Annotated in this window: 45 protein-coding genes, 1 tRNA gene and 1 riboswitch; of the genes, 10 read left to right on the forward strand and 36 right to left on the reverse strand. The window is 27.7% G+C overall.

Annotated features, from left to right (window positions below):
- Positions 1–102, reverse strand: a 102-nt coding sequence (locus H8S10_RS11270; RefSeq protein WP_347707662.1) for an IS1 family transposase, incomplete at its 3' end; no start/stop codon positions are given.
- Between the two features lie 124 nt (positions 103–226).
- Between H8S10_RS11270 and H8S10_RS11275 the strand changes: the two genes are divergently transcribed.
- Positions 227–859, forward strand: coding sequence for a 3'-5' exonuclease (locus H8S10_RS11275; RefSeq protein WP_055267528.1), 633 nt, complete (start codon positions 227–229; stop codon positions 857–859).
- Between the two features lie 237 nt (positions 860–1096).
- Here H8S10_RS11275 and H8S10_RS11280 read toward each other — a convergent pair whose 3' ends face one another.
- Both H8S10_RS11280 and pflA read right to left on the reverse strand, forming a co-directional pair.
- Positions 1097–2416 carry a CapA family protein gene (locus tag H8S10_RS11280; RefSeq protein WP_186838933.1) on the reverse strand — a complete coding sequence of 440 codons (1320 nt, stop codon included), beginning with the start codon at positions 2414–2416 and terminating at the stop codon, positions 1097–1099.
- A gap of 227 nt (positions 2417–2643) precedes the next feature.
- Complete coding sequence (gene pflA / locus H8S10_RS11285) at positions 2644–3345, reverse strand: pyruvate formate-lyase-activating protein (protein ID WP_055267524.1); 702 nt, start codon at positions 3343–3345, stop codon at positions 2644–2646.
- 473 nt (positions 3346–3818) lie between these two features.
- Here pflA and H8S10_RS11290 point away from each other — a divergent pair, with 473 nt between their 5' ends.
- The 6 genes from H8S10_RS11290 (at position 3819) to H8S10_RS11315 (ending at position 8587) form a co-directional block, all read left to right on the forward strand.
- Positions 3819–4358 carry an XRE family transcriptional regulator gene (locus tag H8S10_RS11290; RefSeq protein ID WP_186838934.1) on the forward strand — a complete coding sequence of 180 codons (540 nt, stop codon included), beginning with the start codon at positions 3819–3821 and terminating at the stop codon, positions 4356–4358.
- 23 nt (positions 4359–4381) lie between these two features.
- Positions 4382–5425, forward strand: coding sequence for a spermidine/putrescine ABC transporter ATP-binding protein (gene potA, locus H8S10_RS11295; RefSeq protein ID WP_055267520.1), 1044 nt, complete (start codon positions 4382–4384; stop codon positions 5423–5425).
- A gap of 2 nt (positions 5426–5427) precedes the next feature.
- Positions 5428–6279: an ABC transporter permease gene (locus H8S10_RS11300; protein ID WP_186838935.1), complete on the forward strand. Its 852-nt coding sequence runs from the start codon at positions 5428–5430 to the stop codon at positions 6277–6279.
- Complete coding sequence (locus tag H8S10_RS11305; protein WP_055267516.1) at positions 6273–7085, forward strand: ABC transporter permease; 813 nt, start codon at positions 6273–6275, stop codon at positions 7083–7085. The genes H8S10_RS11300 and H8S10_RS11305 overlap by 7 nt, the downstream gene beginning before the upstream one ends.
- Positions 7072–8133, forward strand: a complete 1062-nt coding sequence (locus H8S10_RS11310) for a spermidine/putrescine ABC transporter substrate-binding protein (RefSeq protein WP_186838936.1) — start codon at positions 7072–7074, stop codon at positions 8131–8133. The genes H8S10_RS11305 and H8S10_RS11310 overlap by 14 nt, the downstream gene beginning before the upstream one ends.
- A gap of 181 nt (positions 8134–8314) precedes the next feature.
- A complete protein-coding gene (locus H8S10_RS11315) occupies positions 8315–8587 on the forward strand; it encodes an acylphosphatase (RefSeq protein ID WP_055267512.1) in 273 nt (90 codons plus the stop codon).
- Positions 8588–8615: 28 nt separating this feature from the next.
- Here the strand turns inward: H8S10_RS11315 and H8S10_RS18365 are convergent, their stop codons facing one another.
- The 20 genes from H8S10_RS18365 to H8S10_RS11415 form a co-directional block, all read right to left on the reverse strand.
- Positions 8616–9563, reverse strand: coding sequence for a glucosaminidase domain-containing protein (locus H8S10_RS18365; protein WP_084759040.1), 948 nt, complete (start codon positions 9561–9563; stop codon positions 8616–8618).
- Positions 9564–9639: 76 nt separating this feature from the next.
- Positions 9640–11016: a sodium:alanine symporter family protein gene (locus H8S10_RS11325; RefSeq protein ID WP_186838937.1), complete on the reverse strand. Its 1377-nt coding sequence runs from the start codon at positions 11014–11016 to the stop codon at positions 9640–9642.
- A gap of 165 nt (positions 11017–11181) precedes the next feature.
- Positions 11182–11278, reverse strand: a riboswitch (glycine riboswitch).
- 193 nt (positions 11279–11471) lie between these two features.
- Positions 11472–11557 (reverse strand) — tRNA-Leu (locus tag H8S10_RS11330).
- Positions 11558–11604: 47 nt separating this feature from the next.
- Positions 11605–12375 carry a potassium channel family protein gene (locus H8S10_RS11335; protein WP_186838938.1) on the reverse strand — a complete coding sequence of 257 codons (771 nt, stop codon included), beginning with the start codon at positions 12373–12375 and terminating at the stop codon, positions 11605–11607.
- 157 nt (positions 12376–12532) lie between these two features.
- On the reverse strand, positions 12533–14032 hold the full coding sequence (gene malQ, locus H8S10_RS11340) for a 4-alpha-glucanotransferase (RefSeq protein ID WP_186838939.1): 1500 nt from the start codon (positions 14030–14032) through the stop codon (positions 12533–12535).
- An 82-nt stretch (positions 14033–14114) separates the two neighbouring features.
- A complete protein-coding gene (locus tag H8S10_RS11345; RefSeq protein WP_055267503.1) occupies positions 14115–15125 on the reverse strand; it encodes a LacI family DNA-binding transcriptional regulator in 1011 nt (336 codons plus the stop codon).
- A 208-nt stretch (positions 15126–15333) separates the two neighbouring features.
- Positions 15334–16284, reverse strand: a complete 951-nt coding sequence (locus H8S10_RS18370; RefSeq protein ID WP_186838940.1) for a helix-turn-helix domain-containing protein — start codon at positions 16282–16284, stop codon at positions 15334–15336.
- A 56-nt stretch (positions 16285–16340) separates the two neighbouring features.
- A complete protein-coding gene (ugpC, locus tag H8S10_RS11355) occupies positions 16341–17450 on the reverse strand; it encodes a sn-glycerol-3-phosphate ABC transporter ATP-binding protein UgpC (RefSeq protein WP_055267499.1) in 1110 nt (369 codons plus the stop codon).
- A gap of 142 nt (positions 17451–17592) precedes the next feature.
- A complete protein-coding gene (locus H8S10_RS11360) occupies positions 17593–18636 on the reverse strand; it encodes an aldose epimerase family protein (protein ID WP_186838941.1) in 1044 nt (347 codons plus the stop codon).
- Positions 18637–18714: 78 nt separating this feature from the next.
- Positions 18715–19749 (reverse strand): galactose ABC transporter substrate-binding protein, encoded by a 1035-nt coding sequence (locus H8S10_RS11365; protein ID WP_055267496.1) that lies wholly within the window; start codon positions 19747–19749, stop codon positions 18715–18717.
- A 33-nt stretch (positions 19750–19782) separates the two neighbouring features.
- Positions 19783–20760: a substrate-binding domain-containing protein gene (locus H8S10_RS11370; protein ID WP_055267494.1), complete on the reverse strand. Its 978-nt coding sequence runs from the start codon at positions 20758–20760 to the stop codon at positions 19783–19785.
- Positions 20757–22562 carry a sensor histidine kinase gene (locus tag H8S10_RS11375; RefSeq protein ID WP_186838942.1) on the reverse strand — a complete coding sequence of 602 codons (1806 nt, stop codon included), beginning with the start codon at positions 22560–22562 and terminating at the stop codon, positions 20757–20759. Before H8S10_RS11375 ends, H8S10_RS11370 begins: the two co-directional genes overlap by 4 nt.
- Positions 22563–22564: 2 nt before the next feature.
- Positions 22565–24169 (reverse strand): response regulator, encoded by a 1605-nt coding sequence (locus tag H8S10_RS11380; protein ID WP_186838943.1) that lies wholly within the window; start codon positions 24167–24169, stop codon positions 22565–22567.
- 152 nt (positions 24170–24321) lie between these two features.
- Positions 24322–24477, reverse strand: a complete 156-nt coding sequence (locus tag H8S10_RS11385; protein ID WP_172675773.1) for a hypothetical protein — start codon at positions 24475–24477, stop codon at positions 24322–24324.
- Between the two features lie 48 nt (positions 24478–24525).
- The gene (gene mglC / locus H8S10_RS11390; RefSeq protein ID WP_186838944.1) at positions 24526–25560 is read right to left on the reverse strand and encodes a galactose/methyl galactoside ABC transporter permease MglC; all 1035 of its coding nucleotides are present in this window, start codon (positions 25558–25560) and stop codon (positions 24526–24528) included.
- Positions 25561–25576: 16 nt separating this feature from the next.
- Positions 25577–27073: a galactose/methyl galactoside ABC transporter ATP-binding protein MglA gene (mglA, locus tag H8S10_RS11395; RefSeq protein WP_186838945.1), complete on the reverse strand. Its 1497-nt coding sequence runs from the start codon at positions 27071–27073 to the stop codon at positions 25577–25579.
- 128 nt (positions 27074–27201) lie between these two features.
- Positions 27202–28281, reverse strand: a complete 1080-nt coding sequence (locus tag H8S10_RS11400; RefSeq protein ID WP_186838946.1) for a galactose ABC transporter substrate-binding protein — start codon at positions 28279–28281, stop codon at positions 27202–27204.
- 189 nt (positions 28282–28470) lie between these two features.
- Positions 28471–28653: a DUF1858 domain-containing protein gene (locus H8S10_RS11405; protein WP_055267484.1), complete on the reverse strand. Its 183-nt coding sequence runs from the start codon at positions 28651–28653 to the stop codon at positions 28471–28473.
- 16 nt (positions 28654–28669) lie between these two features.
- Entirely contained in the window at positions 28670–29308 is a 639-nt protein-coding gene (locus H8S10_RS11410; RefSeq protein WP_186838947.1) for a hypothetical protein, read from the reverse strand.
- A 219-nt stretch (positions 29309–29527) separates the two neighbouring features.
- Positions 29528–32725 (reverse strand): sensor histidine kinase, encoded by a 3198-nt coding sequence (locus H8S10_RS11415; protein WP_055267480.1) that lies wholly within the window; start codon positions 32723–32725, stop codon positions 29528–29530.
- A 1247-nt stretch (positions 32726–33972) separates the two neighbouring features.
- Between H8S10_RS11415 and H8S10_RS11420 the strand changes: the two genes are divergently transcribed.
- Positions 33973–34131: a hypothetical protein gene (locus H8S10_RS11420; RefSeq protein WP_186838948.1), complete on the forward strand. Its 159-nt coding sequence runs from the start codon at positions 33973–33975 to the stop codon at positions 34129–34131.
- Between the two features lie 212 nt (positions 34132–34343).
- Here the strand turns inward: H8S10_RS11420 and H8S10_RS11425 are convergent, their stop codons facing one another.
- From H8S10_RS11425 to H8S10_RS11450, 7 genes are all read right to left on the reverse strand, one after another.
- Positions 34344–34664 (reverse strand): hypothetical protein, encoded by a 321-nt coding sequence (locus H8S10_RS11425; protein ID WP_186838949.1) that lies wholly within the window; start codon positions 34662–34664, stop codon positions 34344–34346.
- A gap of 265 nt (positions 34665–34929) precedes the next feature.
- A complete protein-coding gene (locus tag H8S10_RS11430; RefSeq protein ID WP_154821150.1) occupies positions 34930–35121 on the reverse strand; it encodes a hypothetical protein in 192 nt (63 codons plus the stop codon).
- Between the two features lie 117 nt (positions 35122–35238).
- On the reverse strand, positions 35239–35736 hold the full coding sequence (locus H8S10_RS11435; RefSeq protein ID WP_186838950.1) for a YcxB family protein: 498 nt from the start codon (positions 35734–35736) through the stop codon (positions 35239–35241).
- 62 nt (positions 35737–35798) lie between these two features.
- Positions 35799–36008 (reverse strand): hypothetical protein, encoded by a 210-nt coding sequence (locus tag H8S10_RS11440; protein WP_186838951.1) that lies wholly within the window; start codon positions 36006–36008, stop codon positions 35799–35801.
- Between the two features lie 74 nt (positions 36009–36082).
- Positions 36083–36208, reverse strand: a complete 126-nt coding sequence (locus H8S10_RS18285; RefSeq protein WP_279287186.1) for a hypothetical protein — start codon at positions 36206–36208, stop codon at positions 36083–36085.
- 326 nt (positions 36209–36534) lie between these two features.
- Positions 36535–37629 (reverse strand): Fic family protein, encoded by a 1095-nt coding sequence (locus H8S10_RS11445; protein ID WP_186838952.1) that lies wholly within the window; start codon positions 37627–37629, stop codon positions 36535–36537.
- Between the two features lie 272 nt (positions 37630–37901).
- Positions 37902–38117, reverse strand: a complete 216-nt coding sequence (locus H8S10_RS11450; protein WP_186838953.1) for a hypothetical protein — start codon at positions 38115–38117, stop codon at positions 37902–37904.
- A 199-nt stretch (positions 38118–38316) separates the two neighbouring features.
- On the opposite strand from H8S10_RS11450, the gene H8S10_RS11455 reads away from it, so the two are divergent.
- Positions 38317–38466: a hypothetical protein gene (locus H8S10_RS11455; protein WP_186838954.1), complete on the forward strand. Its 150-nt coding sequence runs from the start codon at positions 38317–38319 to the stop codon at positions 38464–38466.
- 183 nt (positions 38467–38649) lie between these two features.
- On the opposite strand, the gene H8S10_RS11460 is transcribed toward H8S10_RS11455, so the two are convergent.
- Both H8S10_RS11460 and H8S10_RS11465 read right to left on the reverse strand, forming a co-directional pair.
- Complete coding sequence (locus tag H8S10_RS11460) at positions 38650–39492, reverse strand: hypothetical protein (protein WP_186838955.1); 843 nt, start codon at positions 39490–39492, stop codon at positions 38650–38652.
- An 837-nt stretch (positions 39493–40329) separates the two neighbouring features.
- Positions 40330–40449 (reverse strand): LPXTG cell wall anchor domain-containing protein, encoded by a 120-nt coding sequence (locus H8S10_RS11465; protein WP_186838956.1) that lies wholly within the window; start codon positions 40447–40449, stop codon positions 40330–40332.
- Between the two features lie 151 nt (positions 40450–40600).
- Here H8S10_RS11465 and H8S10_RS11470 point away from each other — a divergent pair, with 151 nt between their 5' ends.
- Complete coding sequence (locus tag H8S10_RS11470; protein ID WP_186838957.1) at positions 40601–40750, forward strand: hypothetical protein; 150 nt, start codon at positions 40601–40603, stop codon at positions 40748–40750.
- 44 nt (positions 40751–40794) lie between these two features.
- Here H8S10_RS11470 and H8S10_RS11475 read toward each other — a convergent pair whose 3' ends face one another.
- From H8S10_RS11475 to H8S10_RS11490, 4 genes are all read right to left on the reverse strand, one after another.
- Positions 40795–41349 carry a hypothetical protein gene (locus H8S10_RS11475; RefSeq protein ID WP_186838958.1) on the reverse strand — a complete coding sequence of 185 codons (555 nt, stop codon included), beginning with the start codon at positions 41347–41349 and terminating at the stop codon, positions 40795–40797.
- 27 nt (positions 41350–41376) lie between these two features.
- Positions 41377–42330, reverse strand: coding sequence for a hypothetical protein (locus H8S10_RS11480; protein ID WP_186838959.1), 954 nt, complete (start codon positions 42328–42330; stop codon positions 41377–41379).
- A gap of 1020 nt (positions 42331–43350) precedes the next feature.
- Positions 43351–44331 (reverse strand): N-acetylmuramoyl-L-alanine amidase, encoded by a 981-nt coding sequence (locus H8S10_RS11485; RefSeq protein WP_186838960.1) that lies wholly within the window; start codon positions 44329–44331, stop codon positions 43351–43353.
- Positions 44332–44395: 64 nt separating this feature from the next.
- On the reverse strand, positions 44396–44815 hold the full coding sequence (locus H8S10_RS11490; protein WP_186838961.1) for a phage holin family protein: 420 nt from the start codon (positions 44813–44815) through the stop codon (positions 44396–44398).
- Positions 44816–45210: the final 395 nt, after the last annotated feature.

Here is a 45210-nt window from a genome sequence, read left to right on the forward strand (position 1 = left end):
ACACTGCTTACATTGATACTTTTGTTTAGCCTGCTTATTCATACCAAACTTGTATAGTTTATCAGAATTACAGCGTGGGCATTTTATATTAGTTTTGCTCATTGTTCTTCTCTCCTTTTCGAAGGGGGGTATTATTTAGTATCGCAAACCTATTGTATTTCCTTGGGCTGAGAAGAGCAATGTTCATATAACTTAACAGATCGATCTTTTTATTTTGGAGGAAATAATGAAATTACTTTTTTTCGATACTGAAACTACTAGCGTAAAACCAGGTAATATATGCCAATTAAGTTATATAACTGTAGATACTTCAACTAAACCACAAACTACTATAGGTAAGAATTTTTTCTTTACAGTTGATGAAATGGATGAAGGTGCTGAAGCTATTCATGGATTTTCTTTAGAAAAATTATATGAATTATCAGATGGTCTTGAATTTTTTGATCAAATCCAAGAATTTATGAAAGACTTCTTTGATGCTGACTTTGTAATAGGTCATAATGTTCAATTTGATGTTAAATTCTTAAAACATGAAGTAGACTCACTTTATCAAGCTGGCATGATAGATACCAATTGGGAACCAAAAAGAACTTTCTGTACTATGGCTTATTATAAACCTATATGTAATATACCATCTGCTAATGGAAATGGTATTAAAAACCCTAAACTTTCTGAAGTTATAAACTTTTTAGGAATTTCTGATGAAACAATAGCAGCTAAAGCTGATGAATTATTCCAAGGAAGTGGAAATTACCATGATGCTAGATTCGATACAGCTGCGGTATATTTACTTGTTATAGAGGGTATGAAAAAGAAACTTATTAAACCTGGATTTTTTTCAAACCAACTAAATAGCTAATCACCTTAAGTTATACATACTTTTAAAATGCTGTTCGCAAAGCTCACAGGTAAAAAGTCAAATACATGGAAATAAAAAGGCTACTATCGTAGTAGGGAAAAGTTAACTTAAGTAATAGCTAAAAGTACTAATATATACTTTGCACTATTGCCACAATCAATGTTTTCCCTGTCACGTCAGTAACCTTTTTCTTTTTAAATTAAGTCAAGCCTTTTCCTAAATTTCTCAGCAATTTATTTAATTACCACTCCACACTTCTATACTATCATTATAACTTTCTACAATTCCAAATGTTCTATCAAAGGATTCATCTACTCTTATAGTTTGATAGTAATCCAAATAATCAGCTTCATTCTCCGTAGCTGGAACTACCTGATAACAATAATTTCCATTAAAGATGTTTAACTTTACCCATGTAGGGATATATTGCGGTACATCAACTGTAACTTCGCCAGTTTTAAAATTCTTAGTTATATTAACAGATACCATTAATCCATCTTCAGTATAAGGGTTACCTATACTTTCTGTTCTCTGACTAGATATAAAATTTCCTAGGGAATATATTACCGCAGTACTATGGTTACCGTCATCTGATTCTAGAATATCTATAGGTTGAATTGTATGCGGATGGTCTCCGAAAATTATATCAACACCTTCATTAGCCAAAAACTGTGCTATTGTTAGTTGACTTTCATTTGGTTCTAACTGATATTCTTCTCCCCAATGCATATAAAATACTATTACATCTACCCCATCATCTTTCATTTTATCTATTTCCTTTTTCATTTCTAAAAGGTCATTGTCTAAATCATATGGATTAAAAGTATTCATTAAGCTATATAAATTATCAGGAATAGGTATTCCATTTAATCCTCTAGCTTCCTCATAAACATCTGTAGTGTATCCATAGGCTGTAATTCCAACTTTTATATCTTTCACTTCTTTTATAATATATCTTGAGTCTTTTTCGCTATCTCTTGTTCCTATAACATCAAAACCTTTTTCTTTTAACACTTCTCTAGTACGGATAAAACCATATTCTCCTTTATCTAGTGAATGGTTACTCATATTACTAATTATATCTACTCCAGATTTTTTTAATGAATCTGCTAATTCATCTGGAGTGTTAAAACAAGGATATCCTGAGTATCCACTTTCTTCTCCTGCTAAAGTAGTCTCTAAGTTTGCTATAGTTAAATCAGCTTTGCTTAAATAATCTTTTATTAATTCAAAATTATAATCAAAATTATAAGTATCGTTACTCCAATCATACATAGCTTGTACAATATCTATATGCATTAACAAATCTCCTACAGCCATTATTTCTATAGTTTCAATTCGTTCATCTTCTATTTCATCTTTTTTTATTATTTCTTCATCAAACTTAATAGTTTCATCCTTAGTTTCATTTGAATTATAATTAGTTGCTTCATCTGAGTAAGTCGCTATATTCTTATTTTCACTTCTGTTTATATCTTTGTAAATAATTATTCCGATTAAACCTATTACAATAACAAAAAAAATACTTCTATAAATCATTTTAATTTTACTTTTCATATATTTCACCTCTAGTAAAATTATAATTCTTTGCAACTTTATTTTCCATTATTTTACATTTGCTTTTTCTTATATATTTCTACATTTCACACTAAATGTTTACAATATTTTATAATAACTATATACAAAGTATCATTTATATTTTTAATAATTACGGATATAATAAAAGATATACTTATTTATAAAAAAAGAGATGTACTTATCGTACATCTCCTTTTACAATACAATTATAAAAACTTATATAATTCCTTACATTTTTCCTTATCCATAGCTGGAATTCCTTCTAGTCTATATTTTATTCCCATAGTTTCATACTTACTTATACCTAAAAGATGATATGGTAATAATTCTACCTTTTCAACATTTTCAAGAGTTCTTATAAAATCTCCAAGATTCCTAATATACTCTTCACTATCTGTAATACCTGGAACTACAACTTGTCTTATCCATAACTTAGTACCACACTTTTTGCAAGCTTCTAAGAATTTTAAACTTTCATCAATATCACTACCTGCTAGATCCTTATATCCTTCTTTAGTAAGATGTTTAACATCAAAAAGTACTAAATCAACATATTTTAATATTTCTTCATAATTTCCAAAACCAACTCCAGAAGTATCTAACGTAGTATGTATATTCTTGTCCTTACATAATTTTAATGCTTCTATTAAAAATTCTGGTTGTCTTAAAGGATCTCCCCCTGAAAATGTTATTCCTCCTCCAGATCTTTCAAAATAACTTCTAAATCTTGAAACCTTATTTATTAATTCTTCAGGAGTCATAAGTAATTCTCCTTCACCTGACCAAGTATCAGGATTATGACAATATTTACATCTCAATGCACATCCTTGCATAAACACAACTACTCTAATTCCTGGCCCATCAACTAATCCCATACTTTCTATGGAATGTATTTTTCCCTTTATCATTTTCAACCTCCTGATAAATATATTAGTTCAATTAACTTTTCACATTAATATCCATATATTTTTGTTTATATATATCAAAATTATACACTTTTTATCACCTTTTGTTAATGTAATTTATTCCCACGATATTTCTTGCTGTTAATTCTACCTAAACAACATTTTTTTCCTTTTAACTATATAACTTTGATTTTTACTTGACATTTTGATAATATCATTATTCCCGATTTTTAACACTTTTTTCTTTTTCTTAGTTATACTAAACTTTTAATGCAATATTTTTAAACTCCAAATACCTCATATTCCATTAAACCCTTTCAACTCAACGTTTTTCATTGATATTTTTTTAATTTTTTTTTAACAAAAACATTGCTTTTCTTCCACATTATATATATAATACTATTTGTTTGTTTAGTAATTTTAAACCTTTAGTTTAGTAATAGTTACTAAACTTTTTTGTAGTAGGAGGTGAAAATATGGAGATAGGTGAAAAAATCAAGAGAATGCGAATCGGGAAAGGTCTTACACAAGAGGAGCTAGCTAATAGATGTGAACTTTCAAAAGGATTTATTTCTCAACTTGAAAATGATTTAACATCACCATCTATCGCTACCCTAATAGATATTCTAGAAATATTAGGGACAAACCTTAAAGAATTTTTTAGCGATGATAAAGAAGAAAAAATTACATATACATACGAAGATATGTTTGAAACAGAAAATGAAGAATTAAAATATAGTCTTATGTGGTTGGTGCCAAATGCTCAAAAAAACGAAATGGAACCAATTATGATAACTCTTGAACCTAATGGGCAATATATAGAAGAAGAACCTCATGAAGGTGAAGAGTTTGGGTATGTTTTATCTGGAAGTATTACCCTACATCTTGGTAAAAAGAAATTTAAAGTAAAGAAAGGTGAAAGCTTTTACTTTAAACCAAGATCAAATCACTATATTTCCAACTCTGGAAAAACTCCAGCAAAGGTGATTTGGATTAGTACTCCACCATCATTTTAGCATTAAGAAAGAGGTGTTTTATTTTGAGTCAAAACATTATTGAATTAAAAGAAATTTCTAAAACATACGGAGAGAATAAAGTTTTAAATAACCTTTCATTAAATATAAAGAAAAATGAATTTTTAACTCTTTTAGGACCTAGTGGTTGTGGTAAAACAACAACACTTAAAATAATAGCAGGTTTCGAAAATGCTGATGAAGGTGTGGTTCTATTTGCAGATGAAAACATCACAAATCTTCCTCCATATAAAAGAAAGTTAAATACAGTATTCCAAAAGTACGCTTTATTTCCTCATATGAATATATATGAAAACATAGCTTTTGGTTTAAAAATAAAGAAGCTTCCTAAAAATGAGATTGATAAAAAGGTTAAAGAAATGCTAAAACTAGTTGCTCTTGAAGGTTTTGAAAAAAGATCTGTTGAATCATTAAGTGGTGGTCAACAGCAAAGAGTTGCTATAGCTAGAGCTTTAGTAAATGAACCTGAAGTTTTATTATTAGATGAACCACTTGGTGCTCTTGACTTAAAGCTTAGAAAAGAAATGCAAATTGAGCTTAAGAAAATTCAACAAGAGCTTGGAATAACATTTATCTTCGTCACTCATGACCAAGAAGAAGCATTGACTATGTCAGATACTATCGTAGTAATGAATAAAGGGGTAATCCAACAAATGGGTTCACCTGAAGACATTTATAATGAACCAGCTAATGCTTTCGTTGCAGACTTCATAGGTGAAAGTAACATTTTAGATGGAATTATGCTTGAAGACTATAAAGTTGAGTTTTCTAATGTTATATTCCAATGTGTTGATGCAGGATTTGATAAAAATGAAAAAATTGATGTAGTAATAAGACCAGAAGATATTGAAATAACATCTCCTGAAAGTGGAATGTTACAAGGTAAAGTTAATACAGTAACCTTTAAAGGTGTACATTATGAAATTGAAGTTGAAGAAAAAAATCAAAAATGGATAATACATAACACAAAATCTGCTGTAGTTGATAGTATGGTAGGATTAAATATTGATCCTGAAGCTATCCACATAATGAGAAAGGTGTCTGAATAATCATGAAAAAAAACAATGGAAAAAGTATACTTCCAGCAGCACCTTATATTGTTTGGAGTTCACTATTTATTGTAATTCCACTTTTAATAGTAATATTCTTCAGTTTCACAGTAAGTACTTCAGATGGTTATAAATTTTCACTAGAAAATTTTCAGAGATTATTAGATCCAAATTACTTTACAGTCTTTAAAAGAAGTATCTGGCTTGCTCTTAAAGCTACTATAGGTTGTTTAATCCTTGGATATCCTGTAGCATATTTAATTTCTAAGATGAGACCTGGTAAACGTGATATTCTTATAATGCTTTTTATAGTTCCAATGTGGATGAACTTTCTACTTAGAACTTATGCATGGCTCCCTATCTTAGGAAAAAACGGAATTATAAATAATTTCCTTGCTTTTATAGGTGTTGGTAGAATCAATCTTCTATACAATGATTTTGCAGTACTTCTTGGTATGATTTATAATTTCCTTCCATTTATGGTACTTCCTATATACACTGTTCTTACAAAAATGGATAAGGATTTAATAAATGCAGCATCCGATCTTGGTGCAAATAGAGTAAAAGTATTTACAAAAATAATATTCCCATTAAGTATGCCAGGTGTTATATCTGGAATAACAATGGTCTTTATGCCTGCTGTTTCAACTTTCGTAATATCAAGACTTCTTGGTGGTGGTCAATACATGCTACTAGGAAATTTAATAGAACAGCAATACACTACTATGGGTGACTGGAACTTCGGTTCTGCCATAGCTATATTTATGATGATTATAATCTTAATTTCAATGGGTATTATGAAGCTATTTGAAAGTTCTGACGATAAAGAAGGAGGAGGAAGCATGTTATGGTAAAAAAACTTGAATCTTTTATAAAGAGATTTTATCTTATTTTAATATTTATCTTTTTATATACACCAATAATAACATTAATGGTTTTCTCCTTTAATGATTCTAAATCTATGGGTAAATGGAATGGCTTTACTCTTAGATGGTATAGTGAGTTATTTCAAAATGCAAGAATAATGAATGCATTAAAGTACACTCTAATAATTGCGGTAGTAGCATCAATAATAGCAACAATTATAGGAACTCTTGCAGCTATAGGAATTCATAGAATGAAAGGACTTCCTAAAAAAACACTGCTTAATATAAACTACTTACCAGTTTTAAATCCAGATATAGTTACTGGTATATCACTTATGAGTTTATTTATATTCCTTAAACCATTATTAAATATAGAATTTGGTTTTTTAACGATGTTATTAGCTCATATTACTTTTAATATACCTTACGTAATATTATCAGTACTACCTAAATTAAAGCAAATGCCTGCAAATATAACAGATGCTGCATTAGATTTAGGCGCAACACCTGGATATGCTATGAGAAAAATAATATTACCACAAATTAAACCTGGTATATTCGCTGGACTTCTTATGGCATTTACAATGTCTATAGATGACTTTGTAATAAGTTTCTTTACTACAGGTCCTGGAGTAACTAACCTATCAATTGAAATTTACTCTATGGCTAGAAAGGGAATTAACCCTTCAATAAATGCGTTATCTACGCTTATGTTTGTAACAGTATTAATTTTATTATTAATTGTTAATAGAAAAGAATTTACTTCAAGAGGTGGTAAGGTTGAAAAAAATTAAAAAACTAAGTGCTCTTGCAGCTGCTACTGTTCTAACAGCTTCTCTTTTTACTGGCTGCGGAAATAGTAATGTTGGAGAAAATGGAACTATAAACTTCTTTAATGTTGGGGACTACATTGATGAAGCATTAATTCAAAAATTTCAGAAAGAGACTGGAATCAAAGTTAACTACGATACTTACGATACTAATGAAATAATGTATCAAAAGGTAAAAACTAATCCAGGTACTTACGATTTAGTTGTACCATCAGACTACATGGTTCAAAAAATGATTAATGAAGGTCTTGCTGAAAAGATAGATTTTAATAATATACCTAATTATCAATATATAAACCCAGAGTTTAAGGATTTATCTTATGATCCAAACAATGAATATTCTGTACCATACATGTGGGGAACTGTTGGAATATTATATGATACAACTAGAGTTACAGAGCCTGTAACTAGCTGGGATATATTATGGGATACTAAATATAATGATGAAATATATATGTTCAACTCTCTTAGAGATGCTTTAGCTGTTGCTTTCTTAAAAGATGGATATTCAATAAATACTACTGACCCATCTCAAATAGAAGATGCTAAAAAGGCTTTAATAGAACAGTTATCTTTAACTAATCCTATATATGTAAATGATGAAGTTAAAGATAATATGATATCTGGAGAAAAAGCTCTTGCTACTGTATGGTCTGGAGATGCAATATACTGTATGGCTTCTAATCCTGATTTAGCTTATGCTATTCCTGAAGAAGGTTCAAATAAATGGGTTGATGCTTTAGTAATACCTAAAGATGCTCCTAATAAAGCAGGCGCTGAAGCATTTATAAACTTCTTATGCGATCCTCAAAATGCTAAAGAAAATGTTGATTATATAGGATATTCAACTCCAAATAAAGCTGCATTCGATCTATTAGATGATGAAACAAAAAATAATCCTGCTGCATATCCTTCAGATGAAGTATTAGATAAATGTGTATTATTTGTTGATCTAGACAAAAGTACATTAAAATTATATGAGGATGCTTTTACAGAAGTATTGTCACAATAAAAAAAGAAGCGAATTTTTCGCTTCTTTTTTATTTTAACCCTAGCAATCTAAAGTTAATTTGTATTTTATCAATTTCTTTGAAATTTGAAACGTACAAACTTTTCTTAATATCTTCACTAATATCTTTTATCATTTTTTATGGTATAATTAATAATAAATATTAATAAAAACGGAGGATGCTATGATAAGATACCATGTAATTCTAGATGGAAGAGTCCAAGGTGTAGGATGTAGGTTTTTTTGCCAAATGAATGCAACTTCGCTTTCATTAACTGGTTGGGTTCGAAACTTGGATAACGGTATGGTTGAACTTGAAGTACAAGGTGATGAAAAATCTGTAGATAAATATATTTCAATAATCAGTAAAGGAAATAGATTTATACGAATTGATGATTATTCAATTAAAAAGAAAGATATAGTTTCTAACGAACGTTCTTTTAAAACAACTTACTAACTTCTTAGTACTGCAAAAAAAGTGGCTTTTACAAGCCACTTTTTGCTTTGGAATCAAAAATCATTAGGTTATATTTTTGTATAACATTAATAAGTTTATCTGCATATATTTTTTCTCCGTTCTCATCTTCCGCTGTACTATAACCTGCATTTTCTAAAGCCTGTGCTTGGCTTTTATATTCTTTTCCATCAAACAAACCATTCACCCTATATCTTTCATTTTCATTCAAGAATTCACCATGATCTGCTATGGATTGAAGAATATTATCATACTTTCTAAAATTCGCCTCTATAATATCATCATAATTTTCTTTTGTTGTCATAGTTGCAATAGCTCCATCCCAACGACTATCTGCTTTTATTCCAAATATATTATTATGTTCTAATGCTAACTCAGACTCTCCCCATCCAGATTCTAATATAGCTTGTGCCATTGTTATAGATGGTAAAATACCATAATTATAATAATTATCTAAAGCTGCTGGATATATTTCGTTAATAAATGTCATTTTAGCTTCATCTTTATATAAATCCTTATATAAAGTATTATCATTTATTTCATTTAGAAAAGCTTTTACCTTCTCTTCTTCTTCATTATTTACTTTTAATCTTTCTAAAACCTCATCAACAGTAAATAATGTATATTCACCATTTTCACCATTTTTCAAAAACACTTTTGCTATCTTTGAAACAAGTTCATCTTCTTTACCATCATTAAGCACTTCATTTATAGCCGCAACTTCTTGCCAGTTTACTTGAGCTTTTCCTTCACTAACATTATCTGTCACATCTATATAATATTTTATTTTATCGTAACCTAAAGTATCGAAATCTGTTCTAGTAAAGAATATATTTCTTCCAAACAGTATTAAAGCAGTAAATATAATTACAACTATAAATGGATACAATTTAACCTTCTTTTTTGTTGTTTTATATCCATAGTTATTTATACCATTATATATAAGTTTTTCATTCACATAATCACCTCACATAATAAATATATGATAAAACTATTAAGAATATCTCATATATTTATTAAGAACTTCTTATGTTTTACCTTTCTAAATCTACTTCTACCTTATCTTTATTATTTTCTAAATTAAAAAAATCTCTTGTTTCATTAATTACTATCTTCCTTAACCCTATAAGCCCCACTAAATTTGGTAACGCCATAAGACCATTACAAATATCAGCTATAATAAAAATTATATCTAAAGGTAAAAATGGTCCTATTGCAACAAGAATAATAAAAACAGCTTTATATGGCCTGATAGCATTAACTCCATATAAATACTGAATGCATCTTTCACCATAATAATTCCATCCAATTATAGTAGTAAATGCAAAAAATATGAGTCCTATATTAACAATATATTTCCCTATATTAAATATAGGTAATGCTGAGCTAAAAGCTGAAGTAGTTACTGCTGCACCATCTAAGCCAATATTATATGACTTAGTTATAACTATTGCTAATCCTGTTAACGTACATATCACTATTGTATCAATAAACGTTCCTGTCATTGATATCAAACCTTGTCTTACAGGTTCTTTAGTTTTAGCTGCTGCAGCTGCAATAGGAGCACTTCCTAATCCTGCCTCATTTGAAAATACACCTCTTCCAATTCCCCTTTGCATAACCATAAGAATTGTAATACCAGTAACTCCTCCAAAGGCAGCTCTAGGATTAAACGCACTTTCTATAATTAACATAATGGTTTGTGGTATTAATTTAATATTAACAGCTAATACCATTAAAACTCCTACTATATACATTCCCGCCATAAATGGTACAATAGCTTCTGATACCTTTGAAATTCTCTTTATTCCACCTAATGTTACTAAAGATACTATTGTTGTAAGAATTATAGCTGTTACTATTATAGGAACATTAAAGCTTAGCTTTGCTGCATCTGCAATTGATTTAACTTGCCCAAAAGTACCTATCCCCAACAGTGCAACTCCAACTCCAAACACTGCAAAAGCTTTTGCTAAAAACTTTGACCCAAGTCCTTTTTCAATGTAATACATTGGTCCACCAGCCATTTGACCATTTGAATCTACCTCTCTATACTTTACAGCAAGCACTCCTTCTGCATACTTTGTAGCCATACCAAAAAAAGCTGCTATCCACATCCAAAAGATTGCTCCTGGTCCACCTGCTACAATTGCTGTTGCTACTCCAACAATATTTCCTGTGCCGATAGTTGATGATAATGCTGTACAAAGTGCTGCAAAGCTACTAACATCCCCTTCTAAGCCCTCTATCTCATTTTCATCTTTAGAAAACACATACTTAAATGCTAACTTTAGTTTACTTATTTGAATAAATCCTAACTTAAAAGTAAAATAAATTCCAGTTCCCACTAATAAAACTAATAATGGTACTCCCCATACAATATTGTTGATAGTTGATAAAATTTTTTCCATAAAAAAATCCTCCTAATTTAAAATTACGGAGGAGACTTAGATACATTAATAATTTATAATTAACAATTTATAATTAATGGCTAAACCTTTGCTTAAATTACTTTTAAAGCTAGTCTATCTAATCTTTCACATTAAGTATTAATTATTAACTTTTAATTTTTAACTATCCTATCCCCTGTCCTTTTACCTGAGAGTTTGAGTTTAATAAAACTTAAACCTTGCTCCTTCGGTGCTCTCTTTGAGTCTCTCCAGAGGCTCGTCCAATAGCGGTCCTGTTACCTGAAAGATTTGCTTCTTCGGCGGACAATAATCTGTCTCTCTCCCACTACCTTCATCCGAACTCTATTAAATTATAAAATTATTATATTTACATTTGCTTATATATGTCAATATTAAATTTCAAATCTATTTTTTATTTCACCTCTAACTAAATAATGTGTAAAATACTTTTTTCTTGGTGCAGATGACGGGACTTGAACCCGTATGAGAACTTCTCACTACCACCTCAAGATAGCGCGTCTGCCTATTCCGCCACATCTGCTTGTTATCTATTATATAATCCTAAAATATTAAATCAAAATTTTACCTTTATCTATCTCTTAATGATTTTAATATTTTCACTATATTATCTATATCTTCATCACTTAAACTATCATAATTATCAAGCATTAATTTAATTCCTTCTAATACTTTATTTTTATATGAATTATTTTTTTCCTTCTTCCCACCATTTAAAACTCTTAGAGCAATAGCTGTTGATGTTATTCCTATAAATCCAACTCCAAAAACCATAAGAATTACAGCTATACTTCTACCTAACTGTGTCTTTAAAACAACATCTCCATATCCTACTGTAGTAAAAGTTACAAAGCTCCACCATAAAGCATCTCCTAAAGATATTCCTTCAATAAGCGATATTATAACAGCACCTATAACAATGATTGTAGTTGATATTATTAATAGATAATATACTCTATTGGTTCTAATCTCCTCTTTTGTTTTTACCTTAAACTTTATAAAAAATATTCCTAGCATAAATATTTTAAAGATTTTTATTATAGTATTAGGTTCTATAATATAAGCTAAGTTAATAACTGCAGCTATTTTAACATAAGCTCTAAGTGGTATTATTGACAGTAAATCAATCATGTTATTTTTTATAAATTCTCTCTTACCTTTTGATATAACAAATCTTACTACATAGTCTCCAATAAAAATAAGCCTAACTATATTTTCTATATAATAGAAACTTAATGTTACCTCTTTAGGTAATGGAATAAAAATATCAATAACTAACATTAATGCTAATAGTAACGCTAATAAACCTATAAAAAATTCATATACAGTCTTTTTATTCATATACTCTACCTCATTATTAAACTAATAGATTATATTATTTTTTATGTAATCTTAGAACTAAAATACTAGTTAAAAGTTAATCGTTAAAAAATATTCTCTACTAATCAATAAAAAAAGCAATATAAAAAGCCAGCATTGCTGGCTTTAAAACTATTAACTATTCACATCTTCCATACATTTTAGTGTATCTATATATTTTTTCTGCCAATTCATCATCGTAACTTCCTTCAGATATTCTCCATTTCCAGTTATTTCCTAATGTTGAAGGCATATTTATTCTTGTTTCATTTCCAAGGTCTAGGAAATCTTGCATTGTTGCAATTGCAAGATCTGATACACTACTCCAAACTCCTCTTATGAATCCCCAATTATATCCTTCTTCATCAGATAGAGATAAGTACTCTTTACAATACTTCACATCATTTCTTGGAGCAGTTAAGTCATACCATCCTCTGAATGTATCATTATCGTGTGTTCCTGTATAAGCTACACAATTATTATTATAAGTATGAGGAAGATAATTACTTTCTTCTCTTTCATCAAAAGCAAATTGTAAAACCTTCATTCCTGGAAATCCTGAGTCTTCTAAAAATTCTTTTACTTCAACAGTTAAAAAACCTAAATCTTCTGCAATTACATTAACTTCTCCTAAAGCTTCTTTTACTGCATCAAATAATTTCATTCCTGGCCCTTTTACCCATTCTCCATTAATAGCTGTTTCTTCCCCATAAGGAATTTTCCAATAGCTTTCAAATCCTCTAAAGTGGTCTATTCTGACAACATCATATAACTTCAAACTTTCTCTAACTCTCTTTATCCACCAAGAATAACCTTCCTTATCCATATATTCCCAATCATATATTGGATTTCCCCATAATTGACCTGTAGCTGAAAAGGCATCCGGTGGACATCCAGCAACACTTATAGGTTTTAATGTTTCTTTATCTATTAAATAACTTTCTGGATTACTCCACACATCAGCACTATCTTCTGCTACATATATAGGAATATCACCAATTATTTTTATTCCTTTAGAATTAACATATTTCTTTAAATCATTCCATTGTTTAAAGAATAGGTATTGTATAAACTCCCAATACTCTATATTATCTTTAAGTAAAACCTTATATTTTTCCAAAGCTTCTACTTCTCTTTTTTTAATGTCATCATCCCAGTATTGCCAACTTACAAGATTAAAATGATTTTTAATTGCCATATATAGTGCATAATCTTCAAGCCACCATTTATTTTCTTCTCTAAACTTTTCAAACTCTTCTCTTAAGTGACTTGATTCATTATTTATAAAATTATTATAAGCTTTTCTTAATACCTCATATTTTATTTTAAATAGTAATCCATAATCTATATAATTCTTATTGTCACCATAATTTTCATTTAAATATTCATATTCTCTTAACAGATTATCTTTTGCTAGTAAATCAAAATCTATAAAATATGGATTACCTGCAAAAGCTGAAAAAGATTGATATGGAGAATCTCCATATCCCGTCTGCCCAAGCGGCAATATTTGCCAATACTTCAACCCTGATTTATATAAAAAGTCTGCATAATCATAAGCTTCTTGTCCAAAAGTTCCTATCCCAAACTTTCCTGGTAAAGATGATATATGCATTATTACTCCAGCACTTCTATTCATTTTTTCCACCTATCCCTCTCATTTTAATGCTTATACAATTTATATATTATTATGGCTAATTAATAACCATATAATTATCTAATTAAATACTACTACAAGACTCTCTTTCAATTAATTCTGTATCTAATAAAATTTGTCTGTGCTCACCTTTTCCACTTAAAAGTGCAAATAACAACTCTACACTTTTTAATGCCATTTCTTCTTTAGGCTGCTTCATAGTAGTTATTCCTGGATTATAAAATTCACTTATATCCATCCCATCAAACCCCATAATTGCTATATCTTTACCTACTACTAAACCACAATCAGCTGCTGCCTTTGCTGCACCAACTGCCATAATATCAGAAATAGCAAAAATAGCAGTTACACCATTATGTTGCTGTAAAAATCTTTTCGCCTCATTATAGGCTGTTCTAGTATCATAATTACCTATTAACATATTTTCTGTATCAACATCTATGTTACTTTCTTCTAAAGCCTTCTTGTACCCTTTATATCTCCACCAACTTATACAAAGGTCATTTTTTTCACCTAACATTATTGCTATATTTTTATGCCCTAATTTTATTAAATAATTTGTTGCGTCATAAGCTGATTTCAAGTTATCAATTCCAACAGTAGAATACTTGTCTTCTATATTAGGAATTACTGTATTTACAGAAGTTAAAACTACTGGCACATCAATATTTCTAAAACTCTCTTCATCGATGTCCACAAAATTTCCTCCTAGGCATATAACTCCTTGTAATCTTTTCTCCTTAATAAAATATTTTAATGTATCAACATCTTCTTCTAGTCCATAGTCATTTTGCTGTAAAATCATAGTATACTTGGACTCATTTATTTTACTTCCTATTACGTTAAGCATTTCGGAGAAAAACGGATTGAAAACCCCTTTAATTAACACTCCAATATTTTTTGTGTTATTTTGCTTCAATATTCTCGCACTATTATTTGGAATATAATTGCTTTCTTTTATAATTTGCATTACCTTTTCCCGTGTACTTTCTTTTACATCAGGATGATTATTTAATACACGGGATACTGTACTTACGCCAACACCTGATAGCTTAGCGATATCTCTAATATTCATCTTTCTTCTCCTTTTATAAAAATTCAGCTATAATTTCGGCACCGTTTCCAAAACTCTTTAAAAATTTTTATATTATTCTTTCTATAATTAACTAGGTATATTATTTGTTTAAGGTATAAAACCACAAATATGTGATTTTATACCCTATAAATTACATTTAATTCGGTATCGTTTCCAATATCAATTATAAAATAATTTGCAAACATTTTCAACTATTTTTAGTTTTTTTTTCCTTCCATAAGAAAAAAACTAATTTAAATATTACTGCATTATTAAATTCTCTTATATCATAAGACGTATATTTTTCAATTTTATCTAACCTGTAAATTAAAGTATTTCTATGAATATATAGTTCTTTTGCCGCATCACTTAAATTAAGGCCACATTTAAAAAATACCTCTATCGTCTTAATCATCTCAGTATCTAATTTTAAAAATCCATTATTAACTTTTTCAAAAACATCTTCCTTTACATAGTCTGAAACTGAATCTATTATACCTTCAAATATCATATTTCTATCATCAATTATAGATTCATTAAAATTATATTTTTTAGCTAATTCTATTTTAGCAATATTATCTTCAAACTCTTTTTTTACTTTGTTTAAATCTAAAACCTTAGAATAACTAATATAATATTTCCCGGAAAATGTATTGTCAATAGTTTCTTTTATACTTTCCATATGATCTCTAGCATCTTCTAGCTCACCTATAATTATAATATTTCCTTTATAAATTACAACCTCAACTTCACTATCAGTATAACATTCTTTAATATAATCGTATATACTTTCTATATTGTTCTCCGCATAAATACTAACTAGATAAAATTCTTTAGTAAGTGCTGGTAAAGTTGCCTTTAATATCTCTGGTTCTATTTCTTCACCTTTTAGTAATGATAATATTATATCTCTTTTATGTAAAAATCCATCTTTTAACTTATCTTTTATACAAAAAATTAATAAATCTAAAATAGCACTAAATGCTGCATTAACTTTTATGCAGCATTTAGTATTTTCAAATTTAAAATTCTTTGTTAAGTAATTCTGTGATTTGTCAAAAAGAGGTGTAGAATATATTCCAACTCCATCTATATTTAGATTAAAAGGAATTTTCGAACTCTTATAAATATCATCTACTAATTTTTCAATAAATTTCACAAAATCACCTCAACCCTTTTATAATTACAAAATATATAATCTTACTTTCTAATTACTTAAACTATTTTTAATTCTGTTTCTTTATTAAATACATGTAATTTATTAGCATCTAAGAACAATTTAGCTTCTTGTCCAATTTTTAAAGAAGTTGTTCCTTCAACTCTTACATTCATATTATTATCTCCACATTTAGTGTAAATGTAACTTTCAGCACCCATAAGTTCAATTACTTCAACATTACCATTTATAACACTATGAGGATTATCTTTGATTAACTCATCTTTATCACTTATATGCTCTGGTCTTATTCCAAATATAACTTCCTTACCAACATATCCATCAGCTTTTAATACTTTAGCTTTATCAGCTGGAATATCTATTCTATTACCATTAAATACAGCTACTAATCCATCGCCATCATTTTCGATAGTTCCGTTTAAGAAGTTCATTTGAGGACTTCCTATAAATCCTGCTACAAAAAGATTTGCTGGATTATTGTATATGTTTTGTGGTGTATCAACTTGTTGAATAACCCCATCCTTCATAACAACTATTCTTGTACCCATTGTCATAGCTTCTACTTGGTCATGAGTTACATATATAAATGTAGTTTCTAATTTTCTATATAATTTAATTATTTCTGTTCTCATTTGAACTCTTAGTTTAGCATCAAGATTAGATAAAGGCTCGTCCATTAAGAATACCTTTGGATTTCTTACAATCGCTCTTCCTAATGCAACTCTTTGTCTTTGACCTCCTGATAAAGCCTTTGGTTTTCTCTTTAATAAATGTTCAATATCAAGTATCTTTGCAGCTTCATGAACCTTTTCTTCTATTTCAGCCTTTGGAACTTTTCTTAACTTTAATGCAAATGCCATATTGTCGTAAACTGACATATGTGGATATAATGCATAGTTTTGGAATACCATTGCTATATCTCTTTCTTTTGGTTCAACATCATTTACTAATTTATCTCCAATATATAATTCACCTTGTGAAATATCTTCTAATCCTGCAATCATTCTTAATGTAGTTGACTTACCACATCCTGATGGTCCAACAAAAACTATAAACTCTTTATCTTCAATTTCAAGATTAAAGTCTTTAACCGCAGTTACATCTCCTTGATAAACTTTATAAATATGTTTTAATGATAAATTTGCCATTCTTAACCCCTCCATTATTCTTTCTCAATATACTTAAATTTTACACTCTGAAATCATTTTTATCCATATACACTATTTACAAATATTAAGCATATTTTTTGTAATATTATCTAAATAAAGTATTTTATTCTCATATTAATTTTTACCTAACTTCAAATTTGTATATTGTCTGGCTTATATATTCTTCATCTTGTTTTAATATTGAATCTTCAACAAAGCAAGAATTCACCCCAATTGGTGGATTTTGAGGTTCTATTGCAACTCCATATCTCCACTGACTAGACTTACCATTCTCTAAAATTTCATCATCAGGATAATTGTGAGTATATACAACTATAGTCTTTCTATCTGTATAAACTTCCAATGCTCTTCCAGACTTTTCATCATAAAGTTCTAGATCTGGACCTTCCCCTCCTTCAATATACCAAGGAATATCATATCCTTTTCCTTGAAGTAATTGTGGATGATTACCATCTATATCTTTTCCTATTTTCTTGCTTGAAGTAAAATCATATTCTGTCCCCTCTATAAACATAAGTAATCCTGTTGGTGCTTGTACATCATTCAACTCAACAATGCTTTTGCTATTTATATATAAGTTGTGATTTAGTATGCTTTCTTTTCCATCTCCACTTAAATTAAAATAGCTATGATTTGTCATATTTACTAATGTATCTTTATCACTTTTAGCGTAATATCTTATCTTTAATTCATTATCCTCTGTTAGTATATATTTAACTTTAACTTTAAGATTTCCTGGATAATTTTCTTCCATATCAGGACTAACTCTACTTAACTCAATATATGCTTCATTTTCTAATGCTTCATATTTAACTTCATAGAACTTTTTATTAAACCCTTCATTTCCTCCATGACCTTGATTTGGATTATAATTTTTGTTTAAAACTAATTTTTTATCTCCTAAATCAACTTCTGCATTGAAAATTCTGCCTCCAGTTCTACCTATTAAAGAACCTAAATATGATGGATTTTCGATATAACTTTCCCAATTCTTATACTTAAGAACTATATTCTCTCTTTTATTATTTCTATCTGGCATTAATATATCAGTTATTATTCCACCATAATTTAAAACTCTAACTTCTACCCCTTTAGAGTTTGGCATACTATAACAAATAATCTCTTTATTATTAAAAACGCCTAAAACCTTTTCAAAAATCTCCATATTATCCCTCCATAACCACTATTAAAAACATTATAACACATTTACGTAAACAATAATTATTAATTATCTTATCAAAAATTAATTTAAATATAAATCTACATTTTCTTTATCTACTTTTATATGCTTTGTTTTTATATATTTACCTTCTAATCCATCTACATTGCTTAAATCTCCATTTATTGCTTTTAAATACGCAATGTTAAAAATCCCTTCAGCTTGAGCCATAGAATTACTAATTACAGTTCCTAATATTTCTTCATTTTTCACGGCTTGTAACGCCTCTTTAACTCCATCTACACCTACTACTATCACATCATAAATTTTAGCATCATTTAATGCATCAACAGCACCTAAAGCCATATCATCATTATTGCTAAATACAACTTCTATCTCACTTCCGAATTCTTTTATCCAACCAGTCATCTTAGATTTTGCTTGTGCAAACTCCCAATTTGCCGTATCATCAGCAAGTTTTTCTACTTCAATTCCACTTTGAACAATAGTTTTAATACTATATTCTGTTCTTATAGCAGTATCTTGATGCCCATGCTCTCCTTCTAACATCACATATTGAATTTTACCATCTCCATTTTTATCAACAGAATCTTTATCCATATAATATTTATCAATTATTAAGTTGCCTTGAAGCTCTCCTGACTGTTCAGCTTCAGCTCCAACATAATACACTTCATTCCATCTTCTCATATCTTCTTCCACTGGCTCTCTATTAAAAAATATAATCGGAGTATTACTATTTTTAGCTTTATCTATTATAGTTGCAGCTGATGTTCTATCAACAATATTTACACAAATCACATCATAATCATTTAAAATAAATTTATCAACTTGATTACATTGATTAGCTAAATTACTTTTTGCATCTAAAATATCTACTGTTATTTTTACATTTTCCTCTATTTCTTTCTTTTTAGCTAGCTCTAGTATATTATTAGTTATTGTTGATATAAATTTATCATCTTCTTTATATACCGTTACTCCAATCTTGATTTCATCAATATCATTATATATTTCACTATTATTTGTGCAGCCAACTAAATAATTAAAGATAAAGATTATTGCTGCAAAAGTTGAGCATCCCCTCATTTTACCCATTCAAATTCCCCTCCTAGTTTGTATTTATCAATACTATCTAACAAATGGAAATAATAATCTTTGATTTTCATCTGAATACATATTAATTTTTGATATGATGGAAAAATCAATGTTTTTATTACTTATCTTTTCACCTTTTATAAGCCCTACTGCTGCTTGTACTCCTAAATATCCTACATTAAACTCATTCTGTACTATAGTAGAATTAATTATATTTTCTTCTAATAATGCTATTATCTTATTTGTACTTCCTACGCCATAAATTTCAATTTTATTAAATTCTTCATTCTCTAAAGTTAACTCTTTCTTAGCCTGTGCTAATATTTCTAGAGTAGATGGTTCTAATGCAACTACTATATCTATATTATTTTCTTTAACTCTTTTTTTAACATATTCTATACCTTCTAGCACATCACTACTTGTATCCCATAATTCATAATTATTTTTACTTTCCTTAATTACTTCTTCAAATCCTTTACATCTTTCTTTTACACTACTATAGCTTGTCTCACTATTAAAAATAGCAATATTATTTCTATAGTTTCCGGCCTTTATAATTTCTTCTGCCAAACTTTTTCCTAATTCATAATTATCACAAGAAACATACGGAATATTTCCAATGTTTTTTACTGTAGATTCTATTAGGACAACAGGAACCTTCTCTTTAGCACTTTTTATACTGCTTGACATTTTCTCATAGTCTACAGGTACAACTATAAGTGCATCTATCCCATCATCAATTTCTCTTTTTATTAGTTGCTCTTGCTCATCTAGATTATTTTCTTCAGAAAGTGTAATAAAACTTACATCTACATTCATATCAGAAGCAGCTTGGTCTATTCCTTCTTTTGTTATCATCCAACTTTCGCTACTTTTTCCCCTTATAATAACTGATATTTTATAAATTTTATTATCCTCTCCATAAATAAAATTTTTACTAAGCATAATTAAGAAAAATAGACTTAAAATCAATACAAAGAGAATTAAATACTGTTTTTTTCTACTTCTCATCTATTTTCCTCCTTTGATAAATAATCACTATAACTTATTTTCGGCATACAAATTCTTATAGTTGTTCCCTCATCTGGTTCACTAAATATATCTAGACCATAATCTTTTCCAAAATATAGTTTTATTCGCTCGTTAACATTCTTCAATCCTATTCCTGACCCCTTTTTAGAACTATTTTCATTAGTCAATAACTTGTTAACAGCTTCCTCTGTCATACCTAGCCCATTATCAATTATGTCTATATATAAAATTTCATCTGTTACATAGGCTTTCACTACTATTTCCCCATCTCCATACATAAACTCCATACCATGATATATAGCGTTTTCAATAAGAGGCTGAATTATTAATTTGATACATGATAAATCCAAGATAGATTCCTCTGCCTCAATATAATAATCAAATTTATTTTTATATCTTATATTTTGTATAGTTAAGTAGTTTTTAGCATGCTCTAGTTCATCTCTTAAAGTTATTATATTCTTCCCTTTACTTAAACTTATTCTAAAAAGTCTAGCTAGTGCTGTTACCATAACTACAGCTCCATCGTATTTTCCATTTTCTACCATCCATATAATAGAATCTAACGTATTGTATAAAAAATGTGGATTTATTTGAGCTTGTAATGCATTAAGTTCACTTTTTCTTTTAGCTTCTTGCTCAATAACTATGTCATCCATAAGTTTTTTCATATTATTTGCCATTGATTTTATAGCTTTACCTAAATGCTTTATTTCATGAGATCCTTTAATAGATATATCTACATCCATTATTCCATTCTCCAAATCATTTACTGACTTTTCTAATTCCCTTATTGGATTTGTAATTCTAGTAGATACAAAAATATTAACAGCCACAAGAATAAAAATTACTGCTATCAGTATAAAAATAGCAAAAATCCCAACTTGAATATAGTTTTTTGAAAGTTCATTCATCGGCTTAACACCAACTATTTTCCACCCAGTATATCCTACAGTTTTTACTGTTATTATCCTCTTTTCACCTAAAAACTCCTCAATATGATTTCCATCTTCATAAAAAGCACTTTCCTTTGTATTTTCTTGAATTAAATTTGAATAAATAAGTTGTTGTCTAGGATGATATATTATCTCACCATTTCCATCTATAAGATAGATATATCCCGATTTACCCATATCGACATTCTTACATATCTGCTCAATTCCGCTGAAATTCATATCGACCAACAAAACTCCTGGCGTTATTTTCCCATTATAAGTAAGCTCCACAGCTCTACTTAAAGAAACTACCCATCTATATTTATAGTTATTATCTACAAATAAATTCTGTACATGCGGAGTTGAAAAATGTAAATTTTCTCTTTTTTCAACTGCACTAATAAACCATTCATTATTTCTTGGATCGATAGAATTTTTTAGTTGAGCAATAGGGGATGCAGCTATTACATCCCCATATTCTGAAAATAAACATATACTAACAAGTGAACTTTTATTTGTTTCATATAAAAGATCCATTTCTTTATCTATACTTTCAACTGCTAAATCTTTTCGTTTTATTACGTTATAGTATATCCCATCAGATACCTTCATCATATTACGTAAATAACTATCTAAATTTAAATTTACTTGCTCTATCATAGCTTTATTATTTTCTAAAACCATTGTTTCAGTTGTGTGTATAGACTTCAAATAAAATGATACTCCTACAATTAACATACATATTACTGCAACAACAGTAAATGAAAATGAAATAATATACCTTATACTAGTATGGTCATATCTATCTTTTATTTTATCTGCTATAAAGTTCAAAATTTTTTTCATATCTAATTCCTTCTGTATCTCGATGGCGCAATTCCATATTTTCTTTTAAATACGTAACTAAAGTAATTTGCTTCCTGATATCCTACCTTTCCTGCAATTATATACGTCTTATCATCTGTTGTTTTTAAAAGCTTTAAAGCTTCTTCTAATCTTACTGATGTAAGGTAGTTTACAAAATTCATTTCAGTTTCTCTTTTAAATATAGTAGAAAAATAAGTTGGACTTACATGAAGATAATCACAAAGTTTTTCTACTGATAAATCATAATCAGTATAATTGTTATTTATATACTCTTTAGCTTTTTCAACTAATAATTTTGATGAATTCATCCTTTCTTTTCTTATATTTAAATTAATTTTTTTAGCCTTGTCTGTAAACCATTTCTTAACCTCTTCTAAAGAACTAAACTCTTCTACACTGCTATAAGGATTAAAGTTATCTCCATAAATCTCACTTACATCTAAGTTATAACTTTGTATTAGTTTAAGCATAGCTATATTTATCTCTAAGAAATAAATTTTATACTTGTCCAAAACTAAGATAACCTCTTCTGTTTTTTTAAATAAATTATTTATTACTTCATCAATATCACTTTCTTCTGCAACCTTTATCGTATCCAACAACTTACGTTCATCTTGCTCAGTAAATTTTAATTCTTCATATTTATCAGGCTCTACATCCTCAATATAGATTACCTTTCCAGTTCCAAATAAGAATTTGTAATTCAAAGCATCTTGGGAACCAAGATAAGATATATTTAAATCATATGGATTATCTACTATATTTCCTAATCCTATTGATAGTTTTATTCCAAGAATTTTTTTATAAATACTACTAAAATTATTTAATCCTTCGATAAATGAAACAATCTGTTCTCTTTTATCAAATAAAGCAATAACTATTACTTTACCATAATAAATAAAAGATATTGTTCTACAATACTTATTTATTTCATCATCTAATATTTTTTTTATACTTATATTAATAATATACTCTTCTCTACCGTCTAAATTTAGGCGATTTTCATCATCTTTTTCTGCCTCAATTATAGATATAGCTAAATGTTTACATTTTAGATTTACTCCTAACTTATCACATTCATTTACAAAACTTTCTTTATTTTGTCTTCCTTCTATTACAGAGGCTAAAAACTGTTCTCTTAATATTGGTAAACTTTCTGAATAATGTTTGTGAAGACTTTCTAAGTTTATTTTATCATTATATTCTTTATCTAATTTCGCTTTTAATTTCTTTAATATCTCAATTAATTCACTTGAGTTTATTGGTTTTAATACATATTCGATAACATTAATCTTTATAGCTTTTTGAGCATATTCAAAATCATCAGAACCTGAAAAAATAATTATTTTCGTCTCAGGCATTTTTTTACTTAATTCTTTTCCTAATTCTAATCCATCCATAAAAGGCATTTTAATATCTGTCATAACTATATCTGGTCTAAGCTTTTCTGCTTTTTCTAATGCTTCTTGTCCATTTTCTGCATCTCCTATAACTTTAAATCCATACTCTTCCCATGGTATTTTCTTTATTATTCCAAGCCTTATTTCCTCTTCATCATCAACTACCATAATAGTATATAAAGTCATAATAATCTCCTCCGATACAAATATGAATTTAATCCCATAATTATTCCACAATATTACATATATTATAATATATCACATCTGAGTATTTTTTGCATAAAAAAATCCCCTAGTGATATAGATTATTTTCCATACCACTAGGGAATTTTTATTATTTACATTATAACGCCTAAAATTATAGAAGAAGCAAGAACTATCATAAGTCCTATTATTACTTTATCCATTGTCTTAACAGATACATCTATTCTTCCATATATAGTATCTCTAACCGTTTTATTTTCTTCGTTTTTCTTTTTTTCTTCTATCTCCATTTAGCTTGCCTCCTTAATTTTGGGTTTTATACTTGAACTTATATTTAATTATTTCTTAGCTAAGTATTTTCTTACGTCAAGTGATACCGCTATAATTATTATTAACCCTCTTATAATGTATTGCCAATAAGCATTAACTCCTACGAAGTTTAAACCGTAGTTAATTACTTGAAGTAAAATTGCACCTATTAATACTCCTGGAATTGTACCAACACCACCTGAGAAAGATACTCCCCCAACAACACAAGCAGAGATTGCATCAAGCTCATAGTTAAATCCTGTCATAGTAGATGTTGAACCTGCTCTTGCTGCTTCTAAGAATCCTGCTATTCCATAAAGCACTCCTGAAATTATAAATATAAACATTATATTTTTTACTATATTTACTCCTGATACAGCTGCAGCTTCTGGATTACCACCAATAGCAAACATATTCTTACCAAGTTTTGTCTTATTCCATATAAACCACATTACAATTGCTGCAATTGCTAAATAGAATATTAAGTATGGTAATTTTATTGTTCCAATTTTAAAATATCCATTTACTAACTCAGTATATCTTTCATCTAAGTTTGCAATAGGTTGAGCCCCTAGAGGTGGTCTATCTATATATAGACAAGATATTCCGTATGCAATAAGCTGAGTACCTAAAGTTATAATAAATGCATGTACTTTAAGCTTAGCAACCCCAAAACCATTTATTGCTCCAAATATTCCTCCAATTATTACTGCTGCTATTAAAGGTAGTATAAGTGGTAGCATTGGAAGATTAGGATACATTCTTGAAGTATAAGTAGTTGATTGCAGTAATGAAGCTGACACTATGGCTGTTAATCCTAAAATACGCCCTGCTGAAAGGTCAGTTCCTTGTAATACTATAAGTCCTGCAACACCAAGAGCAAGTATACCTCTTGTAGATGCTTGGCTTAATATTTTTGTAAAGTTATTAATAGAAAGGAATGTAGGCTCCTTAATAATAAACACTACTATCATAATAAATAAAACTATATATAATGCATAATTTAATAAGAAATCCTCTAAATTCAGTTTTTTTGTTTTATTTTGTTCTTTAATCTTTTCCATAAGTTGCACCTCAATTCTAAATATATTTTGCTGCTGATTCCATAATAGCTTCTTGTGATAATTCATCAGGAGTTCCTTCTCCAGCAATTCTACCATTTGACATTACAAGAATTCTGTCGCAAATTCCAAGTAACTCAGGCATCTCTGAAGATACAACAATAACGCCTTTACCATTATTAGCTAAATCTATTATTAATTGATATATTTCATATTTTGCTCCAACATCTATTCCTCTTGTTGGCTCGTCTAGCAAAAGTACCTCTGGGTTAGTTAAAAGCCATCTTCCTATAATAACTTTTTGTTGATTACCTCCAGAAAGTGATTTTATAGGTGTCTTTTGACTTGGAGTCTTTACTTTCATAGAATCTATTACCCATTTAGTATCTTCTACCATTTTCTTTTCATTTAACATACCTTTACTATAATTATCTATGCTAGCAATTATAGTGTTAAATTTAATATCTAATCCTCCAAATATACCAGTTGCTCTTCTTTCTTCTGTCAAAAGAGCAAATCCGTTGTTAATTGCAACTCTTGAGTCTTTATTTTCAACCTTTTTTCCATGCAATATAAGTTCACCAGAACTATGATGACGAATACCAAAAATAGTTTCTAATAGCTCTGTTCTTCTTGACCCAACAAGCCCTGCAATACCTAATATCTCTCCCTTTTTAAGTTCAAATGATATATCTTTAACTGCTGGCTCATATTTACCAGTTAAATTCTTAACCTCTAAAATTACATCACTTGGTTTATTAGTTTTAGGTGGGAATCTATTAGTTAAATCACGTCCAACCATAAGTTTAATAATTTTATCAGTTGTAAGATCTTTAGCTTCTTCTGTAGCTATCCATTTACCATCTCTCATAATTGTAACATCGTCAGAAATCTCAAGTATTTCTTCCATCTTATGAGATATGTAAATAATTCCACAACCTCTATCTCTAAGCTTATTAATTATCTTAAATAAATGAGTTACCTCTTCTTGAGTTAAAGATGAAGTAGGTTCATCTAAAACTAATATCTTTGCATTGTAAGAAACTGCTTTTGCAATTTCAACCATTTGTCTTTGTGAAACAGATAGCTTTGCCATCTTTGTCTTAGGATTAACATCTATTTCTAGTTCTTTAAAGACTTTTTCAGTCTCTTCAAACATTTTCTTCGAATCCACAATACCTTTACCACCTGGATATCTTCCAAGCCATATATTATCCATTACATCTCTTTGTAAAACTTGATTTAATTCTTGATGAACCATCGCAACTCCATTATCCATAGCTTGCTTTGGATTTGAGAATTTAACCTTTTCACCATCTACATAGATTTCACCACTATCCTCTATATATATTCCAAAAAGACATTTCATCAATGTTGATTTACCTGCACCATTCTCTCCCATAAGAGCATGTACGCTTCCTTCTTTAACCTTTAAATTCGCATTATCTAAAGCTTTAACTCCTGGGAAACTCTTATTTATATCTATCATCTCTAAAATGTATTTAGATTCTGCCATAAAAATATCTCACCACTTTTCTTACTATTTATCGAAATTAAATTTAATTGTATTATAAATGTATTTTTTATGCATATTTGTTGGAGGTGCTTTTTTAAACACCTCCAAATTTTATTAATTATTCTAAATTATTTTGTATATGGTTGATATGGTATTCTTACAGCTACTCCAGTATCATCTATAGTATAAGAAGTACCTTCAGTAGGAGTTTTACCATTAGCTAAGTTCATTCCTATAGTATAAAGAGCTTCAGCCATTGCAGGAGCATCTTGAAGAACTGAACCTTGCATATAACCTTTAGCTATATAGTCTTTTGCAGCTTCTGTTGCATCAACACCTATAACTGGTATATATTCTCCATCACCTTTATTTAAGCCTTCAGCTTGTAATGCAGCAATTGCACCAAGTGCCATACCATCATTATTAGCTATAACAGCTTCTATCTTGTCACCATCTTTAGAAAGCCAAGATTCCATAGCAGTTTGAGCTAAATCATTTTGCCAGTTACAAATTTGTTGAGCTATTTCTTCTGTTTCAATTCCGTTATCATTTAAAGTAGATACAGAATATTTTGTTCTTGCAACTGCTTCTGGGTTATCAGGTTCACCTTGTAACATAACATATTGGATTTTTCCATCTCCATTTTTATCTAATGTGTCTTTTTCAGAATTCCATAAATCAGTTAATATTTTACCTTGCATAACTCCAGCTTCTTGAGCGTTAGTTCCTACGAAAATAGCATTTTCATAAGACTTTATAGCATCTGCAGCTGGTTCTCTATTAAATAGTACAACTGGAACTCCAGCATCTTTAATTTTATTGATAACAGTTTGTCCTGCTCCTGTATCAACTAAGTTAACTAGTAATAAATCAAAACCTTTAGATATTATTGTATCAATAGCATCATTTTGAGTAGCTTGGTCACCTTTTCCATCAAAGAATTCAAATTCAACTTTATCTGAATTTTCTTTTTGTATAGCTTCTAAACTTTGTCTAACTGTTGATATATAAGTATCATCAAACTTGTATAAACATACTCCTACTTTTATTACATCACTTTTAGTATCATCAGCATTTGCTTCTGTAGATGCTTCAGTATCATTACCTCCAGCACTTTCTGAAGTTGAGCTTGATCCACAAGCTACTAATGATGCAGTCATCATTAATGTTGCAACTGCAAGTGCAACTAATTTTTTTACCTTTTTCATAAAGTTTCCCCTCCATACTTACCTTTAATTTTATTCATTGTTTAATAACGTTTACAGTTATAATTATAATTTTTACCACATTTTAACTCCATATAAAATTCTTAACTCTTCTATCGAAATTCTAAGGTTTTCTATAAATTTGTTACAAATAAAAAATCACCTATATTTCAAGGTGATTTATACTACTTATTATTCATTTAATTTTTTTAGTACTTCATCTATATCTATCCCATGAATCTCACAAGCATCTTCTAAACTTTCCATAGTAGCTGATGGACATCCTAAACATCCCATTCCAAAACTTCTTAAGATTTCTTCTGCATTTTTATTCTTCTTTAATACATCTGCAATTATATCTACTTTTTTTATCATTTAATTACTCCTCCATCTATATTTTTCTTATAACTCTTGTATCATTATCTACTTCTAAATATTCAAAATCTCTATTTAATTCACTTACAAAAGCTTTAATCCAAAGACCTCTAAAATCATAGAAATACTTAACATCAATATTTTCTGCATCCCATATATCTTTATGCACACAAATTCTCTTCGTCCACTTAACTAATTCTTCTGAAGATTCCTCTATAACATTTACTCTGTCACAAGGCATACCATCTAATACATAATCATTCATTAAATTATATATCTCTTCAGCATTTTTATAAGATTTTCCAGATTCCTTAATCTCTTTTGCAGCTTTTATTCCTTGATCTATATATACTTTTTCTATCTTATTTATACCATTTTTACTATTGTTTATTATTATTGATGTCCATGCAGCCATTCTTCCTTCAGCAGAATTGATTTTAGATTGTAACCATCCATGAATATTTCCAGTATCAATCATATCTTCCAAAGGCTTATTAGGTAACTTTTCTCCGTACTTTTTATTTATTTTATCATTTATTTCCTCTGTATATATTCCTTCGTCCTTTGCAACTTTTATAATATCTTCTTCTAAAATTTCAAACCATTGTATTTTATTAAATAACCAATAGTGTATCTTTCCTAAAAATAAACTCATATTACGTCCTCCCTCTTAATGTGTATTTAATATGAACTTTATATTGTATATAATATATCATTATCTTATTTTTTACAATACCTATTTAAAAATTCTTAAATTACAAAACGCTTATATTTAGTATGCTCAATGTATATATAATTATTAACATATATAATAAAGAGAGCAGATTATATTTACTCTGCCCTCTTTTATCAATAATATATTTTACTAGAAATATTATTTAATAGGTAATATTATAATAAATTCGCTTCCTTCTCCAACTTTACTAACTACACTAATTTCTCCACCATGAAGATTAATTAAATTTTTAGTTAGTGTTAATCCTAATCCACTTCCACCAAACTCTTCAGAAGAAACATCATAAACTTGTCCAAATCTATCAAAGATACTATTATGGTATTTCTCATCAATTCCAACACCTGTATCTTTAACAGTTATTTTAACTTTATCATCTAATTCACTAACAGTAACGATAATACTTCCTTCTGATTCTGTAAATTTTATAGCATTACCAATTAAATTAACTATACATCTCTCTATATCTAACCTATCACAACTTATAGATAATTCTTCTACTTCTGGATCAACTATTAAATCAATGTTTTTTGACCTTGCAAGTTCGACCATAGATAGTGCTGTATCTTCTACAAGACATACTATATCTACTTCTTCTTTATTTAATTTATATGCACCAGAATCTATTTTAGAGGTATCTATAATATTATTTATAAGATTTAAAAGCCTCTTTGAATTTCCACCTAAGGTATTCATATAATCTTCCATCTTATCGTTATCTATTTTCTTCCCTGACTTAACTAATGATCTTATCAGCTGTTCCATAGATAAAATTACATTTAATGGTGTTCTAAGTTCATGAGATAAGTTTACAAAGTAATTATTCTTATATTGTTCTGCCTCTATAAGTCTTTTGTAAAGTTTTTTATTTTCATGTAGCTTATTATTTAACTCTTGAGTCCTTTGAGTTACTAATGAATCTAAAATCTTAACTTGATTATAAAAGAAATATATTACTGCTAATACTATAAGTATGTATATAATATATGCAATAGGCGTTTTAAAAATAGAATTTTTAACCTTTATCTCTACACTTGATATATCCGACCAAACTCCATTATAATTTCTCCCTGCTATAAGCATTTTATATTTTCCAGGTGGTATACTTGCATATCTTGCATAGTTTTCAGTTCCTGAAAAAGTCCACTCACTATCCATACCTTCTAACTTATATGCATACTGCATTTGATTCATATTTTTATACTCTGGAATAAAAAACTTTATATATAATTCCCTAGAATCATACTCTAATACAACCTTATGTCGTAAATCTACTTCTAGTCCCCCAATTGTCTTTATACTATCTATTATTACATTGCTAGTCTCCATTTTAAGCTGAAGTTCTCTAGGGTTAAATTTTGTTACTCCATTTACCCCACCTACATAAATTTGCCCATCTTTATTCTTATGATAAGAAAATCCATTAAACTCATTCGTAGCAAGTCCATCAGCCTCGTAATATCTTACAAATTTTTCTTCATTTTGATCATACATAGATAATCCATAATTAGTAGTTGCCCAAATATTATCATAATCATCTACAATTACACCATAAATAAAATTATTTGATAATCCATCATTAAATGAATATACTGTAAACTTCTCTGTTTTTTTATTTAGCTTATTTAATCCGTCTTGAGTTCCTATCCATATATTCCCATAACCATCTTCAGATATAGATCTAACATTATTGAAGCTTAAAGAGTTCTCATTATTTTCATCATTTAAGTAATTTTTTACCTCTCCTGTTTCTCTATTATAACTTACAAGTCCGCCATCATTACCAAGGCCAAACCACATTATTCCTTCACTATCTTCGTAAATAGCACTAATTGTTTTTTCATATATCCCATTTTTCTCTAAAACTTCATTATAAGATGTAAAGTTCTCTTCCCTATCAAATGTAGATATTCCCCCTCTAGTTCCTATCCACAAAAGTCCATCTCTATCAATATATAAAACTCTTATTTCACTATTAACTACACTATTTTCATCATCTGTTTTTTTATATACAGTAAACTTTTCAGTATCTTTATCATACTTATTTAAACCATTGTCTGTAGCTATCCATATTTCATTTTCTATTCCAGTTATATCTTTTACTCTATTACTACTTAATGAATTTACATCATTTAAGTCATTATAATATCTAGTTACTTTATCTCCACTAACCTTATTTATACCAGCATTAAAAGTTCCAATCCAAACATTACCTTCATCATCCTCATATATCCCACAAACACTACTGCTGCTTAAAGAATTATCATCTGAAGGGTCATTTCTATATACCTCAAAGTCATTATTAGGGAAAAACTTACTTATTCCACTAAAGGTTCCAATCCATATTACCCCTAATCTATCTTGATATAAATTAATGATATTGTTATCACATATACTATGCTTATCTGTATTACTTGTATATGTATAAAAAGTCTCATTTTTCTCATCAAAATGAGCCAATCCTTGATCAGTTGCTAGCCACATATTACCATCTTTATCTTTAAGTATGTCTCTAATAAGATTGCTCGGTATAGAATTGGGATTACTAGGATCATGTGCATATCTTTTTATGCTATAATCTTTTAGGTTCATTATATTTAATCCACCAGTTTTAGTACCAATCCATAACTTACTATCGTTATAGTAAAGAGAAAAAATATTGTTTTCGCTAATTGTATTTTTATCATTAACATCATGATAGAAAGATTCTACAACATTTTTTTCATGATTATATTTAAATAGACCATCTCTTGTAGATACCCAGATATTCCCTTCACCATCTTCTGCAATATCTTGAATACCTTTATTCTCTAAGTACTCTTCTGCTACTTTAATAAAAGTATCATTTTCACTATCATATAAATTAAGACCATTAATAGTACATACCCATAGTCTTCCTTTGGTATCAAATAAAAGTTCATCTACAACAGTATTAGAATATAGCTTGTCTTCTTCCGAAACTAAATATCTAGTTATTTCACCAGTATATAAGTTCATTTTATTTAAGCCACCATCTGTTCCTATCCATAAATTTTTATTATTGTCTTCAACTAATGAACTAATCATATTATTACTGATACTATTATCATCATTTTTAATATTTTTATATACCTTAAACTCATTTCCATTATATCGATTTAATCCATCATTAGTACCTATCCATATATATCCAAAGCTATCTTGATATATATACTCCGCTAAAGATTGAGATAATCCATCATCTATACTTATACTTTGAAAATTTATATTACCTATTTTACTTGCTGAATATACATTTTCACTCCAAATACAGATAAATAAAAATATTAATACTAAAATATTTCTTATGCTTTTTTTCATATGTCACCTAACCTAAAAGAATTCTTTTATAACATTGTAACAAATTTATACATTTTTTCATCATTTTTTCTATATTTTCTTTTATTGGATTATTTTTAATTAATTAAATTATAATTATATTGTAAAATATTCCTTTAAAACATTGCTTATTTGACTTTTTCAACAAAAGTTTTACTAAAAAAACACTAGTTAACCTAATGTTTTCAAAATTATCCTATTAAATTTTATAGATTAAATTTACTTTACTGTATTTCAAAACCACCTTTAATAAATCTTACTCAGTAAATTTAACATTTCATTTTTTTATAACTTTTATCCTATTTTGAATCAATATAGCATTTCTACCCTTGTGGTATATTGATACTCTACAAGATCCATAAATACTAGTTTCTAAAGCAGCTATTACATAACATACATGTTCTCAAAAAATTTCATATCCATCTTTAATATTATATTATTTTTACAATCCCATCTTAACATGTGATATTAACTCTCGTAGAAATTATACAAAATTCATACAACACCTACTACTTTTTTGCTGCTAACTAAACACGCTACTTAACCCTAGAGTATTTTATAATAGTTTACTTCGATTATATTTTCCTATTTATATTTATCTATATAACTCCTCAATTATTACTATTTCTTAAATTAAAATCCCTTTTACTTTTATTTATGATAATTATTTTCAGTTTAGCATTTTTATTTTTTAAATATATCATCTTACTTTTCATTATTATTTAATTGTTCCTATACCCATCTATTTTCCAAATAACTCTAATAGTGTAATCCATAATTTAAATTTTAAACTTATTTCCACATCACTTTATCACATCAGAAAACATTATAGATTCCTTTATAACTAAACTTCCTAAAATAACTACATAATTAATTTATTCCGATTTTTATGCCAAAAAAGAAAAACGCTAGGCTTTAACCTAGCGTTTTTCATGTTGCGAGATAGTCCGTAAGCGGAGTTCTGTAATCTATAAAAACCACATTTTATTATGTTCTTGTCCATTTTATTTTGTTCTATAAACAAGCTAACTCAACACTCACAACAACTTTCTTTATTTACTTATATTTTATGTATATATTTATTATTTTCTTCCACAAGGGAAAAATAAGGGATATTTTTTTGCATAAAGACACTAACTTTATACGTTTTAATGTATAATTATAATATTTAAAAAATTTAATTTTCAAATATGATACAATATAAAGTATTAATATTGGAGGTAATGAAGATGCATAAATTGAAACTTAAAAATATAAACAACCCTTTCGAGATGAGACGAGGTGAAACAATTGTAGACTTAGATAGGTATGTAGAAGTTTTAAAAGAAAACAATATTCCTTTTACTCAAGAGCAGTATGAAGAAGCTAAAAAGAACTTAGGTAAATAATTGAATAAACTATTTATTTAGTGTCTATAATTTTAGATGATTGATGTTATTTTTCTTCATTAATACTCCCTAAGCTATTTTAGCTTAGAATTATTATATTTCAATATTACCTTAAAGCTCTGCGTCACTACAGAGCTTTTTTATTTACACATAAAAAATACCGCATATTCATTTCGAATAATACGGTGTTGTAATATGGATAATTGTAATTATTAATTATTTTCATATATTATAGCTACTTCGCCTGTACCAATAATACCAATTGTTGCTTTGTCCCCTAAATTATTAAGAATAATTTTTTGTTTGTATGGAAGTTTTAAATATGCTAAGAGTTCCTTATTTTTATCTAATAATAAAACAGATGTTTTAGTATCTGTTAATAACTCAATTGAAGTACTATATTCCTTTAAATTTTCTATATCATATATTCCTTGTTTATAAACATCAGATTTAATTGGTTGATACGCTTTAGTATTAACAGGAAATATACATATTATAATGAGAAAAGTTATAACAAAACATTTTTTTACCATTCTAATTCCTCCATTAATTATATAAGTTCTCTTAAGATATTTTACCCCAATATCTAAACACTTTATACATATTTAAATATCATCTAAAAGCTCTATGTCACTCCAGAGCTTTTAGATTTGCACATAAAAAATACCGTATATTCGTTTTGAATATACGGTATTGCGAGTAAACTTTTAAGATTATGCATAAATTAAAGATAATCATATTACCCTATAATACAAAATAGTCCAGCTAAGCAATTTTATTATACAAATATATTAACTCCTATTTATTTAGATTTTTTAACTCATCAGCTTTAAAATCAAAAATATTACCACAATCTAAACATACTTTGGCTGATATTGACGACTTTTTTGAATTCATGAAAGCAGAAGAATCAGCTACAAATATAATTCCATAAGGATTAGTTAACTTACCCCCTTCAATTCTTTCACTATTACATTTTGGACATACCATAAACCTTCCTCCCCACATAATGAATTGCATCGTATTATAATACAAATACGTGATATTTTAATATTATTCTAAATAGTTAACTTAATAAATTATATAACTATCAGCCTAAAGAAAATATTATTTTATATTTTTACATCTTTCTTTAATAAACGTTTTGAAATCATTTACCTGTTTATTATCTAAGCAATCCTTAAATACTATAATGTATTGATTGGCTTTAGTGAAAAGAACGTACATATTATTAATTTCTTCTATCCTTACAAATGCGTCATATTTTAATTGAACTGTTGCTCCAATACTTAGATTATTTACTACTGCCCCAGTTTCATCAAAAAACACTTTATAACAATATTCATTTAAACCTGTACTTTCCTTCATTATAGAAAGACTTTTTTTATAAAAAGTATTTACAGCTAAAAAATATTCTAAAATAAATACCAAAACCAAAAATGCAAAAAATACCGAAAATTTTAGCGATACAGGAATGCATATTAATGCAAATATGGCAGATATTATTGCAAATATTTTCAAAAAATTTTTAAGTCTTGGTGATATTGAATATTTTTTTAGTATCTTTAAAACCTCTTCATTTAGTATTCCAGTTGTTTCAAACATATTATCCCCCTCATTTAATCAAATTAACTTGCGAATTATTTAATACAGTTACTCGTTATAATTTAAGATTGCGAATTATTAACATCATTATCCTTACTATCAATTTTATTAATAATAATTTGAGTGCAGAAAACAATTGTAAATATAATAGTTGCAAACATTGCTACTTCTATACCAAAATCATAAAATATAAGTTGAAATAAAATACCTGCAGGATACAATGCAATAATGACTGCAACTACAGTAAATATCAAAGAATAAACTATTAACATAATTAAAGACCCCCTCTCATATTCACAAATTATCACAAATCGCATAATAATTTAAAGTTACCCAAGAATATCCCCTAAGAATTTTTCTTAATATAAATCTTTAAAGCCTTTATTAGAAGTATTAATGCATATATACCTAATACTGCAAAAGTTAATATTAAAATAAAATATAGATATACAAATATTGATGCAAAGAACATTTTATTCTCCCCCTTTTAAATCAACAACTCAATAATAACTATCCCCTAAATATAATTAAGATAATTATACGTTAATTATACATATTTTGTAAATATATTGATATTAAATAAAAAATCTAATAATGTAGAAGTTAAAGCTATTGGGAGAGACGAGTATGTAGTTAAACTTTAATTTCTGCAAAAAAAGCACCTAGATTGCTCTGGGTGCTTTTATTATATTTAACATTAGATATAATTTAAAAAACACCTATACCAAAAATAGTAAAGGTGTCTTTTCATCCAATCTTAAACTGAATCTCTCTGTTCCTTAATTATATTATATCATATTATCTTATCAATTCCAATAAATCATAATAATAATACTTTTTGTTTCTCGCTTTATTATCCGAAAAAATTATCTTTACAGATTCTAATAAATTTAAATATCTTCTTATTGTAGTAATATTTATACCAGTTTTTTCACTAATTAATTTAGCATTGAATATTGGCATTTCAAACATAACATCTAAAATATCAGTAATTGCAGAAGTATTAATTATCTGTTTAATTCTTTCTAAATCTCTATAATATAAATTATTAATATCATTTATCAATTGTATATTTTTATCTGCCTGCTTTATACTAGATTCTAAGAAAAATTTAATCCACTCATTCCAATTAGCTTCTTCTCTAGTATCATTTAATAATCTGTAATACTTATGTTTATCTTTTTCTAATGTCTCACTTAAAAAAAAGTTAGGTTCATCAACTAATCCTTCCTTATATAGATAAAGAGGTATTAATATACGTCCTATTCTTCCATTTCCATCTAAAAAAGGATGTATTGTTTCGAATTGAGCATGTATAATAGCTATTTTAACTAATGGATCCAACTCATCAAGAGGATAGTTTATATATGATTCTAAATTAGATATATATTCTTCTACAAATTGTGGTTCTGGTGGAACAAATGAAGCTGTTTTAATTGTACATCCTTCTGGTCCAATAAAGTTTTGTATTTTTCTAAATTCACCTGGTGATCTATTACTACCTCTTACATTCCCTTCAAGCAATTTTTTATGAAGTTCTTTAATTAATCTAGTAGATATAGGCAACCTATCCAACAATGATTTCCCACTTAATAGTGCATCTGCATAATTGAATACTTCTTGAACGTCTTCAGTTGCAGCTTTTTCATCCACTCTACTTTCTAAAACATCATCTACTGTAACTTGTGTTCCTTCAATTTTCGTTGAAAGTACTGCCTCTTGTAATGCTATTGGAGCTATTAACAATCTTTTGTTAATTTTACTTTGATTTAATAAAGTATTATATATACCTATCTTTGTATTAGCTTTTATTAAATCGTTTATAAATATCATTGGATTAACTTTATCACCTAATGGTAACTTAAAAGGTATAAATGGTCTTTTTTCTTTCATAAAATCACCTCTTAAATTCATTTTTTATATATTTTGATTTTATATAATATATAATATAATATTTACGTTCATTTTGTCTATATTATGACCTTAATTATTTTAAAATATTCTTAAGTAAACAAAAAAAGGCTAGAGCTCCAATTAGGAACCCTAGCCTTTTACAATTGCACTTATTTAATTATTTAGCATATCCATAACTTTCACCAGCACTTAAATCTTTTACTTTTAAATATCCAGTAGTTCCGTTATTTCTTGCATATTCAATCCAAATATTACTTACTTTTAAATTTCCAATTTTCTTTTATTAATAAAATAGCAAAATATAAGGTTAATATTGCTCCTATAGCTGAAATAAAGTAAGTTAGTTGGCTTAACCAAAACCCAATAATAGGAATATAATGAAGTGCATTATAAGGAATAGACGTGCTTGCTAATGTTAAAATTATGCTCCCTAAAATACAATAAAGTAATTTAATATTATTATTCATATATTGTCCCTCCTTCTACATTTTAACTAAATAATACAAGTTTGAGTTAATTATATCATATTCTGTAAAGATATTGATATTAGTTTTTTAATTCAATTTTCCATTAATTAGTTAATAATTCCACTAATTTAACTTTGAAAATAATCGCTATAATATTTTATAATTATATTGTCTAATTTGCTTTTAGGGGGAACATATTGTGGGTATTAACGGAAATACTAAAGATGAATTAATCATAAATATTGATTCTTCTTCTTTAGAAACTATTGATAAGTTTATTGACTTATTAAAAGAAGTATACTATATTCACTCTAACATATCAGAATATTATTATAAACTATTTCATTGACATATTTTATTGTAAATGTTATTATTTAATAAAATCATATTGAAAGAGGTAATGTTATGTGGGGAGATTTTTGTGATATCTATTCACCAGCTAACGAAAATAACACTGATAAAAAGGATAGTAACAAAAGTAAGGACGACAAGTAGTTAAATATATAAAAAAGAAAAAGTAAGAAGGTATCTATTACCTTCTTACTTTTTCTTTTTTATATGTATATTTTCTTCTATTTTCAATCTCTTTTTCCTCTGTTAAATGATATCTATCAGACCACTTGTTATATAACTCTATTATATTGGTATAATACTTATCTTTTCCACTTTCATTAACATATGCAATTCTAAAATATAATACCTTAACCATACTTAAAAAAGATTGATGTAAAGATTGATATACCGTTTCTTCATCAGCTACCCCACTATTGAAATACATACAAAAATATTCTAAAGTATTTAATGTATCATTTAGTGTATCCGTATATAACTTCTGATAGTGTAAATCATAGTAACTTTCCTTTTTCTTATTTTTCAATAATATTTTATTCAAACTTTTCTTAGATTTCTCATCTAAAGTAGCCGAAACTTCAGCCGCAACTTCTCTTGACATAAATCTACACTCTCTAGCTTCAAAATAATTATTTAATTTATTATCATTCACACAATCACCTAAATATATAGATGATTTTATTAATATATCTATACTAATATTATTAAGTTTTCTATCAATCTCCTCTATCTTCTTAGTATTAAACATTTTTTTCAATTCATCTCTATCAAATTCTTTAAGTTCATTATATCTGATATGCTTAAACTCCTCTTCTATTTTAGCCTCGCTATACACTCTGCTTAAATAAGATATATTTGACATTAATTTATTGGCATATAGTTCTGCCAACTCTATTGCCTTCATTCTCTCTTGTTTTTCATGCTGAACCCTTTGCTCTTTCTTAGACATCATAATTTGATATCCAACAAAAAATAATCCTAATATTGTCGTAAAATTTGCACCTTTCTCTAAAAAGTCACTCATAAACCCCTCCTAGATATCTCTTTAAATAAATAATACAATAATTATTATAAAGTCTTATATTTATATTGTAAAATCCTTTTTATTAATCAATAAATTACCTATTATCACTCTTTATAGACTTTATATTTATTCACTTTAACATCCTATTTTTTTGATAGAGATAATATTATAAATCATCAGTTTTAATATTCATACTACTGCTTCAAACATAATTTCCATATCCATTCAAGGTGTAATAAAAAATCCTTGTGCAATCTTACTGCATATAAAGTTAAGTTATATTAACCAGGAGATATATTGACCTATTAAAATCTAATAATGTAGAAGTTAAAGCTCTTGGGAGAGACGAGTATGTAGTTAAACTTTAATTTCTGCAAAAAAAAGCACCTAGATTGCTCTGGGTGCTTTTATGACATTAACATATTTTTAAATAATTCTATGCATTTAACAATAATACTATAGCAATCTAAATAGTATATTATTGTTATACCTACTATCCCTGCTATAAATATAGTATTTATCCAAAATATTGTTGGATGCTTAATTTTAATACATTTTATGCCTTTTCTATTCTTACAACCTGGGGGACATTGGTTCCCATTCGTATAAAACTGACAATAACTCCTTATATTTTTATCAGTTAATTTAGCTATAAAATTTAAAAGCATAAATATTGTATTAAACATTACAAAACCAGTTATTAATATAGCAAATACTAATCTATATTTACTAACTTTATTTATGCTATTTAATACACTTTCTATAAAGTTTATTCCACCGAAAAATGTAATTACTATAGCACTAAATATTCCTATAATGCTTATTATTTCACGATTATTACTTATTTCTTTTTTTCATATATAATAATAACCCTAATCCTATAACAAAGATTATTCCTATTCCAACAAATAACGGTGATATTTTAATAGCCACTAATGTTCCTGTTACACTTTCCATAAAAATCCTCTCCTTGATTTAAGTATATAAATTTGTAAGTTAATTATATCATATTTTGTAAATATATTAATATTTGGCTCAAATTAACTTTGAAAATATTCACTATTATATTTTATAATTATAGTGTTTAATTTACTTTAGGGGGAATATTGTGGGGATGAACGGAAATGCTAAAGATGAATTAATATTAAAGGTTGATTATTCTTCTTTAGAAACTATTGATAAGTTTATTGACTTATTAAAATCTAATAATGTGGAAGTTAAAGCTATTGGGAGAGACGAGTATGTAGTTAAGCTTTAATTGCTGCATAAAAATAAAGGTAGCTTAATTGCTACCTTTAAACATTATTTAATCTTTTGGAGAGTTTTTTCAATTCGTTCCTTGCTTGGAGCATTTATTTTAGATTTTCTTCTTATAGATGTAATTATGAATTGCAAATGACGTAATGCATTTAGAAATTTTATTATTGTGTATATCATAGATACTAATACAATTGCTGGCATTATAGTATTTAAAATATATACTTTAATTGGTGAATCTAAAAAATTTTTACTAGCAGTGATTGCTGGTAAAATAAAAATAGAAATTAACGAAAATATAATTGATATTAAGCTAGCTATAAATCCGAAATTCAAATTTTTGTATACCTTATCCATATAATCTATTTGCTCCAAAATTTCTACAGTTTTACTATTATTTACTCCAATAAAAAATGTGATAGATGTAAATAAAAATCCTGCAAATACTGCATTGACTGTTATTAAATTAAAATGAATTGATTCACTACCTTCTCCAACTAATGAAGATAAGCTTAACATACCACATTTAATTGCTATTAAAACCAATCCTAATAATATTAGAGGTAATGATATATTTTTTATTAATGCAATTTTTTTCATTGCAATACCTCCTTTCATTTATAAAACTTACATATTAGCTAAATCTTGTATAGTCTCTATATTCCCTATATATGCAGCTCTCATCCTAGCAAAATACTCATCTGCAATCTCATTTAAAGTTAACTGTATAATTTCTCCCTCTGATATTCTAGATGTAGGAATATCTATAGGAGTCATATAATTCTTCATTTCAAATCCATACTCTTGCTGAGAGCTATTTCTTGTCCTTCCTATTAAAGTTACTTTATTTTCCTCTGTATTCACTTCTCTAAGTTCATCAATCAAACCTTCTATCACCTGTAAATTCCCTGTTATCCCTTTACGAGGTAAATTTCTAATAGTAAGCTTCGCCATAGTCACATCACTATCTGTTAATAAGTCTATTGTTCTTTCACTTAAACCTAACCCTCTTAAGACTCTTGGATGTGGAACTCTAAAATCATAATTAATTCTATTGACCACGGAACCTGGTTGCAATAAAGCTCTTACAGTATCCGTGCTCGCTATATTGTCAATAATAAGTTTATGAGTCCCATAAATATTAGAAATTATATTATTCAAACAATTTACATTTGGAGCTTGAAGACCTTCCACAAACGATAATATCCCTCTATTATAATCTAAAATAAAATATGTATATGCTTCTAATGTTTTATATGCCAATTCAGTTGGATTTAGTACAGCTTCTATTTCATTAGTATTGATATTTCTAATTAGATTATCTTTATTATCCTTAGATTTAGATACTCTGGCAAACAGATAGTTCATATCATTGAATATTATGTCCATTGTTATTCTATCTATTCTCTGCCCATGTATAATTTCTCCTTCCTCTAATATTAGAGGTTCATAAGTTCCATCTTCATTTAAATATTCTTCAAAAGCATAATCAAAATATTCTTTATAATTGTTTTGAATTATTTCGTTAGTTGCTTCATTTGAAATTGATACAGTATAGTAATATGCTTTTTTTATTGCCATTTAGAATCTCCTCCATTACCTCTTGCACTTCAAAAATAACCCAAGTATAATAGAGGTATATTAATGAAATACAATTTTTCTTTTGAAGCTACATGATCTGCAAATCATATATGTAGCTTCTTTTATTTTATAGCTTGTACCATATTATATCAACAGATTTTGCCAATATGTCGAGCAATTATATTGTTTTTCTTTTATAATTTTAATTAAATTTAATTCTTTAATCATATTTACTAAAATAATAGATATAGTTAAAATATAAAAAATTATTGGAGATTATTTTATGAAATCTAAAAATAATTTTAAGTTACTAATCTCCTTTAATGCTTTTTTCTTTAAAGTAATATTCTATATAGAAAATTAGTAATTAAAGATAGGATAAATAACAATTTAGTCTAGTATTAATATAAATAATAAATTAAAACAGTTCTTTAACCAAATTAACAATTTACTACTATGAAATGCTTTTTATTAGCATTTTACTTGTACAACCTTCTTATTAATCACAATTGAATAATATTATTCTCATCGTATTGATTAATTATCATTTTGGCTTTATTATATAATAAAACTGAATATGGAGGTTCACTAAATGAGTCTTAAATTTTTATTGAAAGTAGTTATATTTTTAATAGTATTTCTTATCATTTCAGATTTATTTAGCTATATTGTTTATTAGCTTTTTAAAGTCTAATACTTGGGTAATATATTCTGTCATTAGATAGATTATCTTACTCAAGCATTAATAACTACCCAAACAATAAATTAAACTCATTTATGTTAAACCATATAAATAGAGCTGGGTATAACACTATATATCCAGCTCGTATAATATTTTTATAAATATAATTTAAACTTTAATTATCCATAACCCATAAATATGTATATAAATTCTAACTCTATTTTTCTCGAATCTTAATTTACTATTATAATAAATTAAAATAGCTTATTCTCCATAAAATTAAAAAAGGCTAGAGCTCCAATTACGAACCCTAGCCTTTTGCAATTACACTTATTTAATTATTTCGCATGTCCATAACTTTCACCAGTACTTAAATCTTTTACCTTTAAATATCCAGTAGTTCCGTTATTTCTTACATATTCAATCCAGTTGAATCCATTCTTATTTACTATAACATGATGATAAATTACGTGTTCCCCTGGATAATAAACAACATTTGTCTTTGCATTTTCTTCTGGAGCTGTTCTAACAGTTACGGCAGTATTAAAATAATAAGTTCCATTTTCAGCATATCTTTTAGATTGAGGTTGTGCTGGAGTTGAAGGAACTGTATTTCCAGCTGATACTATTTGTAAGTCTCTAATATAAACCCAACTAACTATTTCTTTTAATAAGCACTTATCACCATTAACTTGTTGAACTGTATAAGTATTGCTCTTAACCCATGATGGAATTGATTCACCTGTTGCATAGTTGAAGCCTACTACTCTTACTTTACTTCCTACTTTTATACTTTGATTTTGAGTAGATGATGGCGTTTGAGTAGATGAACCATTTAATACATTAAGCTCTGCTTGTATAATATTCAAAAACCTTTGCCATCCCATATCTAAAGTTCTATGTGGGCAATACTTATTGCTAAAATCTTGATGTTTCTTTACGTTATTAATAGTCCAACCATATTGTTTTAATAATGCTGCTACTTCTTTTGCTGCTCTCTTTTCTGCTTGTATAAATCTATCTCCACCAGATTCAGAGTAACATATTTCTACTGCTATATAATTTCTATTCCCTTGTCCACTTCCTCCATCTCCTGCATGCCAAGCATTTCTATCGAATGGTATAACTTGTATAGCTTCTAAATCATCAATTGCAATGTGATATGACACTTCATTATTATTTGACTTCATATAAGAAACTTCATTCTTTGCTGGAGCATCATTTGCAGTATTATGAATACATATCCCTTTTGGTGTCATTTTATACGGACACTTAACTCCATACTTATCACTTGAAATTAAACTTTTTACTAAACTCATTTTTCATTCCTTCTTTCTTTTAATTTATTTTTTAATAAAAAAGAGAGCCTACTGGCCCTCAGAATTACTGTTTATTTAATTCCTTCTTTTCTCCATCTTTAAGCTGCGCTAATGCGTCTTTTAATTTATCTGGTATAGGTAAGCCTAATCCAGCACAATTTTCTAATAAACTAATTCCCTCATTAGCTATGTAGAAGTAACAAATTAACGTCCTAAATACCCACGTACCTGTATTTAATAGCCTATCTAATAACACAGCAACTATTAATACTATAAATATAACGGTTTTCCTCGCTATTCCTTTAAGTCCTACATCACTAGAAACTTCTTTGTTTATCCAAGCTCTTAAGAGCCCTGTAATATAATCTAATACCATAAATGCAATTAAAACTATAAGAGCTGTATCCCAACTCCCAAATAACCACGTTAATCCTGTTCCTATTGTTGCTACAATTACTTTAAAATAATTTAATATGTTTTCCATCTTTACACCTTCCTTTTTAATTTATTCATAAAAAATAAGCTAGACTAATTGTCTAACTTAGGAATATTTTTTAATATTTCACACAATATATAATTAAGGTACATTCCTTTATTATATATGATAGTTTGCTATGTCATAATTATCATTTATTTAAAACTTATACTAAATAAGATGTAGTTTGTATACTCCTTCTGCATCTTACCAGTACGAATAATAGATACAGAGAAAACTTACGCATGCTGCTTTAGCTTCTGTATCTATTATTTTTTTGCTTCGCAATTTAAATCAATTGTGAGTTAGAATTTAAATTTACTTTCTAAAATTGGAAGCAAATTATCTGCAATTATTCTTTGTCCATATTCACTAGGATGGGTTACATCCCCACTTCTATAATA

The organism is Clostridium sp. NSJ-49, from assembly GCF_014287725.1.
GTDB lineage: Bacteria > Bacillota > Clostridia > Clostridiales > Clostridiaceae > Clostridium > Clostridium disporicum_B.

What these genes read in the sequence shown, in the direction of transcription:
- H8S10_RS11275 (WP_055267528.1), top strand. Translation starts at nt 227, where the DNA reads ATGAAATTACTTTTTTTCGATACTGAAACTACTAGCGTAAAACCAGGT.
- H8S10_RS11280 (WP_186838933.1), bottom strand. Translation starts at nt 2,416, where the DNA reads ATGAAAAGTAAAATTAAAATGATTTATAGAAGTATTTTTTTTGTTATT.
- pflA (WP_055267524.1), bottom strand. Translation starts at nt 3,345, where the DNA reads ATGATAAAGGGAAAAATACATTCCATAGAAAGTATGGGATTAGTTGAT.
- H8S10_RS11290 (WP_186838934.1), top strand. Translation starts at nt 3,819, where the DNA reads ATGGAGATAGGTGAAAAAATCAAGAGAATGCGAATCGGGAAAGGTCTT.
- H8S10_RS11300 (WP_186838935.1), top strand. Translation starts at nt 5,428, where the DNA reads ATGAAAAAAAACAATGGAAAAAGTATACTTCCAGCAGCACCTTATATT.
- H8S10_RS11305 (WP_055267516.1), top strand. Translation starts at nt 6,273, where the DNA reads ATGGTAAAAAAACTTGAATCTTTTATAAAGAGATTTTATCTTATTTTA.
- H8S10_RS11315 (WP_055267512.1), top strand. Translation starts at nt 8,315, where the DNA reads ATGATAAGATACCATGTAATTCTAGATGGAAGAGTCCAAGGTGTAGGA.
- H8S10_RS11325 (WP_186838937.1), bottom strand. Translation starts at nt 11,016, where the DNA reads ATGGAAAAAATTTTATCAACTATCAACAATATTGTATGGGGAGTACCA.
- H8S10_RS11335 (WP_186838938.1), bottom strand. Translation starts at nt 12,375, where the DNA reads ATGAATAAAAAGACTGTATATGAATTTTTTATAGGTTTATTAGCGTTA.
- malQ (WP_186838939.1), bottom strand. Translation starts at nt 14,032, where the DNA reads ATGAATAGAAGTGCTGGAGTAATAATGCATATATCATCTTTACCAGGA.
- H8S10_RS11345 (WP_055267503.1), bottom strand. Translation starts at nt 15,125, where the DNA reads ATGAATATTAGAGATATCGCTAAGCTATCAGGTGTTGGCGTAAGTACA.
- ugpC (WP_055267499.1), bottom strand. Translation starts at nt 17,450, where the DNA reads ATGGCAAATTTATCATTAAAACATATTTATAAAGTTTATCAAGGAGAT.
- H8S10_RS11360 (WP_186838941.1), bottom strand. Translation starts at nt 18,636, where the DNA reads ATGGAGATTTTTGAAAAGGTTTTAGGCGTTTTTAATAATAAAGAGATT.
- H8S10_RS11365 (WP_055267496.1), bottom strand. Translation starts at nt 19,749, where the DNA reads ATGGGTAAAATGAGGGGATGCTCAACTTTTGCAGCAATAATCTTTATC.
- H8S10_RS11370 (WP_055267494.1), bottom strand. Translation starts at nt 20,760, where the DNA reads ATGAGAAGTAGAAAAAAACAGTATTTAATTCTCTTTGTATTGATTTTA.
- H8S10_RS11375 (WP_186838942.1), bottom strand. Translation starts at nt 22,562, where the DNA reads ATGAAAAAAATTTTGAACTTTATAGCAGATAAAATAAAAGATAGATAT.
- H8S10_RS11380 (WP_186838943.1), bottom strand. Translation starts at nt 24,169, where the DNA reads ATGACTTTATATACTATTATGGTAGTTGATGATGAAGAGGAAATAAGG.
- H8S10_RS11385 (WP_172675773.1), bottom strand. Translation starts at nt 24,477, where the DNA reads ATGGAGATAGAAGAAAAAAAGAAAAACGAAGAAAATAAAACGGTTAGA.
- mglC (WP_186838944.1), bottom strand. Translation starts at nt 25,560, where the DNA reads ATGGAAAAGATTAAAGAACAAAATAAAACAAAAAAACTGAATTTAGAG.
- mglA (WP_186838945.1), bottom strand. Translation starts at nt 27,073, where the DNA reads ATGGCAGAATCTAAATACATTTTAGAGATGATAGATATAAATAAGAGT.
- H8S10_RS11400 (WP_186838946.1), bottom strand. Translation starts at nt 28,281, where the DNA reads ATGAAAAAGGTAAAAAAATTAGTTGCACTTGCAGTTGCAACATTAATG.
- H8S10_RS11405 (WP_055267484.1), bottom strand. Translation starts at nt 28,653, where the DNA reads ATGATAAAAAAAGTAGATATAATTGCAGATGTATTAAAGAAGAATAAA.
- H8S10_RS11410 (WP_186838947.1), bottom strand. Translation starts at nt 29,308, where the DNA reads ATGAGTTTATTTTTAGGAAAGATACACTATTGGTTATTTAATAAAATA.
- H8S10_RS11415 (WP_055267480.1), bottom strand. Translation starts at nt 32,725, where the DNA reads ATGAAAAAAAGCATAAGAAATATTTTAGTATTAATATTTTTATTTATC.
- H8S10_RS11420 (WP_186838948.1), top strand. Translation starts at nt 33,973, where the DNA reads ATGCATAAATTGAAACTTAAAAATATAAACAACCCTTTCGAGATGAGA.
- H8S10_RS11425 (WP_186838949.1), bottom strand. Translation starts at nt 34,664, where the DNA reads ATGGTAAAAAAATGTTTTGTTATAACTTTTCTCATTATAATATGTATA.
- H8S10_RS11430 (WP_154821150.1), bottom strand. Translation starts at nt 35,121, where the DNA reads ATGGTATGTCCAAAATGTAATAGTGAAAGAATTGAAGGGGGTAAGTTA.
- H8S10_RS11435 (WP_186838950.1), bottom strand. Translation starts at nt 35,736, where the DNA reads ATGTTTGAAACAACTGGAATACTAAATGAAGAGGTTTTAAAGATACTA.
- H8S10_RS11440 (WP_186838951.1), bottom strand. Translation starts at nt 36,008, where the DNA reads ATGTTAATAGTTTATTCTTTGATATTTACTGTAGTTGCAGTCATTATT.
- H8S10_RS18285 (WP_279287186.1), bottom strand. Translation starts at nt 36,208, where the DNA reads ATGTTCTTTGCATCAATATTTGTATATCTATATTTTATTTTAATATTA.
- H8S10_RS11445 (WP_186838952.1), bottom strand. Translation starts at nt 37,629, where the DNA reads ATGAAAGAAAAAAGACCATTTATACCTTTTAAGTTACCATTAGGTGAT.
- H8S10_RS11450 (WP_186838953.1), bottom strand. Translation starts at nt 38,117, where the DNA reads ATGAATAATAATATTAAATTACTTTATTGTATTTTAGGGAGCATAATT.
- H8S10_RS11460 (WP_186838955.1), bottom strand. Translation starts at nt 39,492, where the DNA reads ATGAGTGACTTTTTAGAGAAAGGTGCAAATTTTACGACAATATTAGGA.
- H8S10_RS11465 (WP_186838956.1), bottom strand. Translation starts at nt 40,449, where the DNA reads ATGGAAAGTGTAACAGGAACATTAGTGGCTATTAAAATATCACCGTTA.
- H8S10_RS11475 (WP_186838958.1), bottom strand. Translation starts at nt 41,349, where the DNA reads ATGAAAAAAATTGCATTAATAAAAAATATATCATTACCTCTAATATTA.
- H8S10_RS11480 (WP_186838959.1), bottom strand. Translation starts at nt 42,330, where the DNA reads ATGGCAATAAAAAAAGCATATTACTATACTGTATCAATTTCAAATGAA.
- H8S10_RS11485 (WP_186838960.1), bottom strand. Translation starts at nt 44,331, where the DNA reads ATGAGTTTAGTAAAAAGTTTAATTTCAAGTGATAAGTATGGAGTTAAG.
- H8S10_RS11490 (WP_186838961.1), bottom strand. Translation starts at nt 44,815, where the DNA reads ATGGAAAACATATTAAATTATTTTAAAGTAATTGTAGCAACAATAGGA.